Origin of the sequence: Bacteroides intestinalis DSM 17393 (assembly GCF_000172175.1) — a bacterium.
Classification (GTDB): Bacteria; Bacteroidota; Bacteroidia; order Bacteroidales; family Bacteroidaceae; genus Bacteroides; species Bacteroides intestinalis.
The window spans coordinates 402,296-459,966 of sequence record NZ_ABJL02000008.1 but is presented as its reverse complement, the minus strand read 5'-3'; the positions used below and the strand labels follow the sequence as shown (position 1 = coordinate 459,966).

45 protein-coding genes, 7 tRNA genes and 1 pseudogene (2 of these 53 running past the window's edge) are annotated in these 57,671 nt (G+C 40.4%); 31 read left to right on the top strand and 22 right to left on the bottom strand.

Annotated features, from left to right (window positions below):
* Both BACINT_RS11400 and rlmD read right to left on the bottom strand, forming a co-directional pair.
* On the bottom strand, nucleotides 1-151 hold the start of the coding sequence (locus tag BACINT_RS11400; protein ID WP_007663126.1) for an RluA family pseudouridine synthase. Its footprint begins 761 nt before the window's first position; 151 of the gene's 912 nt are visible here — the first part of the coding sequence; its start codon is at nucleotides 149-151; the stop codon falls past the left edge of the window.
* 39 nt (nucleotides 152-190) lie between these two features.
* Nucleotides 191-1,621 carry a 23S rRNA (uracil(1939)-C(5))-methyltransferase RlmD gene (gene rlmD, locus BACINT_RS11395; RefSeq protein ID WP_007663125.1) on the bottom strand — a complete coding sequence of 477 codons (1,431 nt, stop codon included), beginning with the start codon at nucleotides 1,619-1,621 and terminating at the stop codon, nucleotides 191-193.
* Between the two features lie 200 nt (nucleotides 1,622-1,821).
* Here rlmD and ppdK point away from each other — a divergent pair, with 200 nt between their 5' ends.
* Both ppdK and BACINT_RS11385 read left to right on the top strand, forming a co-directional pair.
* Nucleotides 1,822-4,548, top strand: coding sequence for a pyruvate, phosphate dikinase (gene ppdK, locus BACINT_RS11390; RefSeq protein ID WP_007663124.1), 2,727 nt, complete (start codon nucleotides 1,822-1,824; stop codon nucleotides 4,546-4,548).
* Between the two features lie 167 nt (nucleotides 4,549-4,715).
* A complete protein-coding gene (locus BACINT_RS11385) occupies nucleotides 4,716-5,600 on the top strand; it encodes a sensor histidine kinase (protein ID WP_007663123.1) in 885 nt (294 codons plus the stop codon).
* Between the two features lie 15 nt (nucleotides 5,601-5,615).
* Here the strand turns inward: BACINT_RS11385 and BACINT_RS11380 are convergent, their stop codons facing one another.
* Together BACINT_RS11380 and BACINT_RS11375 are read right to left on the bottom strand one after the other, a co-directional pair.
* Complete coding sequence (locus tag BACINT_RS11380; protein ID WP_007663122.1) at nucleotides 5,616-6,224, bottom strand: thiamine phosphate synthase; 609 nt, start codon at nucleotides 6,222-6,224, stop codon at nucleotides 5,616-5,618.
* Between the two features lie 163 nt (nucleotides 6,225-6,387).
* Entirely contained in the window at nucleotides 6,388-6,984 is a 597-nt protein-coding gene (locus tag BACINT_RS11375) for a superoxide dismutase (RefSeq protein ID WP_007663121.1), read from the bottom strand.
* Nucleotides 6,985-7,227: 243 nt separating this feature from the next.
* On the opposite strand from BACINT_RS11375, the gene BACINT_RS11370 reads away from it, so the two are divergent.
* The 8 genes from BACINT_RS11370 to BACINT_RS11335 all read left to right on the top strand — a co-directional run bounded on the left by BACINT_RS11370 (nucleotide 7,228) and on the right by BACINT_RS11335 (nucleotide 11,450).
* Nucleotides 7,228-9,582 (top strand): ATP-dependent helicase, encoded by a 2,355-nt coding sequence (locus BACINT_RS11370; protein ID WP_007663120.1) that lies wholly within the window; start codon nucleotides 7,228-7,230, stop codon nucleotides 9,580-9,582.
* Between the two features lie 10 nt (nucleotides 9,583-9,592).
* Nucleotides 9,593-10,732, top strand: coding sequence for a carboxynorspermidine decarboxylase (nspC, locus tag BACINT_RS11365; RefSeq protein ID WP_021968142.1), 1,140 nt, complete (start codon nucleotides 9,593-9,595; stop codon nucleotides 10,730-10,732).
* 110 nt (nucleotides 10,733-10,842) lie between these two features.
* Nucleotides 10,843-10,915 (top strand) — tRNA-Gly (locus BACINT_RS11360).
* Between the two features lie 27 nt (nucleotides 10,916-10,942).
* Nucleotides 10,943-11,024: transfer RNA gene (locus BACINT_RS11355), tRNA-Leu, on the top strand.
* A gap of 41 nt (nucleotides 11,025-11,065) precedes the next feature.
* A tRNA-Leu gene (locus BACINT_RS11350) sits at nucleotides 11,066-11,149 on the top strand.
* Between the two features lie 16 nt (nucleotides 11,150-11,165).
* Nucleotides 11,166-11,238 (top strand) — tRNA-Gly (locus BACINT_RS11345).
* 26 nt (nucleotides 11,239-11,264) lie between these two features.
* Nucleotides 11,265-11,349 (top strand) — tRNA-Leu (locus BACINT_RS11340).
* Nucleotides 11,350-11,377: 28 nt separating this feature from the next.
* Nucleotides 11,378-11,450, top strand: a tRNA-Gly gene (locus BACINT_RS11335).
* An 85-nt stretch (nucleotides 11,451-11,535) separates the two neighbouring features.
* On the opposite strand, the gene BACINT_RS11330 is transcribed toward BACINT_RS11335, so the two are convergent.
* Together BACINT_RS11330 and yihA are read right to left on the bottom strand one after the other, a co-directional pair.
* Nucleotides 11,536-12,138 carry a DUF4923 family protein gene (locus tag BACINT_RS11330; RefSeq protein WP_007663117.1) on the bottom strand — a complete coding sequence of 201 codons (603 nt, stop codon included), beginning with the start codon at nucleotides 12,136-12,138 and terminating at the stop codon, nucleotides 11,536-11,538.
* A gap of 12 nt (nucleotides 12,139-12,150) precedes the next feature.
* Entirely contained in the window at nucleotides 12,151-12,756 is a 606-nt protein-coding gene (gene yihA / locus BACINT_RS11325) for a ribosome biogenesis GTP-binding protein YihA/YsxC (protein ID WP_007663115.1), read from the bottom strand.
* A gap of 376 nt (nucleotides 12,757-13,132) precedes the next feature.
* Between yihA and recR the strand changes: the two genes are divergently transcribed.
* The 4 genes from recR to BACINT_RS11305 are packed head-to-tail and all read left to right on the top strand — an operon-like array spanning nucleotide 13,133 to nucleotide 15,974.
* The gene (recR, locus tag BACINT_RS11320; RefSeq protein ID WP_007663114.1) at nucleotides 13,133-13,750 is read left to right on the top strand and encodes a recombination mediator RecR; all 618 of its coding nucleotides are present in this window, start codon (nucleotides 13,133-13,135) and stop codon (nucleotides 13,748-13,750) included.
* A gap of 26 nt (nucleotides 13,751-13,776) precedes the next feature.
* The gene (locus tag BACINT_RS11315) at nucleotides 13,777-14,235 is read left to right on the top strand and encodes a hypothetical protein (RefSeq protein ID WP_007663113.1); all 459 of its coding nucleotides are present in this window, start codon (nucleotides 13,777-13,779) and stop codon (nucleotides 14,233-14,235) included.
* Nucleotides 14,232-15,440 carry a glycosyltransferase family 2 protein gene (locus tag BACINT_RS11310; RefSeq protein WP_007663110.1) on the top strand — a complete coding sequence of 403 codons (1,209 nt, stop codon included), beginning with the start codon at nucleotides 14,232-14,234 and terminating at the stop codon, nucleotides 15,438-15,440. Before BACINT_RS11315 ends, BACINT_RS11310 begins: the two co-directional genes overlap by 4 nt.
* Nucleotides 15,441-15,974 carry a GNAT family N-acetyltransferase gene (locus BACINT_RS11305; RefSeq protein ID WP_007663107.1) on the top strand — a complete coding sequence of 178 codons (534 nt, stop codon included), beginning with the start codon at nucleotides 15,441-15,443 and terminating at the stop codon, nucleotides 15,972-15,974.
* Here BACINT_RS11305 and BACINT_RS11300 read toward each other — a convergent pair.
* The gene (locus BACINT_RS11300; RefSeq protein ID WP_044155213.1) at nucleotides 15,971-16,564 is read right to left on the bottom strand and encodes a YqgE/AlgH family protein; all 594 of its coding nucleotides are present in this window, start codon (nucleotides 16,562-16,564) and stop codon (nucleotides 15,971-15,973) included. The genes BACINT_RS11305 and BACINT_RS11300 overlap by 4 nt on opposite strands.
* A 253-nt stretch (nucleotides 16,565-16,817) precedes the next feature.
* On the opposite strand from BACINT_RS11300, the gene BACINT_RS11295 reads away from it, so the two are divergent.
* Together BACINT_RS11295 and BACINT_RS11290 are read left to right on the top strand one after the other, a co-directional pair.
* Nucleotides 16,818-19,817, top strand: a complete 3,000-nt coding sequence (locus BACINT_RS11295) for a SusC/RagA family TonB-linked outer membrane protein (protein ID WP_007663102.1) — start codon at nucleotides 16,818-16,820, stop codon at nucleotides 19,815-19,817.
* 20 nt (nucleotides 19,818-19,837) lie between these two features.
* On the top strand, nucleotides 19,838-21,418 hold the full coding sequence (locus BACINT_RS11290) for a SusD/RagB family nutrient-binding outer membrane lipoprotein (protein WP_044155212.1): 1,581 nt from the start codon (nucleotides 19,838-19,840) through the stop codon (nucleotides 21,416-21,418).
* A gap of 19 nt (nucleotides 21,419-21,437) precedes the next feature.
* On the opposite strand, the gene BACINT_RS11285 is transcribed toward BACINT_RS11290, so the two are convergent.
* Complete coding sequence (locus BACINT_RS11285) at nucleotides 21,438-22,754, bottom strand: aminotransferase class I/II-fold pyridoxal phosphate-dependent enzyme (protein ID WP_007663088.1); 1,317 nt, start codon at nucleotides 22,752-22,754, stop codon at nucleotides 21,438-21,440.
* A 196-nt stretch (nucleotides 22,755-22,950) separates the two neighbouring features.
* Here BACINT_RS11285 and BACINT_RS11280 point away from each other — a divergent pair.
* From BACINT_RS11280 to istB, 5 genes are all read left to right on the top strand, one after another.
* Nucleotides 22,951-23,024: transfer RNA gene (locus tag BACINT_RS11280), tRNA-Asp, on the top strand.
* A gap of 243 nt (nucleotides 23,025-23,267) precedes the next feature.
* Nucleotides 23,268-24,497: a site-specific integrase gene (locus BACINT_RS11275; RefSeq protein WP_007663082.1), complete on the top strand. Its 1,230-nt coding sequence runs from the start codon at nucleotides 23,268-23,270 to the stop codon at nucleotides 24,495-24,497.
* Between the two features lie 35 nt (nucleotides 24,498-24,532).
* Nucleotides 24,533-25,042, top strand: a complete 510-nt coding sequence (locus BACINT_RS11270) for a hypothetical protein (RefSeq protein ID WP_007663079.1) — start codon at nucleotides 24,533-24,535, stop codon at nucleotides 25,040-25,042.
* A gap of 116 nt (nucleotides 25,043-25,158) precedes the next feature.
* Nucleotides 25,159-26,739 (top strand): IS21 family transposase, encoded by a 1,581-nt coding sequence (istA, locus tag BACINT_RS11265; protein ID WP_007663077.1) that lies wholly within the window; start codon nucleotides 25,159-25,161, stop codon nucleotides 26,737-26,739.
* The gene (gene istB, locus BACINT_RS11260; protein ID WP_005824105.1) at nucleotides 26,726-27,508 is read left to right on the top strand and encodes an IS21-like element helper ATPase IstB; all 783 of its coding nucleotides are present in this window, start codon (nucleotides 26,726-26,728) and stop codon (nucleotides 27,506-27,508) included. Before istA ends, istB begins: the two co-directional genes overlap by 14 nt.
* Nucleotides 27,509-27,641: 133 nt before the next feature.
* Here istB and BACINT_RS11255 read toward each other — a convergent pair whose 3' ends face one another.
* The 4 genes from BACINT_RS11255 to BACINT_RS11240 form a co-directional block, all read right to left on the bottom strand.
* Nucleotides 27,642-28,616 carry a ketopantoate reductase family protein gene (locus BACINT_RS11255; protein ID WP_007663076.1) on the bottom strand — a complete coding sequence of 325 codons (975 nt, stop codon included), beginning with the start codon at nucleotides 28,614-28,616 and terminating at the stop codon, nucleotides 27,642-27,644.
* A 12-nt stretch (nucleotides 28,617-28,628) separates the two neighbouring features.
* Nucleotides 28,629-29,456 carry a helix-turn-helix domain-containing protein gene (locus tag BACINT_RS11250; RefSeq protein WP_007663073.1) on the bottom strand — a complete coding sequence of 276 codons (828 nt, stop codon included), beginning with the start codon at nucleotides 29,454-29,456 and terminating at the stop codon, nucleotides 28,629-28,631.
* A gap of 298 nt (nucleotides 29,457-29,754) precedes the next feature.
* Nucleotides 29,755-30,591: a hypothetical protein gene (locus tag BACINT_RS11245; RefSeq protein ID WP_007663072.1), complete on the bottom strand. Its 837-nt coding sequence runs from the start codon at nucleotides 30,589-30,591 to the stop codon at nucleotides 29,755-29,757.
* A gap of 3 nt (nucleotides 30,592-30,594) precedes the next feature.
* Complete coding sequence (locus BACINT_RS11240; protein ID WP_232288760.1) at nucleotides 30,595-31,461, bottom strand: DUF488 domain-containing protein; 867 nt, start codon at nucleotides 31,459-31,461, stop codon at nucleotides 30,595-30,597.
* Between the two features lie 556 nt (nucleotides 31,462-32,017).
* On the opposite strand from BACINT_RS11240, the gene BACINT_RS11235 reads away from it, so the two are divergent.
* Nucleotides 32,018-33,100: a linear amide C-N hydrolase gene (locus tag BACINT_RS11235; RefSeq protein WP_007663070.1), complete on the top strand. Its 1,083-nt coding sequence runs from the start codon at nucleotides 32,018-32,020 to the stop codon at nucleotides 33,098-33,100.
* A 135-nt stretch (nucleotides 33,101-33,235) separates the two neighbouring features.
* Nucleotides 33,236-33,890, top strand: a pseudogene (locus BACINT_RS11230) (transposase); the annotation flags it as partial.
* Nucleotides 33,891-34,180: 290 nt separating this feature from the next.
* Here BACINT_RS11230 and BACINT_RS11225 read toward each other — a convergent pair.
* Entirely contained in the window at nucleotides 34,181-34,501 is a 321-nt protein-coding gene (locus BACINT_RS11225; RefSeq protein ID WP_007663067.1) for a hypothetical protein, read from the bottom strand.
* A gap of 240 nt (nucleotides 34,502-34,741) precedes the next feature.
* On the opposite strand from BACINT_RS11225, the gene BACINT_RS11220 reads away from it, so the two are divergent.
* Entirely contained in the window at nucleotides 34,742-35,857 is a 1,116-nt protein-coding gene (locus tag BACINT_RS11220; RefSeq protein ID WP_007663066.1) for a DUF2971 domain-containing protein, read from the top strand.
* A 29-nt stretch (nucleotides 35,858-35,886) separates the two neighbouring features.
* Here the strand turns inward: BACINT_RS11220 and BACINT_RS11215 are convergent, their stop codons facing one another.
* The 6 genes from BACINT_RS11215 to BACINT_RS11190 are packed head-to-tail and all read right to left on the bottom strand — an operon-like array spanning nucleotide 35,887 to nucleotide 41,885.
* A complete protein-coding gene (locus tag BACINT_RS11215; protein ID WP_007663065.1) occupies nucleotides 35,887-37,197 on the bottom strand; it encodes a DUF58 domain-containing protein in 1,311 nt (436 codons plus the stop codon).
* Nucleotides 37,194-38,168 (bottom strand): AAA family ATPase, encoded by a 975-nt coding sequence (locus BACINT_RS11210; protein ID WP_007663063.1) that lies wholly within the window; start codon nucleotides 38,166-38,168, stop codon nucleotides 37,194-37,196. Before BACINT_RS11210 ends, BACINT_RS11215 begins: the two co-directional genes overlap by 4 nt.
* Before the next feature lie 11 nt (nucleotides 38,169-38,179).
* Nucleotides 38,180-39,394 (bottom strand): DUF4350 domain-containing protein, encoded by a 1,215-nt coding sequence (locus tag BACINT_RS11205; protein WP_007663062.1) that lies wholly within the window; start codon nucleotides 39,392-39,394, stop codon nucleotides 38,180-38,182.
* Nucleotides 39,391-40,005 carry a DUF4129 domain-containing protein gene (locus tag BACINT_RS11200; RefSeq protein WP_007663061.1) on the bottom strand — a complete coding sequence of 205 codons (615 nt, stop codon included), beginning with the start codon at nucleotides 40,003-40,005 and terminating at the stop codon, nucleotides 39,391-39,393. The genes BACINT_RS11205 and BACINT_RS11200 overlap by 4 nt, the downstream gene beginning before the upstream one ends.
* A 10-nt stretch (nucleotides 40,006-40,015) precedes the next feature.
* The gene (locus BACINT_RS11195) at nucleotides 40,016-40,942 is read right to left on the bottom strand and encodes a hypothetical protein (RefSeq protein ID WP_007663060.1); all 927 of its coding nucleotides are present in this window, start codon (nucleotides 40,940-40,942) and stop codon (nucleotides 40,016-40,018) included.
* Nucleotides 40,923-41,885 carry a stage II sporulation protein M gene (locus BACINT_RS11190; RefSeq protein ID WP_007663059.1) on the bottom strand — a complete coding sequence of 321 codons (963 nt, stop codon included), beginning with the start codon at nucleotides 41,883-41,885 and terminating at the stop codon, nucleotides 40,923-40,925. The genes BACINT_RS11195 and BACINT_RS11190 overlap by 20 nt, the downstream gene beginning before the upstream one ends.
* A gap of 101 nt (nucleotides 41,886-41,986) precedes the next feature.
* Here BACINT_RS11190 and BACINT_RS11185 point away from each other — a divergent pair, with 101 nt between their 5' ends.
* The 6 genes from BACINT_RS11185 to BACINT_RS11160 all read left to right on the top strand — a co-directional run bounded on the left by BACINT_RS11185 (nucleotide 41,987) and on the right by BACINT_RS11160 (nucleotide 47,937).
* A complete protein-coding gene (locus tag BACINT_RS11185) occupies nucleotides 41,987-42,712 on the top strand; it encodes an RDD family protein (RefSeq protein WP_007663057.1) in 726 nt (241 codons plus the stop codon).
* Nucleotides 42,713-43,450: 738 nt separating this feature from the next.
* On the top strand, nucleotides 43,451-43,846 hold the full coding sequence (locus BACINT_RS11180) for a hypothetical protein (protein WP_007663056.1): 396 nt from the start codon (nucleotides 43,451-43,453) through the stop codon (nucleotides 43,844-43,846).
* Nucleotides 43,847-43,848: 2 nt separating this feature from the next.
* Complete coding sequence (locus tag BACINT_RS11175) at nucleotides 43,849-45,141, top strand: DUF3440 domain-containing protein (protein ID WP_007663055.1); 1,293 nt, start codon at nucleotides 43,849-43,851, stop codon at nucleotides 45,139-45,141.
* Nucleotides 45,138-45,671, top strand: a complete 534-nt coding sequence (locus tag BACINT_RS11170) for an IbrB-like domain-containing protein (RefSeq protein WP_007213864.1) — start codon at nucleotides 45,138-45,140, stop codon at nucleotides 45,669-45,671. Before BACINT_RS11175 ends, BACINT_RS11170 begins: the two co-directional genes overlap by 4 nt.
* Before the next feature lie 163 nt (nucleotides 45,672-45,834).
* Nucleotides 45,835-46,779, top strand: coding sequence for a UDP-glucuronic acid decarboxylase family protein (locus BACINT_RS11165; RefSeq protein WP_007663052.1), 945 nt, complete (start codon nucleotides 45,835-45,837; stop codon nucleotides 46,777-46,779).
* A 30-nt stretch (nucleotides 46,780-46,809) separates the two neighbouring features.
* The gene (locus BACINT_RS11160) at nucleotides 46,810-47,937 is read left to right on the top strand and encodes an ATP-binding response regulator (RefSeq protein ID WP_007663051.1); all 1,128 of its coding nucleotides are present in this window, start codon (nucleotides 46,810-46,812) and stop codon (nucleotides 47,935-47,937) included.
* Between the two features lie 53 nt (nucleotides 47,938-47,990).
* Here the strand turns inward: BACINT_RS11160 and BACINT_RS11155 are convergent, their stop codons facing one another.
* From BACINT_RS11155 to uvrB, 3 genes are all read right to left on the bottom strand, one after another.
* Nucleotides 47,991-50,888: a PD-(D/E)XK nuclease family protein gene (locus tag BACINT_RS11155; protein WP_007663050.1), complete on the bottom strand. Its 2,898-nt coding sequence runs from the start codon at nucleotides 50,886-50,888 to the stop codon at nucleotides 47,991-47,993.
* 13 nt (nucleotides 50,889-50,901) lie between these two features.
* Nucleotides 50,902-54,123 carry a UvrD-helicase domain-containing protein gene (locus BACINT_RS11150; RefSeq protein WP_007663049.1) on the bottom strand — a complete coding sequence of 1,074 codons (3,222 nt, stop codon included), beginning with the start codon at nucleotides 54,121-54,123 and terminating at the stop codon, nucleotides 50,902-50,904.
* Between the two features lie 430 nt (nucleotides 54,124-54,553).
* Nucleotides 54,554-56,602, bottom strand: a complete 2,049-nt coding sequence (gene uvrB, locus BACINT_RS11140) for an excinuclease ABC subunit UvrB (protein WP_007663048.1) — start codon at nucleotides 56,600-56,602, stop codon at nucleotides 54,554-54,556.
* A gap of 115 nt (nucleotides 56,603-56,717) precedes the next feature.
* On the opposite strand from uvrB, the gene BACINT_RS11135 reads away from it, so the two are divergent.
* Nucleotides 56,718-57,671, top strand: the 5' portion of a protein-coding gene (locus tag BACINT_RS11135) for a phenylacetate--CoA ligase family protein (protein WP_007663047.1). Its footprint extends 345 nt past the window's final position; the window shows 954 of its 1,299 coding nt (coding positions 1-954); the start codon lies at nucleotides 56,718-56,720; its stop codon lies off the right edge, out of view.

The following is a 57,671-nucleotide window of genomic DNA, read 5'->3' as shown; positions in this document are numbered from 1 at the left end:
ACACCACTCGTTTGCTGAGCAATGATTTTAGTTTGGTGCGACTGGCGTCCGGCATCTTGGCTGCCAGGAACTCCATAAGTTCCATCGGTTCATTTACTGTGTAGTCCGTATATTGAGTGCGGGCCCGTGCTACTATTTTTCCTCTTGCCACGTTGATAGTGATTAATGGTTAGTGATTAGTGATTAATTCTCAGTCTTCATTTCTTAATTCCAGAAGCACTACGTTTTCTACGTGGTGAGTATGTGGGAACATATCCACCGGTTGTACGGCTTTTACTTTGTATTTTACGTCGAGCAGTTGCAGGTCGCGTGCCTGTGTGGCTGGATTACAACTTACATATACAATACGTTTCGGTTCGGCAAATAAGATAACGTCTACTACATCCTGATGCATACCGGCTCGAGGAGGATCGGTGATAATAACATCCGGTCGACCGTATTGGTTGATGAAATCCTGTGTTAGCATATCTTTCATATCACCGGCAAAGAATAAGGTGTTCTCAATACCGTTGATTTCTGCATTTACCTTTGCATCCTCAATAGCTTCGGGTACATATTCGATACCGATAACCTGGCGGGCTTGCTTGGAGACAAAGTTAGCAATGGTTCCTGTACCTGTATAAAGGTCATATACCAGTTCTTTTCCGGTTAATCCCGCAAAATTGCGTGCTATCTTATAAAGGTTGTATGCTTGTTCGGAATTGGTTTGATAGAACGATTTAGGACCTATTTTAAAACGTAATCCTTCCATTTCTTCAAAGATGTGATCTTTACCTTTAAAAGTATGTACATCCAGGTCGGTAATAGTATCGTTGCGCTTATTATTAATAATGTATAGAAGGGAAGTTATTTCGGGAAATGTATCAGCAACATATTGCAGGAGTTGTTTGAACAGTTGCAGTTCTCTTTCTTCTTCCTCTATTTTTGCAACGAGAATCACCATAAGTTCCCCGGTAGTGGAGGTACGGATAATCATATTGCGTAACATTCCTTCCTGAGTACGCAGATTAATGAATGAATAATCATGCTCGTAAGCATAATCGCGTACAGCATTCCGGATACGGTTGGATATGTCATCCTGTAACCAGCATTTCTCTATCGCTAGTACTTTATCAAAAGCATTGGGGATGTGGAAACCTACAGCATTCATTTGATCATATACCACATTTTGCTTAACTTCTTCTTCCGTCAACCAGCGTTTGTTAGAAAAAGTGTACTCCAGTTTATTTCTATAGAACTGTGTTTTCTCAGAACCGAGAATCGGGGAAATCTCCGGAAGTTCAATTTTTCCGATGCGGGTAAGGTTGTCAGTTACTTGTTTTTGCTTGTATTTGATCTGTTCGGAATAAGGGAGAACTTGCCATTTGCAACCACCACATACCCCATAATGTTGGCAAAATGGGACGGCTCTTTCACGAGAATATTCGTGGAACTTCACTGCTACGGCTTCAGCATAATGATGCTTTTTTCTCTTAATTTGCAGGTCTACTACATCTCCGGGAACGACATAAGGTACGAAAATAACCAAATCATTGACCTTTGCGATGGCTTTTCCTTCGGCAGCCACATCCGTTATTGTCACTTTCTCCAGTAGGGGAAGTTCTTTTCTATTTCTTGCCACTTTTACACCAGTCTAATAAATTATTCTGCAAAAATAGACATTTTTTCGGGAATTCTCTCTATGAAGTGAAATATTAAAGATTGCAATGTCGAAATTGCATTTTGATAGAAAGTTTTTTCTCAAAAAGTTTTCTAGTATGCGAAATATACTTAGATTTGCGAACAGAAAAAAATCACAATCGAGAAACTTAAATTTATATTATGGACAAGAAAAGAGTTTATACCTTTGGTAACGGTCAGGCAGAAGGAAAGGCCGACATGAAAAATCTTTTGGGAGGTAAAGGTGCCAACCTTGCCGAAATGAACCTTATCGGGGTTCCGGTTCCTCCTGGTTTTACAATCACGACTGAGGTTTGTACCGAATATAATGAGATGGGGCAGGAAAAAGTTGTTGCTCTGTTGAAAGGCGAAGTAGAAAGCGCTATAGCAAAAGTAGAAGAATTAATGTCTTCTAAGTTCGGTGATGTAGAAAATCCATTACTGGTTTCAGTGCGTTCGGGCGCTCGTGCTTCTATGCCGGGTATGATGGACACGATCCTTAATTTGGGTCTGAATGATGAAGTAGTAGAAGGATTGACACGTAAAACAGGCAATGCACGTTTTGCATGGGACTCTTACCGTCGTTTCGTACAGATGTATGGTGACGTGGTATTGGGTATGAAACCGACTAATAAAGAGGATATCGATCCATTTGAAGCCATCATTGAAGAGGTGAAGCACGCAAAAGGCGTGAAGCTGGATAATGAACTGGAAGTGGAAGACCTTAAAGAATTAGTGAAGAAGTTTAAAGCTGCTGTAAAGGAGCAAACCGGAAAAGACTTCCCGGCTTGTGCTTATGAGCAGTTGTGGGGCGCTGTTTGTGCGGTATTCAATTCATGGATGAATGAACGTGCTATTCTATATCGCAAGATGGAAAGTATACCCGATGAGTGGGGTACAGCCGTTAATGTTCAGGCAATGGTATTCGGTAATATGGGTGAGACTTCTGCTACAGGTGTTTGCTTTAGCCGCGATGCCGGTACAGGTGAAGACTTGTTTAATGGTGAATACTTGATTAATGCACAAGGTGAAGACGTTGTGGCAGGTATCCGTACACCGCAGCAGATTACCAAAATCGGTTCACAGCGTTGGGCAGAACTTGCAGGCGTTAGCGAAGAAGAACGTGCAGCCAAATATCCGTCAATGGAAGAGGCTATGCCGGAAATCTATAAAGAACTGGATACTCTGCAGACTAAGTTGGAAGACCACTATAGAGATATGCAGGATATGGAATTTACCGTTCAGGAAGGTAAACTCTGGTTTCTCCAGACGCGTAACGGTAAACGTACCGGTGCTGCTATGGTGAAGATTGCAATGGATTTGTTGCATCAGGGCATGATTGATGAGAAAACTGCATTGATGCGCTGCGAGCCCAATAAATTGGACGAATTGCTCCACCCTGTGTTTGATAAGACTGCTTTGAAACAAGCCAAGGTTTTAACTCGTGGTCTTCCCGCATCTCCGGGTGCTGCTACAGGACAGATTGTCTTTTTTGCAGATGATGCTGCAGAATGGCATGCTGCCGGTAAGCGTATTATAATGGTACGTATCGAGACTTCTCCCGAAGATTTGGCGGGTATGGCAGTTGCAGAAGGTATTCTTACTGCTCGCGGTGGTATGACTTCTCATGCAGCAGTAGTTGCCCGTGGTATGGGTAAGTGCTGTGTATCCGGTGCCGGTGCTTTGAATATTGATTATAAGGCTCGTACTGTAGAAATAGATGGCATTCTGCTGAAAGAAGGTGATTATATTTCATTGAATGGTAGTACAGGTGTAGTTTATAAAGGTCAGGTAGAAACAAAGGCTGCTGAACTTTCAGGAGATTTTGCTGAATTGATGGATCTGGCTGATAAGTATACGAAACTTCAGGTACGTACCAATGCAGATACTCCCCATGATGCCGGCGTAGCTCGCAACTTTGGTGCTGTAGGTATCGGTCTTTGCCGTACGGAACATATGTTTTTTGAAGGTGAAAAAATTAAAGCTATGCGTGAGATGATCCTCGCAGAAGATGCGGAAGGACGTCGCAAGGCTTTGGCCAAGATATTGCCTTACCAACAAGCTGACTTTAAGGGTATCTTCCAGGCTATGGAAGGTTGTCCGGTAACTGTTCGTCTGCTCGATCCTCCTTTGCACGAATTTGTTCCGCATGATTTGAAGGGACAACAAGAAATGGCGGACGCTATGGGCGTTAGTTTGCAATATATCCAGCAACGTGTAGAGTCACTTTGTGAACATAATCCGATGTTGGGACACCGCGGATGTCGTTTGGGTAATACGTATCCTGAAATTACTCAGATGCAGACACGTGCTATCCTTGGTGCTGCTTTGGAACTGAAGAAAGAAGGTGTGGAAACCCATCCGGAAATCATGGTTCCGCTGACTGGTATTTTGTATGAGTTCAAAGAACAGGAAAAGGTAATTCGCGAAGAAGCTGCTGCACTTTTCGCTGAACTGGGTGATAGCATTGACTTCAAGGTAGGTACGATGATTGAAATTCCTCGCGCTGCTTTGACTGCTGACCGTATTGCTTCTTCTGCTGAGTTCTTCTCATTTGGTACAAATGACTTAACGCAGATGACATTCGGTTATTCACGTGATGACATTGCTTCTTTCCTTCCGGTTTATCTGGAAAAGAAGATTCTGAAAGTAGACCCATTCCAGGTTCTCGATCAAAATGGAGTAGGACAGCTGGTACGTATGGCTACGGAAAAAGGTCGTGCTATTCGTCCGGACTTGAAATGCGGTATTTGCGGTGAGCATGGCGGTGAACCTTCTTCTGTAAAATTCTGCCATAAGGTGGGTTTGAACTACGTTAGTTGTTCTCCATTTAGAGTACCTATAGCACGCCTCGCAGCGGCGCAGGCAGCTATTGAAGATCTGAAATAAAAGACTTCATAAATCTTATTTATAGGCTGTAAACCTTTTTTAGAAAGGCTTACAGCCTATCTTTTTTAGAAAAACATGTATCTATTGATCAGTTATTTGTTTTTTCTTTAGTATATTTGTACCACATATAGAATTAGGATCATCTTTATCTTTTAATAACCAACTTTATGAAGCCGGATTTTGCAACATTTTATATTTTAGGGGCATCAGATTTTTATCAAAGGAATGAAATACTCTTGCTATGCTTTGGAGTAATTATTTTATTACTTCTGGTCATTATGATTGTGGTGTCTATCAACAAGACCAAGAGGTTGAAGACTTTGCAACAATTAAATGAAGTAGCGGAAGAAAGTAATCAGCTGAAGAATGCCTTTATCGCTAATATGACCCATGAGATACGTACTCCACTTAATGCGATTGTCGGATTTACAAATGTACTTGCTGAGACTGATAATCTGAGTAGAGAAGAACGAATGATTTTTCTGAAAGAAATCAATGACAATAAAGATTTTCTTGTTCAGATGATTAATGATTTATTGGACTTCTCAAAGATTGAGGCCAATACAATGGAATATAAAGATGGAGATGTGGATGTGAATGCTTTGATTCAGGAAATGTGTGCTGCAGAAAATGCACATCCCCGTCCGTCGGGTATTCAGATAGAGTTTGTAGAGAAACTTCCCCAATGTCGTTTAATGATAGACCGGGTACGTTTTGCACAGGTCATTAATAATTTGGTGAAAAATGCTTTGAAGTTTACAGAACAGGGTAGTGTGAAGATTGGATATCGCCGTTTGAGTAATAATAACTTTTATTTTTATGTAGCTGATACAGGATGTGGCATTGATGAAGAAAGTCGCCGGGCTATCTTTGAACGTTTTGTGAAGATGAACTATAACATTCGTGGCACAGGTTTAGGTCTTTCTATTACGAAATCTATTGTTGAACACTATGGTGGTGGCATTGGTGTAGAATCTAAAAAAGGAGAAGGCTCTACATTCTATTTTACTTTGCCTGCTGGGGTCGAATATAAAGAATATGGGAAGTTCTAATGGAAATTGAACTTTTTAATCCGCCATTTCCTTTAGTTTCTTAAAGTGGCGGATGACACCTAAATAATCCCGATCTGTACAAACATTGAATTTATTCCATAAATCACCGAGTACTACTGCACCGCCGAATCCGAAATCTTTTATTTCCAGAATATTGTCTGGAGTGATTCCTCCTAAAGCCATAACTTTAGTATCTATTATTCTTTCTTTTCCAGCTGTGCGCAATTCTTCTGGAGTATAACCGGAAAGAGTACCTGTTTTGGTGATACAGTCGTATACGGGGCTCATAAATACATAATCATAAAAATGCTTTTTGCTTTTTACTTCTTCTACAGAATGGCAAGTACAGCTGACATGTCCTGAGTAATCATGTGGTTCATTAGGATTACGTGTGTTCAGATGAATACCCATGAGGTCAAACTCTTCCTTTAAATAGAAATGTTCGTGAGTAACAATGCGTCTATGATATTTTTCAGGTATTAGCGTCAAAAGTCGCTCGGAATACATAGCAGGAGTTTCCGGTTTCCGCAGATGCAAAATATCCAGCCCTTCTTCAAAGAGTGCTGTAATGATCTTGTCCTCTTCCACAAAAAATGTGGGCGCTGTGACTATGATGAGCTTCATTTTTATTTGTTAAACGTTTATGTTTAGCAAAGTTAATGATAAATGCTTTCAGTAGGTAACGTTTTTCTTTAAAATATGTTAGATTGAAACACAAACGCACCTATGGGAAGTTTCTATTCCCGTAGGTGCGCATTAAAAAAAGAGTTTATAAGGTTGTTGTTGCTTATTTCAGTCGATTACCCACTACATCCCAGTCGATAATACTCCAAAGAGCATTAACATGATCGGCACGGCGATTCTGATAATCAAGATAGTAGGAGTGTTCCCACACATCGAAGCCTAACAATGGAATAAGTCCTGCACGTACAGGGTTACTGCCATTAGCTTCTTTGGTTATATGAAGTTTTCCGTTCTTATCTACTGATAACCAAGCCCAGCCAGAGCCGAATAATCCTACGGCAGCAGCTGTGAACTCTTTTTTGAAGTTATCGAAGCTTCCAAAATCGCGTTTAATAGCTTCTGCTAATTTACCGGTTGGCTCACTATGAGCAGGTTTGGGGGAAAATTGCAGGAAGTATAAAGTATGGTTCAGAACTTGTCCTGCATTATTGAAGATGGCTCCATCTGGTGCAGTAGCTACTATGGTTACTAAATCTTTATTTTCATACTCTGTACCCGGAACCAGGTTATTGAGGTTATTTACGTATGTTTGTAAGTGCTTACCGTAGTGGTAATCTATAGTTTGCTGACTGATTACAGGTTCCAACGCATTGTTTGCATATGGAAGTTTAGGCATTTCGTATGTCATAATTATAAGCATTAAAGATGTTAATAATGTATTCATAATTTGTCTTGAATTATGTTTCTGTTAATATAACGTTTGATATCCAATAAATGTTCTTCCATATCTATAAAACTTTTTGAAGATGTAGAATGACTTGTTGTGGAAGTGCATAATAAACAGTGACTTATGGACTGTTTTCTGAAATGTAATATGCTATCTTAATTATTTTAGTTCGTATACATTGTATGAATCTAAAAAGAATCCCTTAATTTTGCATACATGAATACGAATTATATCGAAGAACTGAATGAAGGACAGCGCGCAGCAGTGCTATACAACGAGGGCCCGTCACTGGTTATAGCCGGTGCTGGTTCCGGTAAGACGCGGGTGCTGACCTATAAAATAGCCTATTTGTTAGAGAATGGTTATCAGCCATGGAATATATTGGCTTTAACTTTTACCAATAAAGCTGCCCGTGAAATGAAAGAGCGTATTGCCCGGCAGGTAGGAGACCAGCGGGCACGTCATTTATGGATGGGCACATTCCATTCCATATTTTTGCGTATTTTGCATGTGGAAGCCGTAAATATAGGTTTTACTTCACAGTTTACCATTTATGATACGGCGGACAGTAAGAGTCTGATGCGTTCTATTATAAAAGAAATGGGCTTGGATGAGAAAGTGTATAAACCGGGGAATGTACAGGCACGTATATCCAATGCGAAAAATCATTTAGTTTCACCTGCGGCGTATGCATCCAATAAAGAGGCATATGAGGGCGATTGTGCAGCTAAGATGCCTGCAATACGTGATATTTATCATCGCTATTGGGATCGTTGCAGGCAGGCGGATGCAATGGATTTTGATGATTTACTTTTTTATACTTTTATACTGTTCAGGGATCATCCGGAAGTGTTAGCGCGTTATCAGGAACAGTTTCGCTATATTCTGGTAGATGAGTATCAGGATACTAATTATGCTCAGCATAGCATTGTATTACAGTTGGCAAAAGATCATCAGCAGGTTTGTGTGGTAGGAGATGATGCCCAGAGTATTTACTCTTTCCGGGGAGCTGATATTGATAATATATTATACTTTACTAAAATATATCCCAATACAAAAGTCTTTAAACTGGAACAAAATTATCGGTCTACACAAACTATTGTTTGTGCGGCGAATAGTTTGATTGAGAAGAATGAGAGGCAAATACGTAAGGAGGTTTTTTCGGAGAAAGAGAAAGGGGAAGCCATTGGTGTGTTTCAGGCATACAGTGATGTGGAAGAGGGAGATATTGTAGTCAATAAGATTGCGGAACTTCGTCGCTCGGAGCATTATCCCTATTCGGATTTTGCTATACTTTACCGTACCAATGCGCAGAGTCGTGTCTTTGAGGAAGCAATGCGTAAGCGGGGTATGCCATACCGTATTTACGGTGGATTATCCTTTTATCAACGTAAGGAGATTAAGGATGTGATAGCTTATTTCCGGTTGGTTGTTAATCCGAATGATGAAGAAGCATTTAAGCGGATTATTAACTATCCGGCTCGTGGTATTGGTGATACGACAGTGGGGAAGATCATTACTGCAGCTACTGAGAATGGTGTCAGTCTTTGGACTGTGTTATGCGAACCGTTGACATATGGGCTGAATTTCAATAAGGGTACACATTCCAAATTACAGATTTTCCGCGATTTGATTTCAGGATTTCTGGAAGGTGTAGTGGATAAAAATGCTTATGAAATTGGTACGGAAATTATCCGTCAATCCGGTATTATTAATGATGTCTGCCAGGATAATTCTCCGGAGAACCTTAGTCGTAAGGAGAATATCGAGGAGTTGGTCAATGGTATGAGTGATTTTTGTGCGATGCGTTTGGAAGAAGGTAATCCTAATATATCGTTGACTGATTTTCTTTCGGAGGTCTCACTGTTGACAGATCAGGACTCAGATAAAGATGGAGATGATGAGAAAATTACGCTTATGACTGTCCATTCTGCCAAAGGATTGGAGTTTAGGAATGTATTTGTGGTGGGAATGGAAGAAAATCTTTTTCCCAGTGGTATGGTAGGGGATTCACCCCGTGCGTTAGAAGAGGAAAGACGTTTGTTCTATGTGGCCATTACCCGTGCAGAAGAACATTGTTTTCTGTCATATGCCCGTACCCGTTTTCGCTATGGAAAAATGGAATTTGGCAGTCCTAGTCGCTTCCTGAAGGATATAGATATTCGTTTTCTGCGTTTGCCCCAGGAGGCAGGGCTTAGTAATAAGATTGATGATGAGTCCGGGGCATTTCGTCGGGAGAATAGCACTGGTTTCTCTCGTTCACCCCATGTACGCGAATCATTTTATAATAAGGAAAAAGAAACTCCTCAGCGTCCTAAACAGCAGATGATTGCTCCGAGCGTTCCGCGCAACCTGAAGCGGGTGACTTCATCAACTCCTGCTTCTTCATCGGTTCCTGCTTCTGCAATGGCAGTACACCCCGGACAATTGATCGAGCACGAACGTTTTGGTCTGGGAGAAGTTGTGAAAGTGGAAGGTGAAGGGGATAATGCTAAAGCTACCATTCGTTTCAAGAATGCGGGTGACAAGCAACTTTTATTGCGCTTTGCCCGTTTTAAAATAATCGGATAAAAAAGAAAATATGATAGATTTTGATCGTTTCCCTTCTCCATGCTATATTATGGATGAAGAATTATTGAGAAAAAACCTCACGCTGATAAAAAGTGTTGCCGATCGTGCCGGGGTGGAAATTATTCTGGCCTTTAAATCGTTTGCTATGTGGCGCTCATTTCCTATTTTTAGGGAATATGTCGAGCATTCTACGGCGAGTTCCGTATATGAAGCGCGATTGGCACTGGAAGAGTTCGGCAGTAAAGCTCATACCTATTCTCCTGCCTATACGGAGGCTGATTTCCCGGAAATCATGCGTTGTAGTAGTCATATAACCTTTAATTCTTTGTCACAATTCTGCCGTTTCTATCCTGCGGTGGTAAAGGAAGGAAGTGGAATTTCCTGTGGTATTCGTATCAATCCTGAATATTCAGAAGTAGAAACAGAGTTATATAATCCTTGTGCTCCCGGAACCCGTTTCGGCATAACGGCAGATTTACTGACTGAAACCTTGCCGCAGGGTATTGAAGGGTTTCATTGCCACTGCCACTGTGAGTCTTCTTCTTACGAACTGGAACGTACGCTTAAGCATTTGGAAGAAAAATTCTCTTATTGGTTCCCGCAGATAAAATGGCTGAATCTGGGTGGTGGTCATTTGATGACACGTAAAGATTATGATGTAGAGCATCTTATTCATTTATTGAATGATTTACGTAGCCGCCATCCTCATTTGCGTATTATTTTGGAGCCAGGTTCTGCTTTTACCTGGCAAACTGGTGTTTTGACTTCCGAAGTAGTGGATATTGTAGAAAGTCGCGGCATTCGCACAGCTATTCTCAATGTTAGCTTTACCTGTCACATGCCCGACTGTCTTGAAATGCCTTATCAGCCCGCTGTATGTGGTGCTGAAATGGGGAATAATGGTTGCCATGTATATCGTTTGGGAGGGAATTCATGCCTGAGTGGTGATTATATGGGAGATTGGAGTTTCGATCATGAACTGCAGATCGGAGAACGCATAGTCTTCGAAGATATGATTCATTACACTATGGTAAAAACAAATATGTTCAATGGAATCCATCATCCTGCTATTGCTATGTGGACGAAAGATGGGAAGGCTGAAATATTCAGGCAATTTTCTTACGAAGATTATCGGGACAGAATGAGTTGATAATCAAAAACATGTCTTCAGAGTGGAGGAGATGTATAGTTTTCTTCGCGAAAAAAACGGGCGGAATGTTTGCAGGTTTGGAGAAAATATCTACCTTTGCATCCGCAATCGCGGAAATAGCTCAGTTGGTAGAGCATAACCTTGCCAAGGTTAGGGTCGCGAGTTCGAGTCTCGTTTTCCGCTCAAGTGCATAGATTGCAATTACCTAATGCCCAGGTGGCGGAATTGGTAGACGCGCACGTTTCAGGTGCGTGTGTCGAGAGGCATGCAGGTTCGAGTCCTGTTCTGGGCACATTAGGTGAGGCAATTGCTCTTTGAGAATATGAAATGTATGGAGAGGTGGCGGAATTGGTAGACGCGCTACTTTGAGGGGGTAGTGACAGTTATGTCGTGGGAGTTCGAGTCTCCTTCTCTTCACACAGTCATCATAGTTGCGGAAATAGCTCAGTTGGTAGAGCATAACCTTGCCAAGGTTAGGGTCGCGAGTTCGAGTCTCGTTTTCCGCTCTCTTTTATATAAAAGATGACACAATGCCCAGGTGGCGGAATTGGTAGACGCGCACGTTTCAGGTGCGTGTGTCGAGAGGCATGCAGGTTCGAGTCCTGTTCTGGGCACCAACTCTTTGTGAAAAGAGAGTCATCTAATGCGGAAATAGCTCAGTTGGTAGAGCATAACCTTGCCAAGGTTAGGGTCGCGAGTTCGAGTCTCGTTTTCCGCTCAATTCTCATAATAATCTAAGAAATTAATAATTAAAAAGCCCCGTAAACAGTAAGTTTACGGGGCTTTTTAATTTCTGTATATTGTTATTCTTTCTTTTCGAGTGAGAACCCTAGCATCATGCCATCGTAGCTGTTTGCCAGAGAGCTGATTGTTTTTAGTGTTGCATTGCTGCTTTTGCTAGAAAGGAAAGTAATAAGCTTTAAAAGTTTATCAGATTCGAACAGCAAATCCATATTGCTTGATGTGCAATTGACTTTGGCATTCATGTTTATCAGTTTAACGAACTTCATGGCTACATGTTTTTCGGTAGCATCGTATGTATAGGTACCCTTCAAAGTTTTGGCTCCCAATTTGACGTTGAATGTACTGTCGGCCGCAAAGGTAAAGCTCATTTGTCCGGGTTTGATGCCTACTTTACTTAATTGCTCGTCGAGCTTGGCTTCTGCCGTAGTAGCGGCTACTGCACCACCGGCTTTCATTAATAAATTATCTGATTCAAATTCGATAGCAGAACCAGTATAGGACCATGTTCCTGTCATATCAACGGTATTTTTACCAGTAACGGCACTAACTACCTTTTCTACGTTTTCTTTATTGAATAAATCTTTTAGCGACTGTGCCTGACTATTGGCAGACACCAGAAGCAAAGTGACAATAAATGCCACTGAAAATACACTCTTTTTCATATAACTATTACTTTATTTGGTATTCAATTCTTTATTAATACTCTCTATATAATCTAATAACTCTTTTTTGCCCATTCTGTTCTCAGAAGAGGTCACAAAATATGGGGGAAGTTCTTCCCATTGCTCTTTTAGTTTTTTCAGATACTGCTGGATATTGCTGTTCAATCTGCCTCCTTTCAGCTTATCGCCTTTGGTAAAGACGATGGAGAAGGGGATTCCATGTTCGCCCAACCATCCCATGAATTCGATGTCGATGACTTGTGGATCGAGCCGTGAGTCGATAAGCACAAAGAGATTTGTCATCTGTTCACGTTCCAGAATATAATCTTCAATGATGCGCTGTATCTGTGATTTTCCTTTTTGTCCGCGTCTGGCGTAGCCGTAACCGGGCAGATCGACTATATACCAACTTTTATTAATAAGGAAGTGGTTGATAAGCATTGTTTTTCCCGGAGTGGCGGAAGTCATAGCAAGTCCTTTACGGCCTGTCATCATATTGATGAGGCTGGATTTCCCAACGTTGGAACGTCCGATAAAAGCATATTCGGGAAATATTCCGGGGGGACATTTTTTAACGTCTGTATTACTAATGACGAATTCGGCGCTTGTAATCTCCATTTTTCTTGTCAATTTTAGAAAGTTTCTTACTCTTTTTATCTGTGTGGAGAATGTTTTTAAAAAACTCTCCCAACGTTTTTAAAGAATATGGCGGACGTTTTTTAAAAACGTTGCCTTTATTCTTTAAAAACGTTATGCCCCCTTCCAGGAGCTACTTATGAGCGGTGGTACGTAAATGTTTACACTCCTTACAGGCTGTTTCTCTTTTTTTACGTGTGCAAAGGTAGCACTTATTTCAAAATTCCGTGTTCAGAATACGGAATTCTGATAATCTTTTGAGAAGATAAGCTGCATTTTGGCATAACTTTTTCATGCTTGCATGAAAGTTCTGTACTCAATTTGCATTATCTTTGTCGCCAATAGTTGATTTTTAAGTATGAATGGACAATTTTCCTCGATATTATTGGAGAAGGCAGTGAGTGAATTTGCCAAACTGCCCGGAGTGGGACGAAAGACGGCTATGCGCTTGGTGTTGCATCTTTTGAGACAGGATACGGCGGTAGTGGAGGCTTTTGGCAATGCCATTGTTACGCTGAAGCACGAAGTGAAATATTGTAAAGTCTGCCACAATATATCGGATACCGAGACTTGCCGTATCTGTGCTAATCCACAGCGAGATGATTCTACTGTGTGCGTTGTGGAAAATATCCGTGATGTCATGGCAGTGGAGGCTACACAGCAATTTCGTGGACTTTACCATGTGTTGGGTGGCGTCATTTCACCAATGGATGGGGTGGGACCAGGCGATTTACAAATAGAAAGCCTTGTGCAGCGTGTATCTGCAGGTGGAATAAAAGAAGTTATCCTGGCACTTAGTACCACAATGGAGGGTGATACAACCAATTTTTATATTTACCGTAAATTGGAGAAACTGGGTGTGAAGTTGAGTGTCATAGCCCGTGGTATTTCTGTTGGTGATGAACTGGAATATGCTGATGAGGTGACATTGGGACGTAGTATTGTGAATCGAACTCCTTTTTCCGGAACAAATTGAATTATTAATTATTAAGTTATTAGCACATGGAAAATCAAATAAAACACGTGGCAGCTCGTTTAAAAGTTATATTTATTAGCTTTTGGTTGCTGCCGGTTCTGTTAATAATAGTAGGTGAAACTGGTGGGGAATGGGTAGGCATGTACGCTGCTGATGTACGTGCTACTTATTTGGCTGAAACTTTGGTTATTTTGCTGGCAGCTATCTGTGTGCCTGTGTCCTTAAAATTATTTGCATGGGTGCTTACGCGCAAGATCGACAAGGTTAGTTTGCCCGAAGCCTTACATTTGTATTCTTTCTGGAGTAAAATTCGCATTATACTTTTAATGTTACCGGTGTTGGCGGGTTTTGCTGTTTATTATCTCATGTTGAGTAATAAAGGAATTCTTTGTGCTTTTATTGCTCTAACGGCTTCATTGTTTTGTTTGCCCGGTGAGGGACGCTTGCGTAAGGAATTGCATATTAATAAAGAAGAGGAAGCATGAAACTCTCCGTTGTCATAGTCAATTATAATGTTAAGTATTACCTGGAACAGTGTCTTTGTTCCTTATACAGGGCTATTGACAATCTTTCAGCCGAGATTCTGGTAGTGGATAATGCCTCTATGGACGATTCTGAAGCATATATCACTGAGCGTTTTCCGAATATCACCTATATCTATAATAAAGAAAATCTGGGCTTTGCCCGTGCCAATAACCAAGTAATTCGTGAGTCGAAAGGGGAGTATGTGCTACTGCTGAATCCTGACACTGTATTGTCGGAACAGACATTGGAAGAGGCAATACCTTTTATGGATGCTCATCCTGAAGCCGGGGCTGCCGGTGTGAAAATGATAACGCATGACGGACGCTTTTTGAGGGAATCTAAACGTGGATATCCTACTTTGGCGGCAACTTTTGGTAAATTGTCCGGTTTGGGACGATTGTTTCCACACTCTAAAAGTTTGGGTGGTTATTATTGTACTGCTTTGGATATGAATGGCGTTCATCAGGTGGAAGTACTGGCGGGTGCATTTATGTTGCTTCGTCGTTCAGCATTAGATAAGACCGGATTACTGGATGAAGATTTCTTCATGTATGGTGAGGATATTGACCTGTCTTGCCGGATAGAAGAAGCAGGATATAAAAATTATTATTTGCCCTGTCCGATATTGCATTATAAGGGAGAAAGTACATCGAAGGACACTTACCGTCATGTGCGTGTATTTTGTAAGGCAATGGATATTTTCTTTTGTAAACATGGCGAACGTTATGGTGTTATAGGATGTTGGCTGGTGCGTGCGGGTATTCATCTACAGATGTATGTTCGCTTGTTTGTACTTTTTGTGCAGCGTTTGTTTCGTTTTCCGGTAAAAGAGACAAAAATCTCTTTCCAGAAAGGACAACGTTTTCCTCGTTTTCTCATATTTGGCGAAGAAGCAACCATTCATAGCTTGCGCGTACTTTTAAAGCGTAACGGATTAGGTGGAAAGCATCACTTTGTTGTATCCAACGAAATGTCTGCTGTAGATGGTCATGGAAGTTCATTTATTTCACTGAAAGGTTTCACGCATGTAGTATATGATTGCCGTGCCTTTTCTTTTTCAGCTATTATTCGCTTGCTGTCCCATCATCACAAAATGGGATTGAGCCTTGGTATTTATAACCCGGAGAGTCGCGTATTGGTGACTCCTGATAAATGTTACATCTGAATGAAACATACCTATTTTATAAATGACCGTATTCGTCTTCGTGCTATGGAGCCAGAAGATCTGGAACTTATTTGTGAGATGGAAAATGATCCTCAACAGTGGGATATCAGCAACTTTACAGTACCCTATTCGCGCTATGTTATGAAGCAATACATGGAGAACTCACAATGTGATATGTTTGCTGATAAACAACTGCGTATGATGATTGTGCGTCTTGAAGACGGTCTGACAATTGGCACGGTTGATATAACAGACTTTTCTCCTATGCACGCGCGTGGAGAAGTGGGTATCGTGATCAGGAAAGAGTTTCGCGGAGCAGGCTATGCAAAGGATGCATTAACATTGCTTTGCGAATATGCTTTTGATTTTCTGCGTATGCGACAACTATTCGTTCACATCGCTACAGATAATGAAGCAAGTATGCGCCTGTTTACTTCATGTGGCTTTGTTTCTTGCGGATTATTAAAAGACTGGCTATGTATCGAGGGATGTTTCAAAGATGTTGCATTATTGCAGCGTATCCGGCATGATTAATTTAGTGTAGGAATTTGTGGAAAGCGTGACCATATTTCATACTTGCCTCCCAGCTGTCCCAATACATTTTTCCATAACTCTGCACTTCCTTTTTCATTCATAAGGGAGGCGATGCTTGTTGATCCTATCAGCCAGGTATTTTCTTCTATTTCCTGGCATAATTGATCATGTTCCCAACCGGAATAGCCCAGGAAGAAACGTATCTTTCCGTCGATATCATTACCTTGCAAAATATAACGGCGAATGGCATCGAAGTCTCCATTCAGATAAACTCCTTTTCCTATTTGCAACGAATCTTCCACATCTTTCAGAGTGTGAAGATAAAACAATGTGTCGGTGCTTAATGGGCCACCTTTATAGATCGGTATATTGCTTATATCCTTAAATTCTTTCAATACATCATTTAGGCTTAAAGGAAGTGGTTTATTGAGTACCAACCCCATTGTACCATCTGTAGAGTGGTCTACCAACAAAATAACGGAACGTCCAAACATCTCATCATAGAGAAAAGGCTCAGATATCAACACTTTGCCACGTGAGGGGACCACATGGTTTGTTTCTATTTTAAAGATGTCCGCATTAGTATCCATGCCCCTAATATACATACAAATCCTCGAAAAACAAATATTATTGTTCTTTTTTCACTGATAGATATTACTTATATGTTATATAACAGGTTTTAATTGAAAAAGAAATTGGTTACATTTGCAGATTGTTATTTCTTTATTGCAAATTATGAAACTTACTATCTATAGTTATATCTGTTTTTTATTTTTTAGTTATTTTTTCTTATACAGTAGTTCTTGTTATGCTTTTGTTGCAAACGACGTAGAAAGTCGTTTGATGGTAATCTTGGCACAGAAAACTCTTACAGGATGCGTTGTAGGTGAGGATGGTGTGCCCTTGGCGGGTGCTACAGTGTTAGAAATAGGTACTTCAAACGGTACGGTTACTGATATGGAGGGGAAGTTTAAATTGACTGTTGCAGACAATGCTATGTTGCGATTTTCTTTTATGGGATATAAAACGCAGGAGATAAGTGTGGGTGGAAAGACTTTCCTGAATATAACAATGGTAGAGGATGCTGTGGAACTGGATAAAATAGTTGTGACTGCATTGGGTATTGAGAAGAAAGAACACTCTCTTTCTTATGCCATGAGTCAGATAAAGAATGAAGAACTGACGAGGGTTAAAATGCCGAATTTGATAACATCGTTGACAGGTAAAGCTGCGGGTGTACAAATAAATCAGGTCTCATCAGGTTTGGGGGCTTCTGCGAAGGTAAGTATTCGTGGAATCCGTTCGGTGGCTGGTGAAAATCAACCTCTTTATGTAATTGACGGTGTTCCTATGCTGAATTCAAGTTCGGAACAAGCTTTCAGTGCCATAGGAGGGACAGCTAATGCAGGAAATCGCGATGGTGGTGATGGCATTTCAAATTTAAATTCAGAAGATATTGAAAGTATAAGTATCCTGAAGGGCGCTCCTGCTGCTGCACTCTATGGAAGCCAGGCAGGTAATGGTGTGATTTTGATTACAACCAAGAAAGGTAAATCACAGGGACAGCGTAGTATTTCATTCTCTACCAGTCTTATGTTTGATAAAGCTGTTTCTTTGCCTGAGATGCAAAACCGTTATGGAGTCAGTGAAATTATAGATAGTTGGGGTGAGCGACAAAATTTGCCAAAAAATGATAATCTGAAAGATTTCTTTTCTACGGGAATGGCTTCTATTACTTCTGTATCCTTGAGTCATGGTAACGAAAAATTGCAAAACTACTTCTCGTATGCCAATACTACCGGTAAAGGAATTATTGATAAAAACCGTTTGTCGAAACATAATCTTACTTTCAGAGAAACTTCTACTTTGTTTAACGATCGTCTGAGGTTAGATGGTAGTGTAAACCTGATGCGGCAAGTTACTAAGAATAAACCGACGGTGGGCGGATTTTATATGAATCCGTTAGTCGGTCTTTATCGCTTTCCTCGTGGAGAGGATCTGACCTATTACAAGGATAATTTCGAAGTATATGATGAGAGTAGAAATTTGAATATACAAAACTGGCATACTTCTTATGATGACTTTGAACAAAATCCTTATTGGATTGTGAATCGTATACAAAGTAAAGAAGTACGCTTGCATGCTATAGTATCCTTATCGGCAAGTTTCAAAGTAAATGATTGGTTGACAGTACAGACTCGTGGTAATGTTGATTGTATTAATGACAAACTTCGTCAGAAATTCTATGCTTCCACAGCTCCGGCTTTAGCAGGTACGAACGGACGTTACATAGAAATGGACTATCAGGATATCCAGTTTTATGGTGATCTGATGCTTATGATGAAGAAGCAATGGGGTGACTTCTCTGTGAACGGCGCGCTGGGTACGAGTCTCAATGACAAAACCACCAATTCTACTCGTTATGACTCTAAGACTGCTTCATTATATTATGCCAATGTTTTCAATCTGGCAAATATCATAATGAATGGTTCGGCTGCCCTTGATCAGAAGATAGATGCCCGTCGCCAGCTACAATCCTTGTTTGCCACTGTCCAGGTGGGATACAAAGAAAGCGCTTATATTGATTTGACTGCCCGTAATGACTGGGCATCCACTCTTTCACATACCAAACATGAGAAACGGGGATATCTTTATCCTTCTATCGGAACATCGCTGATCTTGAGTCGCTTGTTTACATTGCCGGAATGGGTGTCATACGCTAAGGTACGTGGAGCTTATAGTATGGTAGGCAATGATATTCCTCCATTCATGACATATCCTCTGTCTCATATAACTGCCGGTGGTGAGTATTTGGCAAATGATGCAGCTCCTTTTAAAGAGATGGAACCGGAAATGAATTATTCGTGGGAGGCTGGTGCTGAGGCGCGTTTTTTGAATAGTCGCATTGGTTTTAATCTTACTTTTTATAAAACGAATACTCGTAACCAATTCTTTAAATTACCTACATTGGCGGGTGATAAGTATGCTTATCGGTATGTCAATGCTGGTAATATTCTGAACCGTGGCTGGGAAATAGCATTGGATGCAACACCAGTGTTGACGAAAGATTTCATGTGGAGTACCACTCTTAATTTTGCAACTAATAAGAATAAGATTGTCGCTTTGCATGAAGAATTGAAAGAGTTTGTTTATGGACCTACCAGCTTCTCTTCCAGTTATGCCATGAAGTTGGTGAAAGGTGGTTCTATCGGTGATATTTATGGAAAAGCTTTTGTTCGGGATGCTTCAGGTAATATTGTGTATGAGACGGAAGGAAGTAATGCCGGATTACCTAAAATAGAAGGTGATGGGAACACGGTAAAGGTAGGTAACTCTAATCCGAAGTTCCAGATGGGATGGAATCATACACTTTCTTATAAAGACATCTCGCTTTATTTCCTGGTAGATTGCCGTTATGGAGGGAAAGTACTTTCACAAACGCAGGCAGATATGGACTTGTATGGTGTATCGGAAGTTACAGCGCAAGCTCGCGATGAAGGCTATGTAATGCTCGAAGGACATCGGATAGATAATGTAAAGGGATTTTATAAGATAGTTGGTGGACGTGCGGGAACAACGGAATACTATATGTATGACGCTACAAATATCCGGTTGAGAGAACTTTCGTTGTCATATCAGTTACCTGCCTCCTGGATGGAGAAATCTAAGGTTTTGAAGAAAGTACAACTGTCATTTATAGCCCGTAATTTGTTCTTCTTTTATAAGAAGGCTCCTTTTGATCCTGATTTGGTATTGTCTACCGGCAATGACAATCAAGGTATTGATGTGTATGGAATGCCTACGACGCGTAGTTGGGGCTTTTCATTGAAGTGTGAATTTTAATGGATGAGGAGAAAAGTGGAATGAAAAGATATAGTTGGATATTCGGGGGACTGCTATTATTAGCTTCGTGTACAGGTGACTTTAAAGACATCAATACGGATTTGTCCGGAGTAACGGATGAAGATTTGCAGATTGATTACAATGAACATGGTATTCGTTTAGGCATTATCCAGCAAGGTATTTACTTTAATTATGATTATGGAAAAGGTAAGAACTGGCCTTTTCAGTTGACACAGAATCTGAATGCCGATATGTTCAGTGGATATATGCATGATGGTAAACCGCTGAATGGAGGAAGTCATAATTCGGACTATAATTTGCAGGATGGTTGGAATAGTGCTATGTGGGGACATACTTATTCGTATATTTTTCCGCAGATATACCAGTCGGAAAATGCAACTCGTGACAAGCATTCCGGCTTTTTCGGAATAACAAAGATTCTGAAAGTTGAAGTGATGCATCGCGTTACGGATTATTATGGTTCTATTGTGTATACACACTTTGCCGATCCTGATGCAGAATATGCTCCCGATACACAGGAAGCTGTATACAAAGAATTCTTTTGTGAGTTAGATACGGCTGTGACAGTTCTTACCGATTATGTTGAGTCGAATCCGGAAGCTGCTGAGTTCTCCCGTTTTGATATATTGATGGATGGTAAATATACTTCGTGGATTAAGTTTGCCAATTCATTGAGAATGAGACTTGCCATGCGTATTGCATTGGCGGATAAGGAAAAATCACGTTCAGAGTTCCTCAAAGCATTTAATAATGAATATGGAGTGTTGGAAGCAGAAAATGAACTGGTAGCTGTCTCAACTCAAAGTGGATATACCAATCCGCTGGGTGAACTTAATCTGGTGTGGAATGAGACTTATATGAGTGCTCCTATGGAATCTATTATGAACGGTTACGAAGATCCCCGGAAAGCTGTTTATTTTGCTACTTGTCAGGATAAGGCATATACGGGACAATATCGTGGTATCCGGCAGGGGACCTGTTTCTCTCATACCTCTTACCTTGGTTTATCTAAATTGCAAACCACTCAAAAGACAGATGCTATTCTTATGACTGCAGCTGAGGTTTGGTTCTTGCGAGCAGAAGCTGCTTTACGGGACTGGACAAGTGAAAATGCCGGTACCTGTTACGAGAGAGGGGTTACTGCATCTTTGCGTCAACATGGTATATCGCAAACGGCAGATTATTTGAATAGTGATAAATTGGCTGCTGATTTTGTGGATACATATGATACTGAAAATAATATAAAGGCACGTTGTACAGTGTCTCCAAAGTGGATTGAAACAGCTGACCGGGATACAAAATTAGAAAAGATTATTACTCAAAAGTGGTTGGCGATGTTTCCAGAAGGATGTGAAGCTTGGGCGGAACAGCGTAGAACAGGATACCCACGTCTTTTTCCCGTACGCTTCAACCACAGTAAGGACGGTTGCGTCGATACGGAAATCATGATACGCCGGTTAAATTTTCCCGGAGGCTTACAAACGGAGAATCCAGAGCAGTATCGTGCATTAGTCAATGCTTTGGGTGGGGATGATAATGCCGGTACTCGTTTGTGGTGGGATACCGGCACTAACTGGTAAATTTATTTTTTCTATTTACTTATTTCACCGGATGGTTTTCTGCAAAGATGGCCATCCGTTCTTCTAATTGCGCGTATTGATGATCCTGAATGAAAGAAGTACAAGCGCGTAAACCTTCCTGGTGGCTACCTGTTGTAATCAGTGATATGGCACTGACACCATAATACATCAATTCTTTAGCAAGTTCCCCACTGGTCATACCCGGATAGCCAATGGTAAAGTAGAAACCATCGGCAACTGGATTACCCAAATCATTGTCATATACCAAATGGAAACCATGACGAAGGAAAATTTCTTTTAATTTGTGTGCACGTTCACCATATATCTTTACCTCATCAAGGAAGTTGTATTGCCCTTCGTTAGCAGCTTTCAACATGGCAGCAAGTGCGTATTGTGCAGAGTGGCTGGTACCTGAAGAAAGAGCATAAAGTACCCGATGAATGAATACTGTACCAAATGTGCCACCTCCGTATCGTTTGGTGAGTCCAGGGTAGGAGCGATGGTACAATTTGTTTGAGATGCAGCTTACCCCGATGCGTTGTCCGGCATAACTGAATGCTTTAGAGCCGGAAATAAGCAATACATAATTGTCTGTATAATGTGCCACTGATGGTTGGTAAGGTGGTTGGAATGGTTTGCTCAAATCCTGGCGGAAGTCCATTGCAAAGTAAGCCAGATCTTCCAGGACAATTACATCATACTTCGTGGCAAGTTCTCCGATAATATGCAGTTCTTCTTCCTTTAAACATATCCAACTGGGATTGTTAGGGTTTGAGTAAACAATAGCAAAAATATTGCCTTTCTCAAGATAACTTTCCAGCTTTTCTTTTAGTTTGTCACCACGGAAGTCATATACATCAAAGGTTTCAAACTTTTGTCCCATGACCACCAACTGTTGTTTTTGCACAGGAAATCCCGGGTCGATAAACAATATCGTATCTTTCTTTTCATCACATTGACTGCAAGTGAGGAATGAGGCGAAAGTGCCTTGCATAGAACCGGTCACTGGTACACACCCTTCGGGCTTTAAATCTACATTAATGAAAGCTTTGATAAAACGTGAAGCTTCTTCTTTCAGGGCAGATAATCCGTTGATGTCGGGGTAGAGACTGGCAATTCCTCTTTGTAATGCTTCAATTTCAGCTTTTACACCTACTGCCGAAGGAGGCAGACCTGGTACACCCATTTCCATTTTTATGAATTCTATACCTGACTCAACTTCTGCTTTGGCAGCAATTGCTTTTACTTCGCGGATAGTAGCCTTTCCAAAGTCGGCAATTTGAAATGCTTCGATGGTTTCGTCTATCAACTTACGTTCAATAGGAGTATTTCTCATGATTTTTCTCGCTTTTGGTTCATTTTGATTTGTTATTCGATTTTTTTTTCGTCAGACAAAGGTAATATAAATATCTTATAATCAAGCTTAGTTTAAAAAAGATGAAAAATATTTCTTTCAAGCTATTGCAGGTTTCAAAGAAATGCCTACCTTTGCAACCGCAATCGAGAGAGATAGCAATTAAAAATGAAATTATGGTGCGTTAGTTCAGTTGGTTAGAATACATGCCTGTCACGCATGGGGTCACGGGTTCGAGTCCCGTACGCACCGCGAAAGTAAATAGCAAATTAAAGCAAAGCTCTGAAATTCAAGGATTTCAGAGCTTTTTCTTTTTCTCCGCTTCGGCAAAAAATAGTGGTTTTAAGCAGTTCTCACGTGGCTTATTCGTGGGACTTTTTGAAAGCTGTTTTTGCTCCCACGAATTGACGCATTTGTCTTTGATTGTCAGCTTTTTGCGTAGCTGGTTTTTGAGTGTAGCAAACTAATTTTGTACCACTTAAAAAACAAAGAATTATGGGAGCAGTGAAAAGAAACACACTAAGCGTATTGTTCATCATCAAGAAAGCGAAACTTCTGAAAAACGGTGAAGCTCCTATCTGTATGCGCATCACCGTAAACAAGCGAGTAGCCGAAGTTATGATTAAACGGAGCATTCCCATCGATTTATGGAATCAGAAAAAGGAATGTTCCAAAGGAAAAGACCGTGTAGCCGCAGAATTAAACCACTATATCAATACGGTTCGTGCCAAAGTATTGCAGATACACCGTGAACTGGAAATAGACAACAAACCGATAACAGCCGATATAATAAAGGATTGTTTCTACGGACGGGATAAGGTACAGCGCAGCTTGCTGGAAGTGTATGCAGAGCATAACGAAAAATGTCGTGCCCTGATTGGCAAAGAATATACGGAAAGCACAGTTACCAAGTTTGATACTTCCATAAACCGCCTGAAAGAATATATTCGCAGTAATTACCACCGTGATGATATAATGTTGGCAGAACTGGATGGACAGTTTATCCGTGACTTTGATTTTTGGCTGAAAACGGACAAGCATTGCCAAAATAACTCCGCATTGAAACATTTGAAGAACTTGAAAAAGGTTATCCGCATTGCTTTAGCTAACGATTGGATAAAGAAAGACCCGTTTTACGGCATCCACTTCAAGCAGGATGAAGTAAATGTAGAGTTTCTTTCACGTGAAGAACTGGATATTTTGATGAACAAAGAATTTACTATCAAACGATTGGAGCAGGTAAGAGATGTTTTTGTCTTTTGTTGTTTTACCGCGCTCGCTTTCGTGGATGTGCAGCAATTAAGCCGTGAACACCTGATAAAAGACAATAACGGTGCTTTGTGGATACGCAAGGCACGACAGAAAACTAATCAGATGTGTAATGTTCCCGTCTTATCTATTCCTCAAAGGATATTGAGAAAATATGAAGATAATGCAGAGTGCATAAAAAAAGGAGTACTTTTGCCTGTAATCAGTAATCAGCGCATGAACGCCTATTTAAAAGAAATTGCTGATGTATGCGGCATAGCCAAACGGCTGACCACGCATGTTGCAAGACATACGGCGGCTACTGTTGTTTTTCTTGCCAATGATGTATCAATGGAAAATGTGTCTAAAATCTTGGGACATTCCAATATCAGAATGACACAGCATTATGCAAAAGTTTTGGATAGTTCTATTATGCGTGATATGGCAAATGTAGAGAGAAATTTTATAGGAAAATAGTTTTTAATTATTAACTTTGTCTCAAAAGAAATAATATGAAGTGTTTTGTTATAATGCCTATATCTGATACAGACGATTATCCAAGTGGACATTTTAATAGAGTTTATCTGCATCTTCTTAGACCTGCAATTGAAAAGGCAGGATTTGAAGCAACAAGAGCAGATGAAATTCAGGAGACTAATTTTATAGTATTAGATATAGTTCAGCATCTTTTGAGTGCTGAAATGTGTATCTGTGATTTGAGTTCTAAAAATCCAAATGTGTTATATGAATTAGGCATAAGGCAGGCTTTTAACTTACCTGTTTGTTTAATTAAGGATGATTTAACAAGTCGTATTTTTGATATACAAGGATTTAGGGATTGTGAATATTCTAGTTCACTAAGAATAGATGAAGTTCAAAACGAAATAGATATTATAGCTGCTAATATAAAATCAACATATTCTACTAAAGAAACAAATATTAATTCTTTAGTATCTTTATTAGGTGGAAAATCCAGTGTAAGCTGCCCCCTAAAACCAAGCGATTCTGCCCCCTTGTGCTAAAATAATCCTACCCCCTTGATTCCAATATAAAAATACCCCTGCTTAGCAATGCCCGGCAGGGGATTTTTCGTAGATTTGATTCCCGTCTTGACCGGTGGGATAAAATCATTTCTACTATGACAACAAAGATAGCAAACATCCTCCAATGTTACGCATTGGGGATGGGGATAAAGCAGATAAGCAGGAGCTTTGAGCTTTCCCGCAACACGGTGCGCAGATATGTGCGCCTGTTTCAAGAGTGTGGTATACCGATAAAGGAGTTGGCCGCCATGCCTTCCGCTCGCATCCAGGAAATGTTCTCTGAAGGTGTTGGCCGTAACAGGGAACCGTCACAACGCCAGCTTGAGCTTGAGGCACTCCTTCCTGAGTATGCTGCCCGGCTTAGCCGCCGAGGCGTAACAGTGAAAACCCTGTACGAAGAGTACCGCGAGACCCATCCTGACGGATACAGACATGCCAGTTTCGGCAACTATCTCATGCGTTACCGTATGGTGACACATGTCGTAGGCCATGTCGAGCATTATGCCGGAGACCAGATGTATATCGACTTCGCCGGTGACAAACTGGAAGTCGTTGACAGTGAAAGCGGTGAATGTCGCAGCGTTGAAGTGTTCGTGGCCATACTTCCGTGCAGCCACTATACCTATTGTGAGGCGGTCTGGTCCCAGTCAAGGCAGGACTTGATTAAGGCGTGTGAGAACGCGCTTCATTTTTACGGCGGGGTTCCGATGGCGATCGTACCAGACAACCTCAAATCGGCGGTAACCCGCAGCGACCGTAACGAGCCGGTAATCAACGAGGAGTTTGCGGCATTTGCCGAACACTACGGATGTACCGTATACCCCACACGGGTACGTCATCCAAAGGACAAGGCCTTGGTGGAGAATGCCGTGAAGCTGCTTTACCGATCCGTCTACGCTGACATCGAGGGTCTTGTATTCCACTCGCTGGAGTCTCTGAATGCGGCCATATCCGAATCGCTCTCGGCCTTCAACGGACGCAGGATGAGCGGGCGTCCCCAGTCCAGACGGGAACAGTTCGAGCAGATTGAGTCCGACTGCCTCCGCCCGCTTCCCGCCATACGCCATCAGATGAAAGAGCGACGCTCCGCAACAGTAATGCGTAACGGCTATGTCACCTTCAGGCTTCACCATTACAGCGTACCGAAAGAGTATATAGGCAAACGTGTCGAGATTGTCTATGATGCGGACACGCTGGAAATATATCATGGCCTGCGTCTGGTGACCACACACCAGCGCGATGACACGCCATACTCCTATACGACCAAGGATGCCCACGGACTGCCCGGACGTCATGGAAGTTATGAAAAGGATCTGGAACAGATTTACGAACGGGCCGGCCAGACAGATAACGTCCTGCGGCTGTATCTGCGCAAGGTGGCGGAACTCAAGAAGTATCCTCCCGCGGCGTTCCGTTCATGCAGAGGCATCATGGCGTTGGAGAAGACCTTCGGGCTGGAACGGTTGGTGGCGGCAAGCGCATGCGCCACGCAACTGCGCCTATACGGATATCAGGAGATAAGGCGGATCCTTGAACGCGGGGATGATGCAGACTTCCTGTCAAAAGACGACATCGACGATGAGGTCCCCGTAACATCTATCCACAAAAACATCCGCGGAGCAGCCTACTTCGCACAATTAAAACATTTAAATAGAGACAACAATGGAAACAAATAATCTTACCGCACCGATAGCTGTCGAAAAAGACCGCAACACGTTGACAATCGAACTGATGAACCGTATGAAGCTGCACGGCATGGCCGCCGCCTTCACTGAAAGCCTGACCTCCACTATGGCAGAAACAATGACAATCGACTCTTTCCTGCACATGTTACTTGCCAGGGAATGGGACTACCGTGCCAATGCAGCCATCCAACGCCTTATACGCGGGGCGGCGTTCCGCTACAAGGCCTGCCTCGAGCAGATAGACTATGCAATCCCGCGTGGCCTTGACCGCAATCAGATGGAGCGGCTTGCATCGCTGGAGTTCATCCGCAAGGGACAGAACCTCTTCATCACAGGGTCATCCGGTACCGGGAAGAGCTTCCTTGCCACAGCAATGGGGTATGAAGCCTGCAAGAAGGGCATACGGACATATTATGCGAATGCTCCGAAACTTATGGGTACGCTTAAGGTGGCAAAAGTAAAAGGCACACTGGAATCGGAACTCAAGAGAATCGAACGGAGCACGCTGCTCATATTGGATGACCTCTTCCTTGTGAACCTTGATGCCAAGGAACGCCCCATCCTGCTCGATATAATAGAGGACCGACATGGGCGCAAGTCCATCATCATCACCTCGCAACTGCCAACGGACAATTGGTATGATGCAATCGGAGACCCTACAGTAGCAGATGCCATTATGGATCGTATTATACATACGGCGCACCGGATTGAGCTGACAGGAGAAAGTGTCCGTAAAATGGCTGCATACAGAGGGAAATAAACTAAAATAATAATAACCCCATCGGTCAAGACTTTTTAAGGGGGCATTGTTGAATGTTTTAAGGGGGTAGAATCGCTTGGTTTTAGGGGGCAGCTTACACTGGATTTTCCAGCTATCGAATTGATAGCTTTATTCACTTACTTTTATTAGTTTGGTTAGAAGATATATAACTTTTTAATTGTGCCAGATTAGGAGTTGTAACAGCATATTTTATACCACTATCTATTATATCATCTATCATTTGCCTTATTTCAACAGGAGAATGATTTATATGTCCATCAAACATAAGTTGCAGAGCATCATTACCATAAATTTTCTTAGCTATTGGCACACTGATAAATAAAGGTAAAAGATATAATCTATTTGCTTTTTCTGTTTTAGGATTGATACCCATTCTTTTACAAATAGCTAAGCCTTCCCGAATAGCTTTCATTGTAATTTTAATAATAGCTGTATTCTCTATAAATTTAGAGGCACTTCCGGCACTCATTATTCCCGCTGAAAGACCGGCAGCAACAGCATAATGTGTGATTAGCCATACTAATATTTGATTAGAAATGACAGGCTTTAAGTTTGCTTTATCCAGTATTATAAAAAGTTTTTCTACTTGTGGAGTTATCCGCCCGTCTTTTTCACCTAACGGAGTATTGGAATATTTTAGACCTGAAATAGCACAATGTATGCTTTTATCTTCTTTTCCACCCCCGACCATGAAGGGAAAGGCAAAAAAGTATTGTTCAGGTTTTAGATATTTATCTATTTCAGTAAAAACATTCCAGTTATTTTGGAAAAATACAACATTTGCTTTTCCTGCTGACTTTGAAAGACTTGGTAATATAGTTGATAATTGCAATTTATTGGTGGAGACAATAATGTATTCAAAATCATTGTTTGACGAAAGTTCGTCTATTACTGTAGGCTTAAAGATTATATCTGTATCTTTTCTTGTTTTCTCTCTAAAGTCAGAACAGATAATGCGAATACCATCTTTTTGTACAAGTTCTTTTTGCTCCTTACGCACCAATACAGCAACGTCACATCCTGCTTTGGATAATTGCCAGCCATAAGTACAACCCACTACGCCAGCACCGTATATCAATATTTTCATAAAGCGATGTTATTAAGTTTTTTTGTCATTGATAAATACAGAGTTGAATACCGATAGGTTTTCGGTATAAGTATCACAAATTTCAAGTAGTTGTTTAGGGGTATAGCCCGTGAACATATTAAACTCTTTTATTAAATGTGATTTATCATAATATCCACAATCATAAGCAACTTTACTTATGCTGATTTGTGGAGTTGATTGCAAAATATGGAATGTCTTCCTAAATCGTGTGATTTGGATAAAATCTTTTGGATTTAGTCCTACATATTCAGCGAATATCCGTTTAAATTGCTTATATCCTAAACAAGCCGTTTGAGATAAAACGGATATATTCCCTTCTCCTTCATTGATATTTTGAACAGTAGTTATAATCCTATTGGCGTTGCATGGAATATTTTTGCATAATCTATTTAATAAATATTCTTCTATCAATCTGACTATTTGATAATTATCTGATGTTTCATTTATTTTCTCTTCCAATTCTACTAAACAGGTGTTATCTAACAAATCAATACCTATATTCTGATTAGTAAACTCTTCCATAGGATATGGAAAAAACATCCTGCATCCGATAGGCTGGAATAAAATAATGACCATATCCAAGAAAGAAAATTCTATGTCTGAATAAGTACTGATTTGCCCGCTTATATAGGATTGTGGTTGCGTTCCCTTATGAAAAGAAGAAATAATTTTGTTTCCTTTATGAAAAACAATTCCTACACAACCTGCTGGGATAGAACGTTGAAAGCCTTGCTTTACATCATCTATCCTTAAAAACCAATATTGCTTTATATAAGGAGCAAGCAATTTAGTAGGTTGTATTACTTGAATTTTCTCCATTTTGCCTTAATTATCAGGCAAAAGTAAGATTTCTTAGATTGATAATAGGTGTAAAAAAGGGACATTCTAATAAAAAAGTAATAAATGTGATAGGACTAAAGCTTAGTCTATGTTCTTCATAGGGTTATTAAAAGCAAAATAGTAAAAAGCAATTCCTTGCCATCTTAAAAAAATATTTTTCAACAATCTTCTTTTCAGCAAAATGTATTATATCGAATCGTATTTACGAAAGTAAGTTTATACTATGGTCTTTTGTTCTTATATCTAAAAGCTTTTATTTAATATAACTAAGTTTGTATTAGTCCATTTTAAAGGTCAAAGCCAATTGCGGATTCTTCGGTGGATAAAATGTTCCAATAATAATAAAAGGATTAGTACCTACATTATGAAATTTCTTGGTTGTTCCTAAGAAAAAATATATATCTTTTTTACACCATTCTGTGAAATATTTCTCTTTCACTTTTTCACATGCGACTTGTTCATTTCCATTAGCAGCAGCAAGGCAATTCCAATAAAGCATCCCTAATTCCCAATCTTCAATCATGAGTTTTCGTTCTTTACCATCTTCTGATATAAACTTATATGAGAACTCATAAGGCAATTTTTTAGCTACTTTGAATATTCTTTTAGTTTCTTCTACATCAAATAAACTATGTTGGGCTTGATTGGCATATACAACATCTAATTTCTGCTTATTCCATTCTCTTGTAGATTCTTCCCAAACAAAATCAATAATTCTTTGAGGTTTAAATACGGCTAATGATGTTCCTATTTGAGGATTTTTGGCTTCTTCAATAAGCTCAGCCATATTATAACGGATATGTTTTAAAACAATAGACTTTCTTTTTGCCCAGCCATTTTTTGTACCAATTTCTCCTACTATTTTTATTTCATTATCTATATTTGCAGGACGAAAACTTTCTTTCCTAAAATCACTGGTGTTTTTAACCAAATCAAGTTCTATCCACTGCCATTTACTATATCTCTTATCATAACTTAATTTACGAAAAGGAATAGGATATATTCTTATCCAAGTGCCATCTTCCAAGAAACCAGCAGTACAAACTAATTCATCGTATTTTTCCGATAAAGTAGGGTATGTTTTTACAGCAATTAGAACTCGAGTTGTAGGCATGTTTTATAGATGTCTAAGGGTGTAAGTTATATCAGGTAGTTGCATTAAATATTTCGCAACTCTTCCTCTATGGCATTGTTTGTGACTTTCTTCAAAGCAAGTTAAAGCTACACGTTTCTCTGTATCAATCAATTCTCGGACATATAAAAGATAATCCCAATTTTCTTTTAGGGTAGATTTTTCATATGACTCAAAAAGAATTTCATAATCTTTTTGTGATTTTAAATCTTGTCTTTGTTCTGATTCTATTCCCAGTTGCGGTATATGGATATATTTTATACCTACTCCTGTACATGCTTTCTCTAATTGACTTTTTGAAAATCCATATTTTTGACTATAGGCATTTTTACGGACATCACAGAGAATATGTACATCATTCACGAGGAGAATATTAATGTATTTTTCTAAAGAGCGTCCTTCATATCCTATAGTGAATAATTGAGGCTCTGTAAAGGTTCTTTTTTGCTTATCTATTACAGCTAATTCTTCCTCATTTAGCAAATTAATTGCTATTGTACTTTTTGTTGCGTAATAAGGATAATTGATATAAGTGTAACGAATTAACTCGTTTTGAGATAGACAACCAAATTTTTCTTTTATTTCTTTTATAGCTTGCTGTTCAAACATATCAAGCATCATCAAATAATTATTGGGTTGACAAATTTGTATTCTACGACCATTCTCGCTTTTTATAATACTTAAGTAGCCCAATTTAGCTAATGTCATTATATCCTGATTTGCTTGGAATGAAAAACAACCATAGTAATAAGGAATAAAATCAAATGCTTTTTCCTCTTGTTTTCTTGTAAAAAGGAACAAATATTTCTGAAGTTGTTTGGCAGTCAAATGACCGCCAAATGCTTCAATCAATGCTAATAATATTTTTCTTCTATAATATAACATATTGCAAAAGTAAGAAAACTCTCTGCATTTTCGTGTTAAATATGGCTCTTTTATTTTATTACTCTATAATAAACACCTATCTTTGCATCAACTCAAACAACCACCGCAACACCAAGCAATCTAAAGAATTGCACACGTGGGGTTATTAGTGGGAGAAAGGATTAAGAGCTTGCTAAGATATTGAGTACTTGAAGAATAAAACTAAGGTTCATCTTCCGTACGCACCGCGAAAGCAAATAGCAAATGAAAGCAAAGCTCTGAAATTCAAGGATTTCAGAGCTTTTTCTTTTTCTCCACTTCGGTCAAAAATGGTGGTCTAAGCAATTCTTGTGTATCTCCATACCCTTCAATGGTGTGTGTTGCTGTCTGCTTTTAAACTACTATTCATGTCGGTTACCTTGTTCTGTATATACTTTAGGGGTAAACAATTTACCTTCTGGGTATGTTTTATATATCAAGACAAATCGTTTGTCGAACTTATTCTTATGTTTTTATTGTTTTTTCATCCTAAGAAATAATTAATATGAAACTAAATTTATTTTTCATTTCAGTAGTAGTAGGCTATATGTTTTGGGGAACATTGTCTGCTATGGCCTGTACAGGTATAACTTTAAAAAGTCAGAATGGTACAGCAGTTGTAGCACGGACAATCGAGTGGGGTGGGAGTAATCTGAATAGTCAGTATGTAATTGTTCCGAGAGGTTATTCTGAGCAATCATTTACACCAGATGGACAGAATGGCATGGTGTTCATCGCTCGTTATGGGTATGTAGGATTGGCTGTTGAGCAAAAAGAATTTATTGCAGAAGGAATTAATGAAGCCGGACTCTCGGCTGGTCTGTTTTATTTTCCACATTATGGAGAATATGAAGATTATGATAAAAAAGTGGCAGATAGTAGTATATCTGATTTTCAGCTCGTTTCTTGGATACTTGGAAGGTGTACTACTCTTGAAGAAGTGAAGGAAGCCGTTGCCAATGTACATATTATAAACATCGATTCACGTGCATCTACTGTACATTGGCGTTTTGCTGACCAGACTGGACGTCAACTTGTATTAGAAATAATCGGCAAAGAAACTCACTTTTATGAAAATAATCTGGGAGTTCTTACGAATTCGCCAGGATTTGAATGGCATTTGACTAATCTGAATAATTACGTCAATCTTTATCCCGGAACCGCACAGACACATGGCTTAGGGAATCTTGAATTATCTTCTTTTGGAGCAGGCAGCGGTTTCTTAGGACTTCCTGGCGATGTAACTCCTCCATCACGTTTTGTACGAGCTGCTTTTTATCAGGCTACGGCTCCGCAAAAGTCTACTGTTTTCGAAACTGTTCTACAGTGTTTTCAAATATTGAATAATTTCGATATTCCTATCGGAATAGAATTTTCGGAGGGAAAAGCTCCTGTTGATATTCCAAGTGCTACACAATGGACGTCAGCTACAGATATGAGGGACCGGGTAATCTATTTTCGTACTATGTATGATAGTACGATTAGGAGCATTGATCTGCGTACAATTAATTTTTCTATAGTTTCTTATCATGCTGAACCTATGGATAACGTGAGACAGCAGAAAATAGAAAGGTTGAAGATTCACTAATTAGGGATATTCCTAAAATAATAAAATTTAAGGCAACTAATTCATTGCGAGTTAGTTGCCTTTTTTGTATCTTTAAGCATTCCCCCAAAAAAACGGTTTGACGGCCAAAACGGGGGTAATTTAAACTAAAAACACATGGTAAAGATACAAAAAATCTCAGAAATCGAACCTCGTTTAGGTTTTACCGAGTTCGATATGCTAAAAAAATATCGTCAAAGTTTTGCAACGAGTGAATTAGGTCGCCTCCATGCCCTGTTTCCTTTCTCGGAACTGGCCCGAGAAATGCATTTGAAGTCCTCTGCTTTGGGTCGTAAAAGTTATTTTTCTCCTGGGGGTAAAATAGCCTTGATGGTCCTGAAGTCCTATACTAACTTTTCAGATTCACAACTGATTGAACCTTTAAACGGTAATATTCATTACCAGTTATTTTGTGGTGTTCAGATTGATCCGCTTCATCCACTGACCAATCCTAAAATCGTCAGTGCAATTCGTCAGGAACTAGCGGATCGCCTTGATATTGAGTCCCTCCAGGCTATTCTGGCTGACCATTGGAAACCTTATCTTGAGAACCTTCATGTCTGTATGACGGATGCCACCTGTTATGAAAGTCATCTGCGTTTCCCTACTGATGTTAAACTCTTATGGGAAGGTATTGTATGGCTTCATCGTTACACTATCCTCTGATTACCAAAGACGTTTCTCGGTCATACAGACGGTCCTTGAGCAAGGGAAGAATTTATTTGCAGGCCAAAAAGTGTCCAACCGTATCGTGAGTATCGACCGGCATTACCAGGTCTTTAACTTCCCCTAAAAAGACATATACATAATGTACCGTTGGGAAGAAAAAATAAGAATATGTAAATAATATTCTATTAAAAAGATAGAAGACTTGAGACTTTACAGAAAAAAATAAGAGAAAAGCTCACGTAAAGTAAAACAGTTCTCTTAATTTATTAGAAAGAGGGACATTTACTGAATATCTCTAATTAATTCCATAACTTTTATTGCAATAAGGCTCTGTTGATTTGTCTGCAGAGCTTTATTGCAATATCATTTAGAGTGCTTATTGCAGTGTCATTCCTATATGTTCTTTTTCCAGTGAATAAATAAGTTTTTGTCAACTTTATTTTTTCCTACTAATTGAAGGTTATAGGAATTTAGACCAGCGTAGCGATAATCGCCATAATTAATGTCGCCTAATAAATCTATATTCATTAGTGCCCGAACAATTTTTGATCCGCATTGTTCTATTTTCTCGACGATACATTTTCCTCCTAAGAGGTTCATAAGCAGATAAGCTGAAACTTCATAAGCACACCAGCCACATTCTTCCAGATACAGATGGATACAACTTTCATTGTTTTGCTCTTTTTTGAGCACTTCAGAAACTTCTTTTTTCATGGTTATCTTTTTATTTACTCGATTTTAGAATCCGGGCAAAGCTAACACCCCTTTATAGTAAACAAATATTTTAGTGATACGGTTTTGCAGGGTATTTAAACTATTCAAATAATTAACAGTATAAAAGAGACCGTAACAAAGAAACTTTGAAATTGGGCTGTCAGCTACGTAAATAAACACTATTTTTGCATAATGAGATTCTGAGCATGTACGGACATTATACTTGATATATAAAACACAATGGAAACATCTAACTTTAAAGAGGAGTTTGAGAGAATGTTGATGAGTGAAATTATTCCTCTTAAACGTGGAGAAACTAATTCACCGGAAGGAGGTGAGTTGTTCTCTAAACTCCATGATTTGGTGGCGAAAAATGTACCTTCAAAACTATATAGATATCGGAACTGTCAAGAATATAATTTGGATTCATTTAGAGATGATGAAGTATATGCCGGTAATCCTCGTAATTTTAATGATCCGTTTGATTCTTTGGTTTGCTACAAGAAAGAGGAGATATTAAAGAATTATGAGGAAGCGTTGAATAAAAATTGGTTTCTTTATATGTTGAGCAAGATAAACAGCCTGGTTGAGGAAGAGATGAGAAAACAATATCCTGACGATCCGATAATTGATGAAGTTGTGAAAAAAATGCAATGTTTTAATGTTTGGAAAGGAGAAGGGGACGAGGTGGTGAACCAAAGATTGCGTGAGGCTTATTATGAAGGAACTACATATGGCGATAAGGGCATTTATAGTGATAAAATTAATGAATATCTTGAATTTATCGGGGATTTATTAGATCAATCAGTGGAGAGTGTAAAGGAAAGTTGTAAGATTGCATGTTTTACAGAGAGAAAGGATAATATGCTGATGTGGTCACATTATGCTGATAGACATAGCGGATTTGTGTTGGAATATGATATAAAGCAAGTTGTTTTTCCAACAAGTGATACGCAACCTAGTAGTCACCCGGCAATACTTTTTCCGGTAATCTATTCAGATAAAAGACTTGATGCAACTCATATAGGGAAAAGTTTAATGGATGACTTTCTTATAAGCCTTAAAGGAGAAAATAATAGCAGCATTGTTTTGCCTGACATTTTTATTTATTTGAAAGTGTTTTTGAATAAAGCCAAATGCTGGGGATATGAAAATGAATGGCGATTGATTTGTCCGGATTCTTATGAAAATGAATCTGTCAAAGTTATAATGAAGCCTACAGCTATTTATTATGGCAGTAACATATCTTCTGCTGATAAGGCGAAATTGAGTTTATTGGCTAAAGAGAAGAACATTGCTGAATATCAGATGGCAGTAGAATATTATAATTCAGAATATAAGGTAAATGTCTTATAATTATTTGCCTGCCTATTACCGGAGGTTGATTAGAGTAACTGTCTCGATTTTATCTCCAGATATTTATTAATTACATCAATAGAGAGATTTCCGGGCGTGGTCAATAGAGAATAAATGCCATGCTGTTTTAGGGTAGAGACAATTAATCGTTTTTCAAAGGCAAATTTTTCGGCAATGACATGGCGATAGTATCCTTCCGTATCTGAGGCAGGAGTAGCAATATAGGCTTTTAGGTCAGCATCTTCGAAGAATACTACCAGTAGGCGGTGTTGTCGATTCAGTTGTTGCAGGTATGCTAATTGCCTGTTCATGCTTCCCATACTGGAGAAGTTGGTGTATAAAACCAAAAGGCTACGTTTATTGACATGCTTGTTCAGATGTACGCATAAGGAAGAAAAGTCCGTTTCACTGAAAGTAGTTTCCTGATTATAGAGATTTTCAAGCAATGTCTGCATATGTCCGGGACGGCTTGATGCTGGTACGAAGGTATCGAAATGTTCATCAAAGGTTATGAGTCCGGCTTTGTCTTCTTTCTGCATGGCAACGTACGAAAGAACTAATGAGGCATTTACCGCATAGTCAAGTAAAGTCATTCCACGAAAAGCCTGTTGCATAACTCGTCCCTTGTCTATCACACTATAAATTTGCTGGGAACGTTCGTCTTGATACACATTTACCATAAGTTCGTGCTTGCGGGCACTTGCTTTCCAGTTTATAGTGCGATAATCATCGCCTTTTACATATTCCTTTATCTGCTCAAACTCAGTGTGATGTCCTACGCGACGTATACGTTTTATACCCAATTCCGTAAGATTATCACTTATTGCCAGCAATTCATAACGATGTAACATCAGGTAGGATGGATAGACTTTGACATCTTGGCTATCACCACAGGTATAGCGGCGCGAAAGTAATCCCATCCGGCCTTGTACAAATACACGAATCCGTCCAAAATTGTAGATTCCCCGATGGGTGGGTCGTAATTGGTAGCTGATTGTTTTACCTTCATTTGCTTGGAGCTTTATCTGGAAATTTATATTTCGCTGCTGGAATATAAAAGGTATTTCATCAATGACTTCCACGGATACTGCATATGGATAACTGCTCTCCACCCGAATGTTCACCGTATTTTCATCTCCGTTGGAAAAACGTGATGAACATTGGCGAAATGCCTGTATACCATGGATGCGATAAAGCATGTATCCTTCCGCTAATACAGCCAGGAGCATGATAAAAAGCATCCATTGCCCGAGAACAAAGAGCGGAGCAAAAGTATACCCGCTACCCAGTAACAGGATAATCAGGCTGAGGGCAATATAAAAGCGTCGGTTTAAAATCATTTCGGTACTTCTACCTTATCAATCAGGCGTTGGGTTACTTTCACCGGTGAATATCCTTCCATTTCGGCCTCCGCAGTCAGAATCAGGCGGTGCTGGAGTACGTATGGAGCAACAAATTTTATATCTTCCGGTGTTATGAAATCACGTCCCTGCAATAGAGCGTATGCTTTAGAGGTCTGCAACATAGCGACAGATGCACGTGGAGAAGCTCCCAGATATACGGCTTTGCTGGTGCGCGTCTGCTGTACAATCATGGCAATGTATTGAAGCAATGTATGATCAATAAATACCTGGTTCATCAGCTTGCGGAGAGATAAGAACTCTTCTTTGGTAATGGTAGAATCGATGTCCTCCAGTTTTACGAATGTGGCATTTGTATGATGGTGTTTCAGGATGTTTATTTCTTCATCCAGAGTTGGGTAGTCCATTGTTATTTTCATCAGGAAACGGTCGAGTTGCGCCTCGGGTAGTTTATAAGTACCTTCTTGCTCTACAGGATTTTGAGTAGCCAGAATTGTATAAAGCTCTCCCATAGGATAAGTCATTCCGTCAATACTGACCTGACGCTCTTCCATTACTTCGAACAGGGCAGCCTGTGTCTTGGCCGGAGCACGATTGATTTCATCCACCAATACGATGTCGGCAAAGATGGGGCCCCGATGGAAATCAAAATCATTGGTTTTCATATTAAATACAGTTGTACCCAGTACATCGCTTGGCATTAGGTCTGGAGTAAACTGAATACGGCTGAAATCCGCATCAATCAGGCGGGCAACCAGACGGGCCAGCAGTGTTTTTGCTACTCCCGGCACACCTTCTATCAAGACATGCCCATTTGCTAAAATGGCAGTCAATACCAAGTCCACCATTTGCTCCTGACCTACGATGACAGATGCAATCTGGTCTTTCAACTCTTGTATCTTCTCGGAAAAGAGAGTCAAATCTACTCGTCTTTCAATATTCTCTTCCATAAATTTCTTCTTTATATATGATCTATTATTTCATTCATCTTATCAATAAAATACTTCATCTGCTCTACAGAAATAGTGCACCCTCCATAAATCACTGGTCTGATGGAACGGATAAGCTCACTGATCTCTTCTGTATTCATACCGGTCTTTTGGGCTATTCTGCTGAAAGAGTGTTCGTCATTTGCTACTTCCTCTATATTTACCTGAATTTCTCTTCTCAATTCTTCTGCAAAGTAGATATACTTTTTATGCACCAAGTCGGCATGATCTTTCTTTTGAAAATAAAGAGTTCCTATCAGTTCGGTAAATTCCAGCGATTTGTTTTCCGGTTGGTAGATGATAGGAATTACCCGTTGCCTCCTTCGGGCGGTGAATACCATGAAGAGGATAATGGTGAACATCGTCAAATACAAAGCCCATCTCAGCGGTCTTTGAGAAAGGAAATACCGGAAAGGGGACATCTGTATTTGGGCCGTTTGCTTCATGTAACCTTCGGTGCGGACAATGGGTAAATCTCCCATTTGGGATAATAGGCGGAAAATGTAAGTCGCATTTTTTCCATCTAATACTCCATAATTAGTAAAGAGCAGGGGAGTAGAGACCAGGATTATTTCACCTTTTCCCCATGGATAGGATAAGGCTATTGGGACACTTGGAATACCCTTTTCTGCCAGTACCTTAGCCGGAAGCGAATCGGGCATGAGGTAAGAAGAACACAATTGAGGATAGAAATAGAAGGATTGCCGGGGATATGCGGCAGAATCTCCTATCCAGAAGAGAGTATCTTTCTCCAATGATGCAGCTGCATATTTCTTTAATAATGCCGGGCTAAAGTAGGAATAACTGCTATTAAAATCCAATGTATCTTCTAAATTTCTGTTGAAAGAGTTACTCACCAGCATAATCTTATTTCCCCGTTTTGCTATCTTTAGTATTGCTTCTACATCCACATCTGTCAGAGACAGGTTATTAGTGGCTACTAATATGCCTCTACGAGAGATTGTGTCTTCCTGTTCCAGTTCATAAAAGGTTTTTCGAGATAAAGAATACCCCTTTGGTAACGACGTAGATAGCAAACTGTCGAAAACGGCACATCCGAAAGGTTGTTTATCGTAGTGGCTGAAACTAGGAGCCCATACAAACTTTTTGGGTAATCTACATTCTATCGCGAACATTAAGAGTAAAAAGATGGCAATACAGATGATAAACAAGTGATTTCCTTTCATACAATGCCTCCTTTCTTGACTTCTCCCTGTAAGGATAGCATGGTCTGGAATAATTCTTCCGTTGCTTCAAAGTTTCCATAGCGCACTCGCAAAAAGTGATGGGTTAACCTCTGAAATGCAGGCATCCGTACTTCATAAATATATTGTGTAGGCGTTTTATAGAGTTGCCAGTCAATACGTTTTTCGTCACTGAGTTGCTTCAATGTTTGCAAATATAGCAGTCGGATTGCTTCCCTGTAATCGTGGCGGGAAAGGGAAGAGGCTATTTTTAGGGCAAAATCAACTCCATAAATGGTATCTTCCCCCACACTGTAAGGTAAAGCATTCTTGCGGGAACGTATGAATATTGCCGGATTTTTTTTATAAATGAACCAGCCGATCAGTAACAGCATGAGGACAGCAACACTTATCAGAATCGTTTTTGAATAATCTTCAGCAAACTGACTGCCAAATATACTCTGCAATATTTCTCCGAACCACCTGTTGAGCCATTCGAATATATTCACTTCGGGGGCTATCAACTCACGGTTGTAGTTGTAGTCTGCGTCAGATTGCCACACAGCAAGTTGCGTAGTATCACAAACCAATGTATCAGTCGGAGAAAGAGTCATTTAGATTGATTTAGAGTTTGTCAAAGTTATCAATGTCACTTTCTATCGTTACACTATCCATCTTTTCGGATGCATGCCCGTATTGATAGGCTAATCCCACAAATGTGAAAATCATTGCTAGATAAGCACCGAATGCTTGCACTACTGCCAGTAGATAGAGCATGAAACTATATCCTACTGATACGGTTGCTTCACTTCCTACGTCACTCATAGTGAAGAGTATTTTTACAATTGTAGCTGCATACCAGGGCACCAAGGTGACTCCCTGTAGTATGCCGGCTATGATTCCCATGACTAAAGAAATAAGGAAGACACCTCCCCAGGTAGCAAAGCCCAGACGGAAAGTTTTCTTAAATGCTTCCATTATGGAAATATTTTCGAATAAGTAGATAGGTGCCCAGAGGGCAAGTGGCACGGCAAAAACTATTGCAATGAGAGCAAATAAAAACGTGATAGGGAAGAACATGACGCTTAAAGCGCCTAATATAAAACTAACACATACTGTTAATAGTAATCCGAAAAGTACAATGATGAATAATCTTCTGATGTTATGGAACAACAAAGGTGTCAGCATTTTCAAGGTAATACCTTGCAGGCGCTCTTCGCGTTCATTATAGGTTCGGATCATTGCATATATCAGCGAAGCTTGCAATACAATTCCTATTATGAGAAGAAGTGCAAACAAGCCATAGTATGAGAGGAATGAGATAAGGAGAGCCGTATCGGAAGAAATATCCATGCCCTCCACTATACTTTCCATCCCTTTCATCATACCATTTAGACTTAGGGCTTGGATGAGACAGAGTGGTAAAAGCAGATATGTGGTAAACTTTAGCATCAGCTTCCAGTTCTCCCTTATAAAATCAAAAGATGCATTTAACTTCTCTCCGAAAGAGCGTTTCACATACATTGCAATTTTAGGCTTTTGTGATTCCATGTCGTTTCTTATTAGGTAAATAAATATAGTAGAATATAATAAATGCAAGAGAAATGAGGATCAGGCTGAGTCTCAGTATATTCGGTAATTCGGTATGGCGCGTGATGAAACTTTCGATAAATCCTGCCATTATGAATATGGGGATTGTACCTACAACTATTTTCACTCCTCTTTTGGCTCCTCTTTTGAACGATTCCAGTCTTGAATATGTTCCGGGGAAAAGCCATCCATTGCCCAAAGCCAGTCCGGCAGCTCCGGCAACAATAATAGACCAGATTTCAAGTGTCCCATGCAGCCATATGGCAAGCATGGATTCCCAAAGTAAGTCATGCTGGAAAAAGAACATCTGGAATGCGCCGATCATAACTCCATTATTGAAAAGCATATATCCTGTACCAAAGCTTGTTAGGATTCCCATGGCAAAGCAATAGAAAGAAACCATAATATTATTTAGTGTGATTCCCAGGAACATAGGAACTTCGGAAGAGCCGTTATACACTGCCATTGGCTCACCGTTGGCTATGTTATCTAAGGTCATGTCCACATAGCCGTTCCCCAGAATCAAACGGACGAAATCGAGATCACCCGCAGCAGAAACTGCCCCAATCAGCACGCTGACGGTAAAAATGATCAATGAAACCAATAGTTCCCGACGGGCATCATACATGATCTGTGGGATTTCTTGTGTCCAAAAGGTGATGATCCTCGTCCATTTCTCACGTTTGTTCTGGTAAATCTTGTTATGTAGTGCAGAAGCAAGGTTGTTCAGGTAAATGGAAATACGTGAAGTAGGAAAGTGCGTTTGTGCAAACGCCAGATCGGCAGTGAGGTCCGTATATACATCGGCAAGCCGGTCGGGAGACAAGTTTGTTGCTTGCTCCACTACCTTCTCGGCTTCTTTCCATTTATCGATATTCCGACGGATAAACGTTACTTCTTTCATGCTTTTCCAAAGGTTTCAAATAAGTTTTGTCTGAAATCAATAACAAAAGTAAGAGAATAATGATATATTTGCAACGATATACAAAAAATGTTTAATCAGAAATGGCAGAAACTACAATTATTACCGGGCAATTTGTTCGTATCAGCCAAACACCTGCGAGTATTGGTGAGCGACTCATTGCGTTGGTGATCGATTTTATTCTGATAGGCTTCTATGTATATGCAACGGCTACCCTGCTTTCTACACTCCGAATCTCATCGGATTTTATAATGATTCTTATTATGATTGTAGTCTATCTGCCGGTATTAGGCTATTCGTTTCTATGTGAAATGTTCAATCATGGACGAAGTTTCGGGAAAAATCTGATGAACATTCGTGTAGTGAAGGCAGACGGTTCTACGCCCGGCATTAGTTCTTATTTGCTTCGTTGGCTTCTTTTTCCGATTGATAGTCTGCTTACCGGTGGTTTCGGACTATTGGTGGTACTATTAACGAAGAACAGTCAGCGGATGGGGGATCTTGCAGCCGGGACCATGGTTATCAAAGAACAGAACTATCGCAAGATCCATGTCAGCCTTGATGAGTTTGATTATCTGACGAAAGATTATCGTCCCACTTATCCACAAGCAGCCGATTTGTCGCTGGAGCAAATAAATGTTATTACCCGGACATTGCAGGACGGTAAGAAGGATCGTGTGCACCGCATTGCACAATTGGCAAAGAAAGTCCAGGAACTTCTTACCATAACTCCCCGTGATGGTAATCAAGAGCAGTTTCTTCAAACAGTTCTCCGTGATTATCAATATTATGCATTAGAGGAAATCTGATAATTTATAGTCTTTAGAAAGTGTTACCATAGGAAAGAAATTTGTGTCATTCTGTCACAGTATTCTTTATTTTCCTGACTTGTTACTTCAAAAATAATCGCATTCCGGCGTATTTTTTGGATAGACGAATAATAATAATGCGCATTTTCTGCATATTTTTCCGGATTTCAGGGGATTTATGCAAAAAAGGTTATTGTTTATGGGTAAAAGGGTTACTACTTACAAGTAAAAGGGTTACTACTTACAGGTAAAAAGGTTACTACTTATAGGTAAAAGGGTTACGGCATCCGGATTATATGCTTGTTTGTGCACTTTTCAGGGGATATTTCATTCTAAAAAAAAATGTCATGATTTCGATATTTATCTCAAAATCTGCTTCTTGCCATTTTTTATTGGCGTATTTTCATCTTTGTGGGTATCAACCCGGGAATATGGGATTCTCAATAGATTAAAAATGCAAAGTGTCAGAATGTGAGTTCCCTTGTCAACCCGTTTTGATTTTCTATTGTTGATATATTGCGGTGCCGAATAGTACATCAGTTTGCGGTAACTACCTTGATATGCAACCCCAATAAGTAATTTTATAGAAATATACTGTAGTTTAAGATAATGTGTTTAATAAATATAATTTTATTAATTTTCTTGATTCTTTATTGTCTCTATTCTTTTTTTATTTAATTTTGTCTGCACTATTTTATGTGGGAATTAAACTCAAACCATAATAAATAACAGATAGCTATGACGCAAATAATAGAATTGCAAGGTACGGAGAAACGGTTGTATCAACTTGTAGCTCCTTTAGTAATGAATCCGGAAGTCTTAAAACAGAACTATAATTATCCTTTCCGTACGTCGGAAAGTTTTGTGTGGTTTGTTGCAGTGGATGGAAAAGAAGTTGTAGGTTTTATACCGCTGGAATATAAAAAGCGGGAAGCAGTTATTAATAACTATTATATAAGGAATAATAATGCAGAAGTATTAAAAGCTCTTTTAGAAAAGGTCATAGCCAAAATGGATAAAGATAAATATTTGAGTTCAGTTACATTTGTAGAGCATCAGGAGATATTTAAGGAATTAGGCTTTTCAGTAGAGAAAGAGTGGAAGCGCTATGTGAAAATGAATAAGGAGAATTAAAAATGGGGGAGGCTCAGAAGAATGTATATGAATTAGCACAAGAACGGCTACATATTATATTTAAGGAGTTCGATAACATCTGCGTGTCTTTTTCCGGAGGGAAAGATAGTGGTGTATTACTGAACTTGTGTATTGACTATATCCGGCGCAATAATCTCAAGCGGAAACTTTGTGTTTACCATATGGATTATGAAATCCAGTATAGCATGACAATTGATTATGTAGACCGTATTCTGGAGGCAAACAAGGATATTTTGGAAGTCTATCGAGTGTGTGTGCCTTTTAAAGTCACTACTTGTACCTCTATGTATCAGAATTACTGGCGTCCCTGGGATCCGGAGATGGAAGAAATATGGGTGCGGCAGATGCCAAAGGGAAGTATGGACGTAAAGAGCTTTCCCTTTTATACCGATGCAATGTGGGACTATGAATTCCAAATGCACTTTGCCAAGTGGTTGCATGAAAAAAGAGATGCGGTTCGTTCTTGTTTTCTAATCGGTATTCGTACACAGGAGAGCTTCAATCGCTGGCGCAGTATTCATCTTGCGCGGAAATATCAAATGTATCATAATTATCGTTGGACTTCTAAGATAGGAAACGATATTTTCAATGCATATCCTATATTCGATTGGAAAACGACGGATATCTGGGTGGCTAATGGAAAATTCGGATGGGATTATAATCATTTATATGATTTATATTATAAAGCTGGCGTTAACATTGAACGTCAACGTGTAGCAAGTCCATTTCTATGTGAAGCTCAGGAAAGTCTTCGGCTTTATAAAGTAATTGACCCTACTACCTGGGGTAAGATGGTGGGCCGTGTGAACGGGGTGAACTTTACTGGAATTTATGGCGGAACACATGCTATGGGATGGCAAACCGTTCGCTTGCCGAAGGGGTATACCTGGAAAGAATTTATGCAGTTCCTGCTTTCTACATTGCCTGAGAGTACCCGGCGTAATTACTTGAAGAAATTGACCGTTAGTATTGAATTCTGGCGTACGAAAGGCGGATGCCTTAGTGAAGAGACCATTCAAAAGCTTAGGGATGCCGGTGTGTCGCTGGAAGTAGTGAATACTACTAATTACAAGACACATAAGAAACCTGTGAAGATGGACTATCTGGACGATATTGAAATTTCTGAGTTTCGTGAGATTCCAACTTATAAGAGAATGTGTGTCTGTATCCTGAAAAACGATCATGCCTGCAAGTATATGGGGTTTGCCTTAAACAAAGAAGAAGCATACAAACGAGATAAAATAATGGAACAATTCAAAAATATGATGTTATGAGTGTAGATCAAAGTCCGGTATATGCTGTGAAAGCTGTACCGTTGGAAAAAATAGTGGCGAATGATTATAATCCCAACATCGTGGCGCCTCCTGAAATGAAACTATTGGAACTTTCTATTTGGGAAGATGGTTTTACGATGCCTTGTGTATGTTACTACGATAATGAAACTGACCGTTATATATTGGTTGATGGATATCATCGTTATAGCGTGTTGAGAAGTTCTAAACGTATTTATCAACGGGAAAATGGTTTGCTGCCTGTAGTGGTGATTGATAAAGAACTTTCTAACCGCATGGCGTCTACCATTCGGCATAATCGTGCGCGTGGCTCACATAATATAGAGTTGATGTGTCACATTGTGGCTGAGTTGGATAAAGCAGGCATGTCCGATCAATGGATTATGAAAAATATTGGCATGGATCGGGATGAATTACTCCGTTTGAAGCAGATTTCCGGTTTGGCGGATTTGTTTTCGGACAAGAGTTTTAGTATTCCGAACCCGGTTGAAACACCGGTTCCCGAAGAATAAAATGCCCATTTTGGGCATTTTTGTTTCTATTATGTTCTTTTGTTATCCTTAACAAGTGAAATATCCGGTTACAAACTTGCATAAGTTAACCAAATCTCCTACTTTTGCCAACATAAACAAACGAACAGGTTACATGTGTCTTCGGGCATTATAAAATTCTTACATGAAAAAAATATTGGTTAGCGGAGGTGCCGGGTTTATAGGGTCGCACTTATGCACAAGGTTAATAAATGAAGGGCATCATGTCATATGCTTGGATAACTTATTTACCGGTGTAGAAACGAATATAGAGCATCTGAAGAACAATTCTCATTTTGAATTTGTGAATCATGATGTAGAATTTCCCTATCTCATTGAAGGCCTTGATGAGATTTATAACTTGGCTTGTCCGGCATCACCAATACATTACCAATATGATGCGATCAAAACGATTAAGACTTCCGTACTGGGAGCTATTAATATGTTGGGGTTGGCGAAGAAGACGAATGCTAAGATTTTACAAGCGTCAACAAGTGAAGTATATGGTGATCCAGTAGTACATCCTCAGGTAGAAAGTTATTGGGGAAATGTGAATCCGATTGGCATCAGATCTTGTTATGATGAAGGAAAACGTTGTTCTGAGACTTTGTTTATGGATTATCATCGTCAAAACAATATTCGTATTAAAATAATTCGTATCTTTAACACGTATGGTCCGCGGATGTTGCCGAATGATGGTAGAGTCGTTTCTAATTTTGTTGTTCAGGCACTGCAAAACCATGATATAACAATCTATGGGACAGGGGATCAGACTCGAAGCTTTCAGTATATTGATGACTTGATAGAAGGAATGGTGCGAATGATGAATACAGAGGATGAATTTATTGGCCCGGTAAACCTTGGAAATCCGAATGAATTTTCCATTCTTGAACTAGCTGAAAAAGTCATCCAATTGACAGGATCTAAATCGAAGTTGGTATTTAAGCCGCTTCCGCATGATGATCCGAAACAGCGCCAACCGGATATTACGCTGGCAAAAGAGAAATTGAACTGGCAGCCAACAATTGAATTGGAAGATGGCTTGCAGAAGATAGTGGAGTATTTTAAGGAATATCGTTATAGAAATTAATAGATAAACGGGAAAACAATATAGTATAAGATGAATATGGAAATAAATCCTTCTGAGTACAAGATTCTCATCGTTGACGATGTGATGTCCAACGTTTTGTTGTTGAAAGTACTCTTAACAAATGAAAAATTTGCTATCGCTACGGCAAGTAACGGTCGGCAAGCATTAGAGCAGGTAGATAAGGAAAACCCGGATTTGGTGTTGCTGGACGTGATGATGCCGGATATGAGTGGTTTTGAGGTGGCACAGCATTTGAAAGCAAACCCTAAGACCGCAGATATTCCTATCATCTTCCTGACTGCGCTAAACAGCACGACGGACATTGTAAAAGGTTTCCAGGTGGGAGCGAATGACTTTATCTCCAAACCTTTCAATAAGGAAGAGCTGATTATTCGTGTAACCCACCAGATTTCGCTGGTAGCTGCCAAACGCATTATTTTGAATAAGACCGAAGAACTGCAACGTACTATTGCCGGACGTGATAAACTTTATTCGGTGATTGCTCATGATTTGCGTTCTCCTATGGGTTCTATCAAGATGGTGCTGAACATGCTGATACTGAATCTACCAGCTGAAAAGATTGGTGATGAGATGTATGAGCTGTTGACAATGGCAAATCAGACGACAGAAGATGTATTCTCACTGCTGGATAACTTGCTGAAGTGGACGAAGAGCCAGATTGGCAAGTTGAATGTAGTATATCAGGATATTGATGTGGTAGAAGTTGTGGATGGAGTGATAGATATCTTTAATATGGTAGCTGGTCTGAAAAAGATTACTATCCGTGAAGAGAAACCGGAGAAATTGGCTGTATCCGCAGATATAGATATGTTGAAAACCGTGGTACGCAACTTGATAAGCAATGCTATTAAGTTCAGCAACGAAAATTCTGAAGTGTTGGTAAAACTGGAGGAAAAAGATGGTACGGCGGTAGTCAGTGTGCAAGATCACGGTTGTGGTATTGACGAAGAAGGACAAAAGAAACTGCTGCATACAGATACACACTTCAGTACCTTCGGTACAAACAATGAAGAAGGTTCCGGTTTGGGATTACTCTTGTGTCAGGACTTTGTAGTGAAGAATGGTGGTAAGTTGTGGTTTACTTCCAAAAAAGGTGAAGGTTCTATATTCAGCTTCTCACTCCCGTTGAAAAAGTAAATATTGTTTAAAGACAGACCGTCTGTTTCATGCAAACAGACGGTCTGTTTTTTTTATCGCCTGCATAGCTCTCTGAAATCACAGAACTCACATTTCTTGGTATCTTCAGTTTGGGTGAAAGCTTCTTCCGGATTGTATATTTCTTGCAAAAGAGTTTGCAGACGTTCACGAAATTCATCTTCATAGAAAGCAAAGTTATTGACTGGTATCTTGGGCTGGCGTGCTTCTCCCATTTCAATAACAGGGGAATATGTCTCTGACGCTGCGCGATGAATATAAAGTAGGGAAGGGGCTACCTTCAATGACTGCTTGCGGCACATAATAGAAGCATACAAGAAAGTCTGAAAAATGTAATTCGGACGTCCGTCGGCAGGTGTGAATAGCTGCTTGATGTTTTCGGGTGTCTTTGGACTACCTCCTGTTTTATAGTCTACTATACGTAAAGTGTCATCTTTGCTATCTATACGGTCAATGGTACCACCGATGTTCAATGCTAACTTTCCTTGCGAAGTTTCGATTTCTATAATTTCCGTTACCTTCTTTTCCATACCTTCCATAAAGAAAGGTGCATATTGCAGATCGTTGCGCAGTAGTTGGCGGAGATAAGATGTGATTACTTTTGCATTGATAAGCTGCGTACCGTTATATTCCGGCTTTTCGGTGAGGGCTACATGGAAGAATTCCTCTTTGAAAGCGATATCTACATAATTCTGTAATTTTATGTCATTGCGCAACACTTGATCCAAATCTTCTTTCCGTATTTCTTTTCCGTTTGCAGTCAAATCTTTATAGACTAATTCGGCTGCACGGTGGAAGATTGTACCAAACAGAGCAGAGTCTATTTCAGCGCTTACTTCATCGGGAGCCTTTAAACCGGCTACATAACGGTAATAAAATTTTAATCTGCAATCCAGGTAAGTATTAAGTGCTGAAGGTGAAAATAAGGATCGCGGATGACGGTTCACATCATACCTTTCGTGCATTCTTGTTATGATTTCCGGTGTCTTCTCAACGCGAATTTCTCTACCACTTTGAGGAGATTGTCCGGCTTCAAGGTATTCTCGTGAGATAGTGTGCGGAGATTCGACAAGGAACTGCAACATGAAACGAGACATTTCTCCGCGATTCAATCCTTCCGAAGCAGTATTATATAATAAGGTGACATTTTCGGCACGTTGTATCAGGCGGTAGAAGTAATACGCATATACGGCATTCTTATGTTCGATAGTAGTCATGCCGAAAGCTTTCCTTAGATTGTATGGAATAAAGGAAGAATCACCACCTGCTTTGGGTAACTGCCCTTCGTTGAGCGAAAGCATAATAAGATTACGAAAGTCGAGATTACGTGTTTCCAATACTCCCATCACCTGCATACCAATAGCAGGCTCGCCATGGAAAGGAATGTTTGAAGTGGCAAGTAATCGGCAGAGCAGACGTCTCAATGTGTCAATTTGTATGTTCAACTCTCCATTGTCAATCAGGTTCAGCAGGCGATTGATGAGGGTATAACTTTTAAATAGAGACTCCCGGTAAAGTTGGTTGAAGATATCATCTGTTTCTTGTTCTTGCCGGTAGAGGACAGCAACTTCGCGTAACATATCCGTGAGGTATTGACAAAGGGCTGAAATACCCGTTTTAGGCGTGAACATTTGTTCTAAAAAAACATCTTGCTTTAGCTCGGAAGGTAAAGGGAAGAATCGATTGTCCCTTGTTAATTGTTTCTCTAAACTTTCTGCAGAAGTGGAGAGCTGACGTGTATAGGGATGCTTCAGTACAGACTGTACAGCTTCGTATTGATAGCGTCCTGTATCTCTGCGATAACCTGTAGTCTGCAATTCGATAAGTGCACTGACGAAACTGTATACGGGTGTTTGTGCCAAAGGAAATCCCATAGTTATATTTACATTCTTTACTTCATGTGGGATGGAATGAAGTACAGGTAGCAGAAGTGCCTCATTACAAAGAACTACTGCATTTTCTTTCTCTTTCACAGGAGTCTCCGGTAGGTCTCTTTTCGTTACGGAACGTATCCATTCCGGTAGATAACGTGCTTGTGCATTCTCAGTCGGAGCAGAGATGAAACGTACATTTTTAGGCTTTCGCAATGTATCAAAAACTGCTTCCGGCAATTCGTTGGGGAATATTTTCAGATTACGAAGAATGAATTCTCCCGCCTCGTGTGTGTAGGGAGGTGTATTTTCACGGGGCAGGCGGGTGTAGAAGACATCATAATCCCAATAAAACAATGCTTTTCCGGCCTCGCGCAAGCGTTCGAAGAACTTGGTTTCCACTTTGTTTAATACGTTGAAACCAACAAAAACGTAATGCTCATACTTTAGTTTATCCGGCTGTAATTCCTCCATTACATAGCGGTACATCATACCTTCGTAAGCAATGCCAAGTTCTTCAAGATTACGGCGATAATGGTGATAGATGTCGCCTAATTTATCCCATAGAGAAATGAATTTCTCCTTAAGCTGTGTCCGGCGCTCGATAGAGAAATTTTGGAAAAACTGACGAATAGCTTCTTCCTGCTCGGAGTCAAGGAAGTCGTAATCGTCCATTATATTTTTCAAATCCTGCAGGTTAGAGAATAACCGGTCAGCATCTACAAGATTTTTGTCCACATCGTCAAAATCACTGATAAGTAATTCTCCCCAGAAGTAGAAATCATCGAGTGTTTCTTCGCTGCGGGTTTCTTCACGGAAGACTTTATAGAGTTCGCATACCAACCGGATAGGGTCTCCGGATTTCCACGGGGAGAGTTGCCGGAACAGTTCGCTGATACTGACATAGGCAGGCGACCATATAGGTCGGTCGCTTTGCATTGCCAGATATTCGTTAAAGAACAGGCTGGCACGTTTATTGGGGAAAACGATGGCTACTCTTGAAAGATCGTTTCCTATCTTTGGGTAAAGGTCTTGGGCTACTAATTGGAGAAATGTTTGCATACTACCGTTGTATCTATACTTTTTCTATTAAATCTTCTTCCACATACCAAAGGTATCCTTTTATGTTTTCTTTCAGATACCCCATGCGAGTGAGCAATTGCATATATCCTTGCACTTGCTTATTATACTTTTTGTTTTGTTTTCCGAATTTGAAATCTATAACGACAATTTCATTGCCGCGCATCATTACACGGTCGGGCCGGCGGGTATGTAGTTCACCTCTTTCCTGCCAGATGATATCACATTCATTGAACAGGTGCCAGTTCCCCGAATACCAGTCTTGAACTTGGGGAAGCGAGAATGCATGATGGGTCAGTTCCCGGATTGACTCTTCCGTTTCGGGTTTGCCGATAATACCTTCAAAGACAAGTTGGTCAATAGCGTTATCAATATCTTCCTCTGTTTCAATGGCTGAGAAAAGGGTATGTAAAAGCCGCCCCCGGTTTATGAAGCGATTGTCGGATTCTTCTTCATTAACTCCCTGGATAAAGTCCGCAGAACGGTTCGACTGTCGGAATTCTATATCATGCCTCATGCTTTCCATGTGTACCGGGAGTTTGTCAGGCTTTTGTGCAAGGCGGTTGGCGGAAACTTTACGGGCTTCGGGTAGATGGCCATCCGTTTCTGTGTACTTTGATGGACAGAGTTCTCCACTTTCATAAGGTTCTTCTTCATCCCAGTTTTCATCACCTTCACGGGCGGCTACTTGTGGCAGAGCATTTGCCAATAATTCCGACATGGTACCTTTTTGCCCTTTCTTGCACCAGAAAATCAGATTCTTTCCGGCACGGGTGAAAGCCACATAAAGTAGGTTCAGGTTATCCACCCAGAGTTGCAGACGTTCATCCAGATAATTTTGCCGGTATACAGATTCCGCCATGGTGGAGGAATAATTTACCGGAACGATGTCGAGTGTACTGAATGGTGCTTCAGTAGGCGAACACCATATCAACTGATTATTAGTTTCATTCTCGAGCTTCCAGTCACAGAAAGGAATGAGAACGGTATGAAATTCCAGTCCTTTTGATTTATGAATGGAAAGGATACGGATGCCGTCCATTTCTCCACTGGGGATAGTCTTATTACATAATGTCTCGTTCCAGTAGCGGATAAATGCGTCCAGGTCCGAAGAATTATTTTGAAGGTATTCAGTGACAGCATCGAAGAAGGAAAAAAGATAAGCATCCTGCTCTTCAATCCGCTTCATTTCAAACAGGCTGAATAATTCTTCCAACAATTCGTAAAGTGGCATTAACCGGAGAGTTTCCATACCTGTGACGAATGCTTCGGGCAGTACATCTTCTGGTCTTGCAGTCAGCAAACTGTCCCAGTCGCCTCCCTGTTTCTTGATGCCTGATTCATAGTTCATCATGAGCGATGCGCACGCCACCTTGTCTTCCGGATTGGATAAGTAGCGTAAGGCATCTATCAACATACAGATGGCCTGTGAAGCATCCAGTCGGAATGCCTCGTCCGAGACGACAGACAGGTGCATGGTCTTGTCAAAATAGTCAGCAATGGGAGGAATATTTTTATTTTTGCGTACCAGAATGGTGATATCGTTTAGCTTCACGCCTGCTTCCAGCAACCGCTGCACTTCTTCTCCTAACGAGATAATGGTGAGTTCTGTATAGTCATGCTCTTCGTCCGGTTCCAGAAAGGTGGCTTTGATGTATCCTTTGGCTTCCGTTCGTGGCGATTCCTGGGCAACATCTGCATAAGCCCGTTGCAGGGGGTAGCAGTCTTCTTGCAGTTCTTTCAGGTGGAGCATATTCAGATATTCCACGGCTGCGGTGAATAAGTTATTATTGAAGCGGATGACATTCGTTTCACTTCGACGGTTGGTCTTTAGTGTTTCTACACGTACCGGGAAAGGGAAAGAAGCATCTTTGGTACCCAGCGCGTTCAATATCCCCCAGTCGCCGTTTCGCCAGCGATAGATAGATTGTTTCACATCTCCTACGATCAAACTGTCTGCTCCTTGTGAAAGACCTTCAAGTAGTAGAATTTTGAAGTTATCCCATTGCATCCGGCTGGTGTCCTGAAACTCATCGATCATTACGTTTCGTATATTGGCACCGATTTTTTCGAATACGAAGGAGGAATCCCCATCCCGTACCAGATTATGGAGCAGTGCATTCGTATCTGATAATAGGAAGCGGTTATGTTCCCGGTTCAGTTCACGCACTTCTTCGTCGATATGGGCAAGTAACTGTAATTTATTCAAGTGTTGCAGAGACAGTCGGCAACTATTTACGATCTTGTTGTTTCTTGGTCTGAAAGTTTCAGCATCTTGCAATAACGGGAGTAAGCTTGTTTCGGCCAGCCGAATAATTTCGTTCTTCTGCGCAGATGTTTTGGTAGCCCAGTTTTTGGCATCATCCAGACTGTTCTTCAGTGTGGCATTTACTGTATCTTTATCTGATAAACGCCCATCCCGCAGTTTGCGAAAATAGCTGCCTATACCTCGTGCCCCACCTTTCAGATCTTCCGGTGTGAGGGCATGTGCTTCCAGTTCGCCAATGAATTGGTCGTAGAAACTTTTCATTTGTTCCAAGGCTTCCGTTTCCATTTCCTTCAGTTCGTTGTGGTATAGCTTGATAGTATTGGGGGCTTTCAGTTGTTGGCGGAGTCCTTCACCTTGCTCTATATAACCTTCATCGAAGATATTCCAGCCAAATCGTTTGATTTCATTGGATACATTCCAGCGTTTATCATCGGCAATACGTTCGTTGATATAGTCCAGTAGCCAGGCCAGTACGGGAGAGGATGGAGTAAGTTTCTCTATCAGGCTATCCACAGCATCACTCAGAACTTCGGTATTATTCAGTTCGATATTGAGGTTCGGGCTCAGTTCCAGTTCGCGTGCCAGATTACGCATCACGGATTGGAAAAAAGAGTCGATGGTTTCCACCCGGAACCGACTGTAATCGTGCAACATGTACTGTAAAGCGGTTCCGGCTGCTAGACGGATATCGTCTTCAGACAGATTTTTTCGTTGTAAGTCTTCTCGGATACGATTCAGGTAGGGTTCGGATGCCGGATCGCTTACCCAGATTCCGTAGAGTTGTTGCAGGATGCGCTCTTTCATCTCTGCCGTAGCTTTATTGGTGAAGGTTACGGCAAGTATTTGCCGGTAAGCTCTGGGGTTGAGTATCAAGTGCTTGATGTACTCTACAGCGAGGGTGAATGTCTTTCCAGAACCGGCTGAAGCTTTATATACTAATAATTCCATGTAAACTTGCGAAATTGAACTTTGGTACAAACATACGTAAAAAGCATGAATTATAGGGTATGTCTGTGGCAATTCTATCTATTAATTTTGACTCACTTGAGGGGGATGGACATAAAAAAGGAGTACCGCTGTACTCCAACCTTTGTTAACCTTAAATCTAATACTATGAAAAACACATTGCAAAGATACGGACTTTTGGAATACTTGCAAATTATCCAAAAGAAAAAGTATGTTTTATAACACTTATTAGCCAAAACGACTTCTGATTCTATTTATTTTAAGGAAAATGAAAGTCTCTTTTATCTTCTACCTACCAACTCCGTACCAACACCGTATCAAGTCCGTACCAAGTCCAAGCGTATAGATACGGAGCGAATACGGATTTGGCACGGTTCGGATAGGAGGGAAGAGAGAAAGCAACACAGATGTGTTATGTTTTCTCTTTCAACAGATCCTCCATTTTCAGCAATTCGTCCCGATATTGTGCTGCTTCGATGAAGTCGAGCTTCTTGGCAGCCTCCTGCATGAGTTTTCTGGTACGTTCGATACTCTTTTCCAGTTGCGGACGGGACATGTATTGCACAATAGGGTCAGCAGCAATGCTGGCGGAACTTTCTTGCTCGACATAGGGACGGGGAGTGGTTGTCCCTTTTTCGGTAAAGCCATTTTCCAGTGCAGTATTGGGTGCAAATACATTGAGGTTCTTTGCCTTTTTGATTTGTTGGGGAGTGATACCATATTCCTCATTATATTTTAGTTGCTTTTCACGGCGACGGTTGGTTTCGTCAATCGTCAATTGCATGCTTTCTGTGATACGGTCGGCATACATGATAACCATACCGTTTACATTTCGGGCGGCACGTCCGGCAGTCTGCGTCAGTGAGCGGTGTGAGCGTAGGAAACCTTCCTTGTCTGCATCGAGAATTGCCACGAGTGAGACTTCCGGCAGGTCTAATCCTTCACGCAACAGATTGACACCAATAAGGACATCGTATAACCCTTCACGCAAATCGCTCATAATCTTTACGCGTTCCAATGTATCTACATCGCTATGGATATAGTTACACTTCACATTGTTATTCAGCAGGAATTCCGTTAATTCTTCTGCCATGCGCTTAGTAAGCGTAGTAACCAGCGTACGTTCATTCTTTTCGATGCGAATCTGGATTTCCTCCATGAGGTCGTCTATTTGATTGTGGCTGGGACGTACTTCGATAATCGGATCCAGCAAGCCTGTAGGGCGAATAACCTGTTCCACAACAACGCCTTCCGACTGAATCAATTCATAATCGGCAGGTGTGGCGCTTACATAGATTACTTGTTTTGCCATCTCCTCAAACTCCTCAAATTTCAACGGACGATTGTCCATGGCAGCCGGAAGGCGGAAACCATATTCTACAAGGTTGATTTTACGGGCACGATCACCACCATACATGGCACGTATTTGAGGTACACTCACATGGCTTTCATCTATAACGATCAGAAAGTCTTCCGGAAAGAAGTCCAATAAACAATAGGGACGGCTACCGGCACTACGGCCGTCAAAGTAGCGCGAATAGTTTTCAATACCAGAGCAATGACCTAATTCGCGTATCATTTCCATATCGTATGTCACCCGTTCCTGGAGGCGCTTTGCTTCAAAGGGACGTCCTTCACTTTCAAACCATTGCACCTGCTTATGCAGATCATCTTCTATCTCATGGATAGCTCGCAGGGTGGCCTCTTTGGAAGTCATGAAGAGGTTGGCCGGATATATTTTGTATGTGTCGAAACGAGCGATAGTTACACCGCTTATCGGATCGACTTCTTCAATACTATCTATTTCATCTCCCCAAAAAATAATGCGTAGCAGATTATCTGCATAAGCCAGATAGATGTCTACTGTATCTCCCTTCACACGGAAGTTTCCGCGGTTCAGATCAATATCATTGCGTACATAGAGGCTGTCTACCAGACGACGCAGGAAAACATTCCGGCTGAATGCCTTTCCTTGTTGTACTTCTATCACATTCTCATAGAAATCCGACGGATTTCCCATACCGTATATACAAGATACAGAAGACACTACCACTACATCTTTCCGACCTGAAAGTAGGGAAGAGGTGGCTGCAAGCCGCAGTTTGTCTATCTCATCATTGATGGCAAGGTCTTTTTCTATATAGGTATCCGAAGACGGCAAATAAGCTTCGGGTTGGTAATAATCATAATAAGAAACGTAATACTCTACAGCATTATTGGGGAAGAAAGCTTTAAACTCACTGTAAAGTTGCGCTGCCAATGTTTTGTTATGGCTCAATATTAACGTTGGTTTATTGATATTGGCAATCACGTTGGCTATGGTGAACGTCTTTCCCGAACCGGTGACACCAAGTAATGTTTGTGCAGGAACCCCCTGAAGTACGCCCTCAGTGAGCTCTGCAATAGCTTCCGGCTGATCTCCGGTTGGCTTATAGGCGGATGTTAATTCAAATTTATTCATTTTCTCTCCTTATGGACGGCAATATTCGGGAAAATACTTGAGATAAACAAAATTTTTTTATTCCTTTGCAGGAAATAAGAATTAATAATAACCATCAATGTAATACAACAAAGACATGATTTGGAATGAAAGCATCGAATGTATGGATCGTGAAAGCCTTCGCAAAATCCAGAGCATTCGCCTCAAAAAGATTGTGGAGCATGTTTATCACAACACTCCTTTCTACCGTAAAAAAATGCAGGAACTGGGAATTACTCCGGACGATATTAACAGTATAGACGACATCGTAAAACTTCCTTTTACTACAAAATACGACTTGCGCGATAATTATCCTTTCGGACTTTGTGCTGTACCTATGAGCCAGATCGTACGTATCCATGCCTCGTCCGGTACCACAGGAAAACCTACTGTAGTGGGATACACCCGTAAGGACCTGTCTTCCTGGACAGAATGCCTTTCACGTGCATTTACAGCTTATGGTGCAGATAGTTCCGACTTTTTTCATGTGGCTTACGGATATGGCTTGTTTACCGGTGGTCTGGGTGCACATGCAGGTGCGGAGAACATAGGTGCTTCTGTTATTCCGATGTCAAGTGGTAACACAGAGAAGCAGATTACTTTAATGCATGATTTCGGTTCTACAGTACTTTGCTGTACTCCTTCTTATGCTCTTTATCTAGCGGATGCCATTAAAGACTCCGGTCTTCCACGCGAAGAGTTCAGGTTGAAGATTGGTGCTTTCGGTGCAGAACCCTGGACAGAGAACATGCGTAATGAAATTGAAGAAAAATTAGGTATAAAAGCCTATGACATATATGGACTGAGTGAAATAGCAGGTCCTGGTGTGGGCTATGAGTGTGAATGCCAGCATGGCACTCACCTTAATGAAGATCATTATTTTCCTGAAATCATCAATCCGAGTACATTGGAACCTGTGGCTCCGGGTGAAACGGGTGAACTGGTTTTTACGCATCTGACTAAAGAAGGGATGCCTTTGTTGCGTTATCGTACCAAGGACCTAACCGCCCTGCATTATGACAAATGTACTTGTGGACGTACGCTTGTTCGT

Excerpts from the sequence above, each read along its gene's own strand:
- BACINT_RS11205 (WP_007663062.1), bottom strand. The coding sequence starts at position 39,394 with ATGAAAGGAAATCACTTGTTTATCATCTGTATTGCCATCTTTTTACTC.
- BACINT_RS11370 (WP_007663120.1), top strand. The coding sequence starts at position 7,228 with ATGAATACGAATTATATCGAAGAACTGAATGAAGGACAGCGCGCAGCA.
- yihA (WP_007663115.1), bottom strand. The coding sequence starts at position 12,756 with ATGGAGATTACAAGCGCCGAATTCGTCATTAGTAATACAGACGTTAAA.
- BACINT_RS11175 (WP_007663055.1), top strand. The coding sequence starts at position 43,849 with ATGGGGGAGGCTCAGAAGAATGTATATGAATTAGCACAAGAACGGCTA.
- BACINT_RS11215 (WP_007663065.1), bottom strand. The coding sequence starts at position 37,197 with ATGATTTTAAACCGACGCTTTTATATTGCCCTCAGCCTGATTATCCTG.
- BACINT_RS11285 (WP_007663088.1), bottom strand. The coding sequence starts at position 22,754 with ATGAGAAATACTCCTATTGAACGTAAGTTGATAGACGAAACCATCGAA.
- ppdK (WP_007663124.1), top strand. The coding sequence starts at position 1,822 with ATGGACAAGAAAAGAGTTTATACCTTTGGTAACGGTCAGGCAGAAGGA.
- BACINT_RS11190 (WP_007663059.1), bottom strand. The coding sequence starts at position 41,885 with ATGAAAGAAGTAACGTTTATCCGTCGGAATATCGATAAATGGAAAGAA.
- BACINT_RS11315 (WP_007663113.1), top strand. The coding sequence starts at position 13,777 with ATGGAAAATCAAATAAAACACGTGGCAGCTCGTTTAAAAGTTATATTT.
- BACINT_RS11225 (WP_007663067.1), bottom strand. The coding sequence starts at position 34,501 with ATGAAAAAAGAAGTTTCTGAAGTGCTCAAAAAAGAGCAAAACAATGAA.
- BACINT_RS11385 (WP_007663123.1), top strand. The coding sequence starts at position 4,716 with ATGAAGCCGGATTTTGCAACATTTTATATTTTAGGGGCATCAGATTTT.
- BACINT_RS11305 (WP_007663107.1), top strand. The coding sequence starts at position 15,441 with ATGAAACATACCTATTTTATAAATGACCGTATTCGTCTTCGTGCTATG.
- BACINT_RS11310 (WP_007663110.1), top strand. The coding sequence starts at position 14,232 with ATGAAACTCTCCGTTGTCATAGTCAATTATAATGTTAAGTATTACCTG.
- uvrB (WP_007663048.1), bottom strand. The coding sequence starts at position 56,602 with ATGAATAAATTTGAATTAACATCCGCCTATAAGCCAACCGGAGATCAG.
- BACINT_RS11300 (WP_044155213.1), bottom strand. The coding sequence starts at position 16,564 with ATGGATACTAATGCGGACATCTTTAAAATAGAAACAAACCATGTGGTC.
- BACINT_RS11180 (WP_007663056.1), top strand. The coding sequence starts at position 43,451 with ATGACGCAAATAATAGAATTGCAAGGTACGGAGAAACGGTTGTATCAA.
- istB (WP_005824105.1), top strand. The coding sequence starts at position 26,726 with ATGGAAACAAATAATCTTACCGCACCGATAGCTGTCGAAAAAGACCGC.
- BACINT_RS11275 (WP_007663082.1), top strand. The coding sequence starts at position 23,268 with ATGGGAGCAGTGAAAAGAAACACACTAAGCGTATTGTTCATCATCAAG.
- BACINT_RS11195 (WP_007663060.1), bottom strand. The coding sequence starts at position 40,942 with ATGGAATCACAAAAGCCTAAAATTGCAATGTATGTGAAACGCTCTTTC.
- BACINT_RS11295 (WP_007663102.1), top strand. The coding sequence starts at position 16,818 with ATGGTAATCTTGGCACAGAAAACTCTTACAGGATGCGTTGTAGGTGAG.
- BACINT_RS11255 (WP_007663076.1), bottom strand. The coding sequence starts at position 28,616 with ATGAAAATATTGATATACGGTGCTGGCGTAGTGGGTTGTACTTATGGC.
- istA (WP_007663077.1), top strand. The coding sequence starts at position 25,159 with ATGACAACAAAGATAGCAAACATCCTCCAATGTTACGCATTGGGGATG.
- BACINT_RS11200 (WP_007663061.1), bottom strand. The coding sequence starts at position 40,005 with ATGACTCTTTCTCCGACTGATACATTGGTTTGTGATACTACGCAACTT.
- BACINT_RS11250 (WP_007663073.1), bottom strand. The coding sequence starts at position 29,456 with ATGGAGAAAATTCAAGTAATACAACCTACTAAATTGCTTGCTCCTTAT.
- BACINT_RS11330 (WP_007663117.1), bottom strand. The coding sequence starts at position 12,138 with ATGAAAAAGAGTGTATTTTCAGTGGCATTTATTGTCACTTTGCTTCTG.
- BACINT_RS11170 (WP_007213864.1), top strand. The coding sequence starts at position 45,138 with ATGAGTGTAGATCAAAGTCCGGTATATGCTGTGAAAGCTGTACCGTTG.
- BACINT_RS11165 (WP_007663052.1), top strand. The coding sequence starts at position 45,835 with ATGAAAAAAATATTGGTTAGCGGAGGTGCCGGGTTTATAGGGTCGCAC.
- BACINT_RS11150 (WP_007663049.1), bottom strand. The coding sequence starts at position 54,123 with ATGGAATTATTAGTATATAAAGCTTCAGCCGGTTCTGGAAAGACATTC.
- BACINT_RS11220 (WP_007663066.1), top strand. The coding sequence starts at position 34,742 with ATGGAAACATCTAACTTTAAAGAGGAGTTTGAGAGAATGTTGATGAGT.
- recR (WP_007663114.1), top strand. The coding sequence starts at position 13,133 with ATGAATGGACAATTTTCCTCGATATTATTGGAGAAGGCAGTGAGTGAA.
- BACINT_RS11235 (WP_007663070.1), top strand. The coding sequence starts at position 32,018 with ATGAAACTAAATTTATTTTTCATTTCAGTAGTAGTAGGCTATATGTTT.
- BACINT_RS11290 (WP_044155212.1), top strand. The coding sequence starts at position 19,838 with ATGAAAAGATATAGTTGGATATTCGGGGGACTGCTATTATTAGCTTCG.
- BACINT_RS11245 (WP_007663072.1), bottom strand. The coding sequence starts at position 30,591 with ATGCCTACAACTCGAGTTCTAATTGCTGTAAAAACATACCCTACTTTA.
- nspC (WP_021968142.1), top strand. The coding sequence starts at position 9,593 with ATGATAGATTTTGATCGTTTCCCTTCTCCATGCTATATTATGGATGAA.
- BACINT_RS11375 (WP_007663121.1), bottom strand. The coding sequence starts at position 6,984 with ATGCTTATAATTATGACATACGAAATGCCTAAACTTCCATATGCAAAC.
- BACINT_RS11210 (WP_007663063.1), bottom strand. The coding sequence starts at position 38,168 with ATGGAAGAGAATATTGAAAGACGAGTAGATTTGACTCTCTTTTCCGAG.
- BACINT_RS11270 (WP_007663079.1), top strand. The coding sequence starts at position 24,533 with ATGAAGTGTTTTGTTATAATGCCTATATCTGATACAGACGATTATCCA.
- BACINT_RS11185 (WP_007663057.1), top strand. The coding sequence starts at position 41,987 with ATGGCAGAAACTACAATTATTACCGGGCAATTTGTTCGTATCAGCCAA.
- BACINT_RS11155 (WP_007663050.1), bottom strand. The coding sequence starts at position 50,888 with ATGCAAACATTTCTCCAATTAGTAGCCCAAGACCTTTACCCAAAGATA.
- BACINT_RS11380 (WP_007663122.1), bottom strand. The coding sequence starts at position 6,224 with ATGAAGCTCATCATAGTCACAGCGCCCACATTTTTTGTGGAAGAGGAC.
- BACINT_RS11160 (WP_007663051.1), top strand. The coding sequence starts at position 46,810 with ATGAATATGGAAATAAATCCTTCTGAGTACAAGATTCTCATCGTTGAC.